This is a genomic window from Sphingomonas gellani, from assembly GCF_900110035.1.
Taxonomy (GTDB): domain Bacteria; phylum Pseudomonadota; class Alphaproteobacteria; order Sphingomonadales; family Sphingomonadaceae; genus Sphingomonas; species Sphingomonas gellani.
The window spans coordinates 1-54,813 of the sequence record NZ_FOCF01000008.1 but is presented as its reverse complement, the minus strand read 5'-3'; the positions used below and the strand labels follow the sequence as shown (position 1 = coordinate 54,813).

The following is a 54,813-nucleotide window of genomic DNA, read 5'->3' as shown; positions in this document are numbered from 1 at the left end:
AATCGTCGCGCGTCACCGACAGCGTGTCCAGCACCTCCGCCGGCACGGTGCGCTCCTCCAGGTTCAGGCGCGGCATGATGCGACGGACCGCCTCGATCGCCGCCTCGCGCGTCAATGCCGCCAGGTCCGCGCCGACAAAGCCGTAGGTCGTGCGCGCCAGTTCGGCCAGGTCGACGCCGTCGGCCAGCGGCATGCCGCGCGTATGGATCGCCAGGATCTCGCGCCGGCCACGCTCGTCGGGCACGCCGACCACGATCTCGCGGTCGAAACGGCCGGGGCGACGCAGCGCCTCGTCGATCGCCTCGGGCCGGTTGGTGGCGGCGATGACGACCAGATTCGCCCGCGCCTCAAGCCCGTCCATCAGCGTCAGCAGCTGCGCGACCACGCGCTTCTCCGCCTCGCCCTGCACGTTGCCGCGCTTGGGCGCGATCGAGTCGATCTCATCGATGAAGACGATCGATGGCGCGTTCTTCGCCGCCTCCTCGAACACCTCGCGCAGCCGCCCTTCCGATTCGCCATAGGCGGAGCCCATGATCTCCGGCCCGTTTATCAGGAAGAATTGCGCGTCCGACTCGTTCGCCACCGCGCGCGCCAGGCGCGTCTTGCCGGTACCCGGCGGGCCGTAGAGCAGCACGCCCTTGGGCGGATCGACGCCCAGCCGTTGGAACAACTCCGGATAGCGCAGCGGCAGCTCCACCATTTCGCGCAACTGGTCGATGGTCGCCGCCATACCGCCGATATCGTCATAGGTGACGTCCGCGCGGCGGGTCGTATCCGGCTCCTCATATTCGGCGCGCAGCTCGATCTCGGTATTCTCGTCGATATGGACGACGCCCTTCGGCGCGGCCGACACCACCGCCAGGCGGATTTCCTGCAACGCATAGGCCGGCGCGTTCATGTAACGCTGCACCGAGGGCGGCATCTCCCCGACGCGCTGATGTCCGGCCGTCGCGACCACGTCGCCGGCGACCAGCGGCCGGTTGTAGAAGGTGCGCTTCAACGCGGCGGTGGAACCTTGCAGCCGCAGGTTCTGCTGCGCGGGCGCGAAGACCACGCGCGTCGCCGGCTTCGATTCGACCGCGCGCACTTCGACGAAATCACCCGAGCCGACGCCCGCGTTCGCGCGCTGCAGGCCGTCGAGGCGCAGCACGTCCAGGCCCTCGTCCTCCGCATAGGGATAGACCGCGCGCGCCGGCGTCGAGCGCTTGCCGACGATTTCCACCACGTCGCCCTCGCCCAGACCCAGCGCGGCCATCAGGCTGCGCGGCAGGTGCGCCAGGCCGCGTCCGGAATCCTCCGGCCGGCTGTTCGCAACCTGGATTCGGCGTGCGGGCGCCTCGGTGTCGGCCATTTATGTCTTCCTTGTCGCGCGATCGAACGCTGAGGCGAATGCCGCCTAGCGCGTGAGGCACCGCGTCGGTTCCAGCGGCGACAACGCGGCACGGGAGGCCGAGGCACAAAAAAAGGGCCGGCCCAAATAGGCCAGCCCGTGAAAGTTTTTAGGAGAGGATGCCTGAAAGGCCTGCACTGGATGCGCTAACAGCCGGTATGTTGCAAGTGCGAAAAGAGTTGACGCGATTGCATTTCGTGCAATGATAAACTGAGTAGCGGAAAAGGGATCATCATGCGTCGGCTACCGCCGCTTGGCGCGATCGAGGCGTTTGTTCAGGTCGCGCGGCTCGGCTCGATCAAGGCGGCGGCCGAGGAACTGGCGCTGTCCGCGCCCGCGCTCAGCCGACGGGTGCAGTCGCTGGAGCGCTTCATCGACAAGCCGCTGTTCGCGCGCCGCCATCAGGCGATGGTGCTGAACGACGACGGCGAGCAGTTGCTGGCCCAGATCGCGCCCGCGCTGGACAGCCTGTCCGATGCGGTCGAATCGTTGACCAGCGGTACGGAGGTGTTGCGGCTGCGGCTCGGCGTGCTGCCGCTCTATGCGTCGCAGCGCCTGTTCCCGCATGTCGGTGAATTGCGTCAGACGCATCCACAGCTTCACTTGGATATCGACACCGCGGGGCACGGCGTGTCGCGCCTGGGCGACGGGCTGGACGCGGTGATCGCGCTGGCGCGGGAGGTGGATCCGACGCTGTACGCGCGCCGCCTGGACACCAACACCGTGTACGTCATCGGCGCGCGGTCGCTGCTGGACGGGCCCAATCCGATCACCAACCCGCGTCAACTGGCGGGGCTGACGGCGTTGCTCCACCGCGACATGCCTGACACCATCGCGGCGTGGAGCCAGGCGGCGGGCGTCGATGCGGTGAAGCCGATGGCAGTGGATTATTTCGATGCCGGCGGCCTGATGCTGGAGGCGGCGGCACAGGGTCTGGGCGTCGCCTTCATGCACGCCAGTCATCTGGAACATGCCAACGATCCGCGCCTGGTACGGCTGTTCCCGCAGATCGAGGTCGAGAGCCCGTACAGCCACTGGTTCGTGTGTCGCCCGCGCGCATTGCAGACGCGGCCGGTGCGGCTGTTCCACGACTGGGTGGTGCGGGTTCTGGGAGAGGGTTGAGCAGGTGCTCGCGCGCGGTGCGCCCGCGGGCGCCGGACTTGCTTCGGGGCCGACCGCGGCCGGCCCCTTGCACATCAGCTTGCGCGCATGGTCTTGATCTTGCCGGGCTCACGCGGCGGCTCACCCTTGGGCAGCGCGTCGATCAGCTCCATGCCGCTCTCCACCTGACCCCAGACGGTGTACTGCCGGTCGAGAAAGCGGGCATCGTCGAAGCAGATGAAGAACTGGCTGTTGGCCGAGTTCGGATCGTTGGTCCGCGCCATGGAGCAGGTGCCGCGCACATGCGGTTCCGCGTTGAATTCCTGCTTCAGATTGGGCTTGCTCGACCCGCCCGTGCCGTCGCCGCGACCGCCGTCGCCGCCCTGCGCCATGAAGCCGGGGATGACGCGGTGAAAGGGCACGCCGTCGTAGAACCCCTCGTTCGCCAGTTCGGCAATACGGGCGACGTGTTCGGGCGCCAGGTCCGGGCGCAAGCGGATGGTGACGTCACCATTGTCCAGCGTCATCGTCAGCGTCTGGAATGTTTCGGCCATGATTAACTCCTGCGGGTGATGCGCGGCAGATAGGGAGGCGCATCTGTGCTGGCAATTCGGCGCTGCTGGCAATTCGCGCCCGCTCGGGCTAGTCCGCGCCGCGACGCGGCACGACAGGGAGGCGGCAATGACCGAGACCGAACTTCCCGAGGCTCCCTCGACAGAAGCGGAAACCGAACTGGACGAGGATGACCGCCTGCGCCCGGAATTCGTGCGGGCCGTCCTGGATGCCGTCGATGCGGGCGACGCGGAAGAGGCGCGGCTGCTCGTGTCGCCGCTCCACCCCGCCGACCTGGCCGACCTGTTCGAGCTGACGCCGGAGGAGGATCGCCCCGCGCTGGCCCATGCGGTGGCCGACCTGCTCGACGCCGACGTGTTCGCCGAGATGAACGATTACGTCCGCGAGGACCTGATCGACGCGCTCGAGCCGCACGAGGTCGCGGACATCGCGTCCGAACTCGACACCGACGACGCGGTCGCGATCATCGAGGATCTGGAGCCGGAGGACCAGCGCGAGGTCCTGCGCGCGATGGAGCCGGACGACCGCGCCGCCATCGAGGAGGCGCTGTCCTATCCGGAGGAATCCGCCGGCCGCCTGATGCAGCGCGAGCTGATCGCGGTGCCGGAACATTGGACGGTGGGCGACGCGCTCGATTACCTGCGCGGGCATGACGAGCTGACCACCGATTTCTGGGAAATCTTCGTGGTCGACGGCCGGCATCATCCGGTCGGCACCTGCGCGCTGTCGTGGATCCTGCGTACCCCGCGGGAGATCGCGATCGCCGACGTGATGCAGCGCGAACAGACGCTGATCCCGGTCGACATGGACCAGGAGGAGGTCGCGCTCCGCTTCCAGAAATACGCGCTGATCTCCGCCGCCGTGGTGGCCGAGTCCGGGCGGCTGGTCGGCATGATCACGGTCGACGACATCGTGCATATCATCCAGCAGGAGGCGGGCGAGGACGTGCTGCGCCTGTCCGGCGCGGGCGAGGGCGACATCAACGAGCCGATCCGGCTGACCGTACGCACCCGCATCTTCTGGCTGATCGTCAATCTGGGCACGGCGATGGTCGCGTCGTCGGTCGTGGGGCTGTTCCAGGGGACGATCGCCAGCTTCGCGTTGCTCGCCGTGCTGATGCCGATCGTGTCGGGCATGGGCGGCAACGCGGGTACGCAGACGCTGGCGGTGGTGGTACGCGCGCTGGCGACCAACCAGCTGACGTCGTCGAACACGCGCTGGATGATCTTTCGCGAATTGCGCATCGCGCTGGCGAATGGCGTGATGCTGGGCGCGTTGATCGGCGTGGGCACGTTCCTGTTCTTCGGCCGCGCCGACCTGTCGCTGGTGATCGCGAGCGCGATGGTCATCAACAACGTCACGGCCGGCCTGGGCGGCGTGCTGGTGCCGGTGACGTTGGACCGGTTCAACATCGATCCCGCAGTGTCGTCGGCGGTGTTCGTCACCACGTTGACCGACACGATGGGATTCTTCTCGTTCCTGGGGCTTGCCGCCGCGCTCGGTCTGCACGGCTGAGGTTCGGTAGAGCGGTAGGCTTGAACGGGGACGCGGGGGCGCCACATCGGCGCGGTGCCGCTCCACCTGACCAAAGTCGCGTTCGCCTGTCCCAGCGTCGACCACCTCGCCCAGCGCCTGCGCGACCGGGCGGAGGCGGGGCCGCTGGTCGTCACCACGCGCTACCTGCCCAAACGGCATGCGGAGGTCGCCGGGCCGGAGGGGGAGGGCTCCCTGTTCTGGATCCTGAAGCATCAGCTTGTCGCACGCAGCCCGATCATCGGCTTTGGCGAGGCGGATGACGGGCGGGTCGCGATCCACCTCGACCCGGCGCTGGTGCTGGTGCAGGCCCGGCCGAAACGCGCGCATCAGGGCTGGCGCTATCTGGAGGCGGCGGACGCGCCGGTCGATCTGGGCGGCGGCGCGGGCGGGCTGGAGGTGATGCCGCCGGCGCTGGTCGGGCGACTGGCCGAACTGGCGCTGATCTAGGGCCGGTTCCGCTGCGTCAGCGCGGCTGGCCGCAGGAGACAGGCCCGCCCTGTGGCACGACGCGGCATTTGGGTGTTCCGACGACCGCGACCCGGCCGACGCCGGAATTGCCGATATCCGCGCCGTACCGCGCGCGTGCCCGCGTGTCGCCGGTGCCGTCGGTGCGGATGTAGATCTCGCCCGTGTCCAGCCCGGCGGCGTCGATCGTCGCCGCGCCGTTGCCGAGCAGCCGGGCCCGGGCCGCGCGGCCGGCAACCGTCAGGGTGCCCGTGCCGATTGCCGACAGGTTGGCCATGTCGGTCGCGATCCCATCGACCGTCACGCTGCCGCTGCCGGTGACCGCGACATCCACCCGGTCCGCCTTCATCGCGGCGACCTTCACCCGGGCCGCGCCGACTACGGCCAGCATGGCCAGGCGGGGCGTGGTCAGCGCGATCCGCACCGGCTGGTCCGAATCCCGCTGCGGCCGTGAAGTGCCCCAGCCGCTGTTGCCAGGCTGCACCACCAGCGTGTTGCCGTCGAGTCGAACCTCCACCCCCTCGATCGCATCGCGCTCGCCGGTCAGCGTCGCGCCGGGTGAGCCGCTGGCCACCGTCACCTCATAAGGGCCACGCAAGCGCAGCCGATCGAAGCTGCCTGGGTGGACGCTGCGCTCGGCGGCGTGGACCGTACCGGCGCATGCGAGAAGGAGCAGGACGGCGGATCGGAGGGCGCTACGCATGGCGGGCAGCGTCGCACCGCCGCCGCACCGGCGCAACCCGGCAACGTCCGGCCGATCGTGCGGCCGAAGACGATGCCTTAGCCGCAGCGCACCTTGCCCGAACCCATCTTGCTCACCTTGCACTTGGCGCCGCCCGTTACCGTGACGTCGCCGGACCCCACAAGGCTGACGGAGGCCGCCCTGGTTGCGTTCACCTGCACATCACCGGCCCCGGCGATGGTGATGTCGGCGTCCTCGGCGACGAGGCCGCTGTTGCGGACCTTGCCGGACCCGCCGATCGACACCTCCGTGCGGCGCGCATGACCGGCCGCGTCGATCGCGCCGGACCCGCCGACCGCGAAACTGGCGGTGGTCACGTTCACCTGTGCCAGCGACAGCCGACCCGATCCGCCGATGTTACCGTCGAACGAGTCGCCCGCGACCCGATCCACGCTGATCGACCCGGACCCGCCGATCGACGCCCCCTTGATGCGGGGCATGGTGATGGTGATGTGCAGCGTGTCGCCGCGCGACCAGGACACGCCGCGCTCCTGACCCAGGTCCACCGTGTTGCCGCTCTTGCGCACGCGCAACTTGTCCAGCGCGGCCGGCGCGCCCGTGGCCACCACTGAAAAGTCGGGTCCGACACGGATGTCCACATCGGCGGAGGTGGACAGGCCGACCTCATCGAAGCCGGACACCGCGAAGCGACGCTCTCCACCCGATCCGGTGGCGGGCACGTCGCTGCCGCCGGAGATACTCTTCGCGGAACAGGCGGTGATGGACAGGGTGGCGAGCGCGATCGTCAGGGCGGCATAGGTGGGGCGGATCATGGTCTTGTCTCCGACTGTGTTATCGGGATGGTACACCTGTCTCGTCCACGTGCAAGGGGGTGCCGCATCCTTTGCGGTGCTCTGACGTTCGTTGCGCTCGCGTATCGCCGAATACGTGTGACAGAGGGGGAGGCTGGCGTTTGAGGAGTCATCGGATCGATCCCGCGATCCTGCGCGAATATGACGTGCGCGGGATCGCCGGCGAACAGCTGCGCGCGGACGATGCGCACGCGCTGGGCCGTGCGTTCGCGACGCGGGTACGACGTGCGGGCGGGCACCGTGTCGCGGTCGGGCGCGACGGCCGGCTCACCTCCCCCGCGATGGAGACCGCGCTGGTCGAAGGGCTGACGGCGGGCGGGTGCGACGTGATCCGGATCGGCCTCGGCCCGACGCCGATGCTCTATTATGCCGCCGCGACCCTAGGGGTGGATGGCGGCGTGCAGGTAACCGCAAGCCACAATCCCGCCGAGTATAACGGCTTCAAGATGACCCTGCAGGGCCGATCCTTTTTCGGCGAGGATATTCAGGATCTGGCGCGGCTGGCGGCGGCTGGCGACTGGGAACAGGGCGCGGGCGATGTCAGCGACGCCGACATCGCCGACGCCTATGTCGCGCGATTGATGCAGGGGCATGAGGGCGGCGCCTTCCGCATCGGCTGGGATGCCGGCAGCGGCGCCGCCGGTCCGATCGTGGAGAAGCTGTGCCAGCTGCTGCCGGGTGAGCATCACCTGTTGTTCACCGAAGTGGACGGCCATTTCCCGCATCATCATCCCGATCCGACAGTGGAGGCGAACCTGGCGCCGCTGGCCCGCCTCGTCGTGGAGAAGCGGCTCGATTTCGGACTGGCTTTCGACGGCGATGGCGACCGGATCGGCGCGGTGGACGGGCGTGGACGGCCGATCTGGGGGGACGAGATCCTCGCCATTCTGGCGGAATCGGTTCTGGCCGAGCATCCGGGCGCGCCCGTCATCGGCGACGTGAAGTCCACGCAGTATCTCTTCGACCGAATCGCACAGCTCGGCGGCCGGCCGGTGATGGCGAAGACCGGCCATTCGATCATCAAGACGCGGATGCACGAACTCGGCGCGCCGATCGCGGGCGAGCTGTCGGGTCACATCTTCTTCGGGGCGGGCTGGTACGGGTTCGACGACGCGCAATATGCCGCCATCCGCCTGATCAGCGCGGTGCACAGCAAGGGCGGCTCGCTGACCGCGTTGAAGGATGCGATGCCGGTGCTGGTGACGACGCCGGAAATGCGGTTCGCGGTGCCGCGCGCGCGCATGGCCGGCGTGGTGGACGAGGTCGCCGCGCGACTGGAGGCGGCGGGGGCGGAGGTCAACCGGCTGGACGGCGTGCGCGTCTCGACGCCCGACGGCTGGTGGCTGCTGCGCGCGTCGAACACGCAGGACATGCTGACCGCGCGTGCGGAGGGGCGCGACGCCGCGGCGGCGGAGCGGTTGGTCGCGGCGATCGACCGGCACCTGTCGGCCAGCGGCATCGTGCGCGACGCTGACTGAGCCACCGGATTTGCGTTCGGCGGAGGAAGCCCCCAAATTCACGCCCATGCCTCCGCCCAAGCCGCAGATCATCCGCGTCATCGACCTGGAAACCACCGGCAATGCGCCGCCCGCGCACGGGGTGCTGGAAATCGGCTGGCAGGACGTGGCGCTGGGGGCGGACGGGCTCTGGCGGCTGGAGGGTGAGGGCGGACAGCTGTTCGTCAATCCGGGCCGGCCGATCCCGCCGATTACCCAGGCGGTGCACCATATCCTGGACGAATGGGTGCAGGATGCGCCGTGGTGGCAGGACGTGGCGCGCCGCGTTCTGGACCCGTATCCACGTCGGGTCGCACTGGCCGCGCATCGCGCCGACTTCGAACAGCAATTCTGTTCGCCCAATCTGTCGGGTGGCGCGGAGTGGATCTGCACGTGGAAATGCGCGCTGCGGCTGTGGCCGCAAAGCCCCGCCTTTTCCAATCAGGTGCTGCGGTACTGGCGGAAGCCAGAGGGGCTGGAGCATGAACGCGGCCTGCCGGCGCACCGCGCGTTTCCCGACGCCTATGTCACCGCGCACCATCTGCGCGATCAGTTGAACGAGGCGGGTGTCGCGCAACTGCTGGAATGGTCGCGTCAGCCGGGGTTGCTGCCGCGCGTGCGCACCGGGCTGGACCGGGGCAAGGACTGGCGCGAGATCAGCGACGACAGCCTGGCCAACTTCCTGACCGATCGCGATGCGGACGTGCGGTTCACCGCTGAGACGGAACGGGCGCGGCGGCGGGGCGGTGGTTTCGTCGGCCGTCCGGACGCGCAGGAACTGCTGCTCTGACCACCGGCAAACGGAGACGACTGGCCAAGTTCGTTTCGCCAGCGTAAGCGCGGGCGGAATGTTCGGCATTTCCAATCGCCTCGCCTCAGGTAAAAGCCGCATCGGCCGGGTGCTGGTCGGCTTCATGGTGCTGGGATTCCTGTGCCTGTTCGTCGCGGGCCTGGCCGCGGCATGGGCGATGCGGGAGAATCAGCGTCATACCGACTCGGTCGCCCACACCTATGAGGTGGAAGTGGCGCTGGACCGCGTCAGCGTCCTGGTGGAGCGTGGGGAAACGACGCGCCGCGGCTTTCTGCTGACCGGCAATCAGGTCTATCGCGACAATTACGACCGCTACACACGGGACTTGCCGCCGGCGATGGCCCGGGTCACCACCCTGACGTCCGACAATCCGCGTCAGCGCGCGAACGTGGCCGACCTGCGCACGCGCCTGTCCGACCTTCTCGCCCTGCGCACGCGGTCTTTCGCGATGATCGATGCCGGTCGGCGCAGTGCCGCCCTGATCGCCTTTGCCGAAGAAGCGAGCAGCCAGCGCCTGCTCGGCATCCGCGCCCGGATGTCGGCCATGCTGGGCGAGGAACGCCGCCTGCTGGCGATCCGCGACATCGACCAGCGCCGCAGCCTGCAACTGTTCTACACCGTTCTGTCGATCGCCGGCGCGATCCTGCTGGTGGTCGCGATCGTCAGCCTGCTGACCATCCTGCGCTACACCCGCGACCTGGCGTCGTCGCGCGACCAGCTCAACCGGCTGAACGGGACGCTGGAGGAACAGGTCGCGGAACGCACCGCCGACCTCAGCCGTGCGAACGAAGAGATCCAGCGCTTCGCCTATATCGTCAGCCACGACCTGCGCTCTCCGCTGGTCAACGTCATGGGCTTCACGGCCGAACTGGACAGCGCGACGGTGCCGCTGGGCGAGCTGATCGACCGGGTCGAGGAACGCGCGCCCGACCTGCTGACCAACGACATGCGACTGGCCGCGCGCGAGGACCTGCCCGAAGCGATCAAGTTCATCCGCACCTCCACGCAGAAGATGGACCGGCTGATCAACGCAATTCTGAAATTGTCGCGCGAGGGGCGCCGCGTGATCGCGCCCGAGCCACTGGACATCGCCGCCATCGCCGACACGGCCATTGCCGCGATGCGTCAGGTCATCGACGACCGGGGCGCGACGGTCACGGTGGAGCGGCCGATGCCGACGTTGAACAGCGACCGCTTCGCCGTGGAGCAGATCCTGTCCAACCTGGTCGAGAACGCGACCAAATATCTGCAACCCGGTCGCCCCGGCCGCATCACCGTGTCCGCGACCCGGATGCGCGAACGGGTGGTGATCGCGGTCGCAGACAACGGGCGCGGCATCGACCCGCGCGATCACCAGCGCATCTTCGACCTGTTCCGCCGCTCCGGCGCGCAGGATCAGCCAGGCGAGGGCATCGGACTGGCGCATGTGCGTGCGCTGGCCTATCGTCTCGGCGGCACCATCGATGTGGCGTCGCGACTGGGCGAGGGCGCAACCTTTCGCCTCAACCTTCCCGCGACCTTCCAGAACTCTCAGGATTCGAACGCATGAACCAGCACCAGGCCGTCGGCATCGTCATGATCGAGGACGATGAAGGGCATGCGCGTTTGATCGAAAAGAACATCCGCCGCGCCGGCATCATGAACGACATCCGCCATTTCACCGATGGCACCACCGCGCTGGATTATCTGTTCGAGGCGCCGGAGGGCCCGGCGAAGAACGGGCCGGCGTTGATCCTGCTCGACCTCAACCTGCCCGACATGAGCGGCACCGACATCCTGTCGCGGATCAAGGCGGACAACAGCCCGCTGCGCCGCGCGCCCGTGGTCGTGCTGACCACCACCGACGACAAGGTGGAGATCCAGCGCTGCTACGACCTGGGCTGCAACGTCTACATCACCAAGCCGGTCGATTATGAGAACTTCGCGCAGGCGATCCGGCAGCTGGGCCTGTTCCTGACGGTGATCCAGGTGCCCGACGTCGAGACCGTGGGATGAGCGAGACGGGCGCCCGCGTCCTGTATATCGACGACGATGCGGGCATCCGTCGGTTGGCGACGCGTGCGCTGGAACGGCGCGGCTACAGCGTCACCGGTGCGGAGCGTGGCGAGGACGGCGTTGCGCTGGCCGCCGCCGAGCAATTCGACGTCATCGCGGTGGACCATTACATGCCCGGCCTGGACGGGCTGGAAACGGTCGGTCGCCTCCAGGCGCTGCCGAACGTGCCCCCGATCGTCTACGTCACCGGCTCCGACGAGGGGCGCATTGCGGTCGCGGCGCTGAAGGCCGGCGCGGCCGATTACGTGGTGAAGACCGTCGGCGACGATTTCTACGACCTGTTGTCCGCGGCGTTCGAGGCCGTGCGCGCGCGCGCCGCGCTGGAACGCGCAAAGGTCGAGGCGGAGGAGGGGTTGCGCGCCAGCAACGCCCGCCTGGCCGCCCTGCTGGGGGAGGTGAACCACCGGGTCGCGAACTCGCTCCAGCTCGTGTCCGCGATGGTGCGCCTCCAGGCCGGTGCCCTGTCGGACGAGGGCGCACGCAGCGCGCTGGACGACACGCAGCGCCGCATCGGTGCGATCGCGCAGGTTCACCGGCGTCTGTACACCAGCAACCATGTCGAGAGCGTCGACATGCAGGAATATTTGGGCGCGCTGGTCGACGAACTGGCCGAGGCCTGGGGGTCGGAGAATGGCGAGCGGCGGCTGATCTTCTCCGCCGAGCCGATCCGCCTTCCCACCGACAAGGCGGTGTCGCTGGGAGTCATCGTCACCGAGCTGGTCACGAACGCGCTGAAATACGCCTATCCGCCCGGCGGGGCCGGCGAAGTGCGCGTGGCGCTGCTGCGGGACGGCGACGACGGGTTCCGCTTGGCGGTGGAAGATGACGGATGCGGCATCCGGGTCGATGCCGAGCCGAAGGGGACGGGACTGGGCGCGAAGCTGATCCGCGCCATGGCGCAGAGTCTGCAATCGGTGGTCGAATACGATTCGGCGTATAGCGGCTGCCGGGCGACGTTGCGCGCCGCAATCGGTTGATCGCTCCGGTCCGCTGACGACCGAATGTCGCTGCAAAAAGCGCCGGCAGAATGGGGACGGTGCTTCGTCAGTTAGCCGTGGATAATAGTTGTGGTCGCAGATCCGGCGCCTCAGGCTTGCCGCGCTGGCTGCGCGATAGCGACAGATTGCAGGCCGACGCAGCCGGACATGAGCGGCGAACAGGGATGGCATTGGAGACATCTCTCACAGACCGTCGGGGCGTCTTCTTCGAACGGGCCAAGCGGCCGAGACGAGCATTCTTATAATGCGCTGCAGGTAATTCCCGAGCGATAGCGCGTGGGTTTCAGCCGCTGGTGCGCCTCGCTAACAGCGGGCTGATCGGCGTCGCAGAGTAGCGTCTTTGTCGTCGCCGCCTCAACTCGCTGCGTTGGCGACGCCGGGAGCGCTGTTTCACCACCAAACGTTGTCGAGCATTCGGCGGCGGACTGAATCGACATCCTTGTCCGCTGCTTCGGCGACATGCCGCAGCGCTGAGTCCCTGCCAAACGCCGGCGGGTCTTCGAAAGCGCGAGGGAGTCGATACTTCCGCCCGCCGTCACGTCAACGCGACCAACCGCGCGCTGGAGATCGACGCCCCGGCCATCGCCCTGCCGCCGCCGTCCCGGCTCACCGCACTGGCAGTAATCCGGAGGGCTGGCTTATCCCCGGCGTCGGTCACCGCCCTGGCGCATGATCGCCTCCGCCGCGGAGCGTTCGATGGGGGTCAGTCCGGCCATGCAATCGGCAGGCGCGCGCGTCGCGGGGGTGGCGGCCTGGCGGCGAACTCCGAACAGGCCCAGGGTGGTGCGGGTCATGATGCTCCTCAAGGATCGGGGTCGCGCCGATATCCAGCCGTCCCGTGGACGATAAAACGAGGATGGTCGGTCGATGTTCCCGACCTGTTTCGGTGAGTGACGAGGCGCCCGCGCAGGTACGGACGCTTCGAGGGCGCTTCAGGGTTTCCGGAACTTGAAGACGAACTGGTCGGTATGACCGCGCACCGCCGGATCGAACACGGGCTTGCTGTGATCGTCCGCCGGATTGGCGAGCACGCTGGACTGCCCGACGAAGCGGAAGCCCGCCGCCTGCACCTGCGACCGCACCACGGCGGGATCGATCCGGTGCTTGTTGCCGGCCGCCGAGGGCAGCGCGCCGCGCGCATCGGCATGGTCCACGATCAGGTAGATGCCACCCGGCTTCAACGCCTTCAGCACCGCCGCATTGAACTGCGCGATCCCGGCGGCGGGGATGTCGTGGTAGTTCTGCACGGTCCAGAACAAGTCCACGGGCTTGGCGACGGTGGGGAAGGGGCTCGACTGAACCTCCGCGGTCACGTTGGTCAGGCCGCGCGCCTGCAGCGCTGGCAGCTGCTTTTCCGCATATTTGGCCGCGATCGAGGGCCACAGCGCGTCGACATGGCCGCCGGGGCCGACCAGCGGGGAAAAGATGCGCGTCCAGTAACCGGCACCTGGCAGGAAATCGATCACCGAGTCACCCGGCTTCACCCCGGCAAAGGCGATCACCGCCGCCGCCTGACGACGGGCATCGTCGGCGGCCTGGTCGGCGCGGGCGGGATCGGCCAGTGCCGCCTGGATCGCGGCCGACGGCGCGGGAGCCGATACCTTGCCCCCTTGCGACAGGGCGATGGACGCGGGCAGCGCCGTCAGCATCAGCGCCGACGCCAGCAAACGGAATGAGCGGAGCATTTTTCCCTCCCGGGCGAGTGGTTTGATCGCCACGCTATCCTAAATCGTGGGGATGGGCGACATTCGATCGACGATCCAGCAACAGGTCCACCGCATGGTCGGCTTCGGCGACGGTGCCGTCGACCTGACACGGCCGGCGGGCGACCCGGGGCTGTTCGGCCCCGACTCGCTCACTTGGCGCGTGCATGGCGACTTCACCGCGATGATGGCGGGCGGGATCGCATCGCTGTTGATCCAGATGCTGCACCCCGCCGCGCTGGCCGGGGTATGGGATCACAGCAATTTCCGCCGCGACATGACGGGGCGGCTGAAGCGGACGGCGCAGTTCATTTCCGGCACTACCTACGGCTCCACCGCCACCGCGGAGGCGCTCATCGCGCGTGTGCGGCGCATCCATGACCGGGTGCAGGGCCTGCTGGCGGACGGCACGCCCTATTCGGCCAACGATCCGGACCTGCTGACCTGGGTGCATGTGGCGGAGGTGTCGAGTTTCCTTGCCGCGCACCGCCGCTACCGCGAGCCGGGGATGAGCGATGCGGACGCCGACCGTTACCTGGCGGAGATGGCGCAGGTCGCACGGCGGTTGGGCGCGGTGGACGTGCCGGTGACGGTGAGCGGGGTGGAGAGCTATTTCACGGCCGTCCGCCCGACCTTGCGGGTCGATGCGCGCACCCGTTCGGTGGCGCGCGCGCTGATCGCCCAGCAACCGCACAGCCTGGCGCTGGCGCCGATGCAGGCGCTGATGATGGAGGGAGGCATCGCGCTGTTGCCGCCCTGGGCCGCGCGGCTGCACGGGCTGGAGCGGCCCGGCGGCGCGCGTCCGGCGATCCGCGCCGGCATGGCGGGCGTGGGTTCGCTGCTGCGCTGGGCGCTGACCGACGGGTCGGCCAAGCGGGCGGCGCGGGAAAGCCGGGCGGCTTAACCAACCCCTTACCATGGGAGGGGTAAGGGCGACCGAACCGAAACGGTCGGACGTTCGATGCGAAAGCCCATTCTGATCGGGATACCCGCGCTGGTCTGCGCGTCGTCCTGTGTCCCTGCCGTGTCGCCCGGCACCGCGAACCTGCCGCATGTCGCGGCGGTGTCGCCGCGCCCGGTCGCGGACAGTCGCACCCTGCTGCGCCAACTGGACCTGGAGGTGCCGGTCGACCTGGCGGCGAAGCCGGTGGCGGCGGCGCTGGCGGTGGAGGCGGCACCGCCCTTTTCCACCGCCGCGATCGCGCCCGACGACGCGGCGCGGGCCGCCGAATGCCTGACCGCCGCCATCTATTACGAGGCACGATCCGAGTCGCTCGATGGCCAGCGTGCAGTGGCACAGGTCGTGCTGAACCGCGTCCGGGACCGCGCCTTTCCGGCCAGCATCTGCGGCGTCGTCTATCAGGGGTCGACGCGGCGCACGGGGTGCCAGTTCAGCTTCACGTGCGACGGATCGATGCTCCGCCCGCGCGAGCCCGCCGCCTGGGCACGCGCGCAGGCGGTCGCCACGATGGCGCTGTCGGGGTCGGTGTACCTGCCGGTCGGCGCGGCGACCTATTACCACGCCAATTACGTGCTGCCGTGGTGGGCCTCCAGCCTCAACCGTATCGGCATGGTGGGCAGCCACATCTTCTACCGGTGGCAGGGCGCGATGGAACGCGCGCTCAGCTTTCGTCAGGATTATGCCGGGCGTGAGCCGATGATCGGCCCTGCCATGCCGGGCGAGCAGCCGATCGGCGAGGTCGCCGTCCATGTCGGCGGCGATGCGTCAGGGCTGGTGACCGTGCATCGCGACGGCGTGGTCGCGGAGATCGCCGGTGCCACGACGGATGCCGTCGCCGCTCCTGCGGTCGCACCCGCCGCGCCGCGCCTGCTCACCGTGTCGGGCGTGCGGGTCCATCGCGGTGCCGATCCGCATGCTGCGCTGGGCACGGAGCCTGCCGAAACGATCAGCTGACCTGCGCGCGATCTTCGCGTCCGGATCTACCAAGAACCGATTGCGCGAAGAGCCGGATGATAGCTGCGCTATGGCGCGCTGCTAGGGAACACACGTCGCCTCCAACAAATCGGCCGCGTCAGAACCAGCCGCGCAGCCCCAGCGCCATCGTCACCCCGCCCGTGTCCTCCCCGGCCAGGCGAGCCAACCGGCGGGAGGCGGAGAACCGGCGTTCCCACGACACGCCGACATAGGGCGCGAACTTTCGCGCGACCTCGTAGCGCAGGCGCAGGCCGAACTCCGCATCGACCAGGCCCGAACCGATCCGGCTCGCCGGAATGTCCTGTGCCGACAGGTTGACCTCCAGGCGCGGCTGGAGAACCAGCCTTTGCGTAATCCGCTGGTCGTAATAGGCTTCGGCGCGCGCCAGAAGGTCGCCATGGTCCGACAGGAACAGCGCGCCCTGTACGTCGAACCAATAGGGCGCCAGTCCCTCGATCGCGGCGACGGCATAGGTCCGCGATCCCGCCGCCAGATCTTGGCGGACGCCGCCTTGCAGGTTGAAATAGGGGCCGATCGCCCGGCTGTAGAGCGCCTGCACCTCCGCCGTGTCGGCACGCCGGCCAAAGCGTCCCTCGCCCTCGCCCTTCACGACCAGACGGTCGACGTCGCCACCGAACCACGCATCCCCGTCCCAGCGATAGCCGTCTGCCCCACCTCGGGGCTGAACCTCCGCGATGTTCAGCATCATCTGCGACAAGGTGACGCCGCCATGTTCCTTGCGCATCTGGTTGCGCGCGCGTGTCATGGCATCGTGGTCCCAGAACCGGTCCGCATATTTCGGCTGCGGCGCGGCCGGCGCTGGCGCATTGCCTGCCGGCAGGTCGGTTCCGGCGGGTGCTGGTGCGGCCGGTGCCTCCTGAGGGGGCGCCGCGCGAGGAACGCAGTGCCCCATGCGGGCATGTTCGGGCGAGCAGGACGGGTCCTCGGCAACGCGCGCCGGCTGCGGCGGCATGGGCATGGTCATGCCGGGCATCTGCTGCGGCTGGCCGGCATCGGCCGCGTCGCCCCAGCCCGAAGCCGGACCGAGCAGTGCCAGGATCATGGCTCCGATCACGCCGCCTCTCCTTCGCGGGGGCGGACGGTGACGATCTGCATCATCCCGGCATGCATGTGGTAGAAGAAGTGGCAGTGGAACGCCCAGTCGCCGACAACGTCCGTGGTGACGTCGAACGTGGCGGAGCCGCCCGGCTGCACCTGAATCGTATGCTTGCGCGGTGCATGGTCGCCGTGCCCGGTCACCAATTCGAAGAAGTGCCCGTGCAGGTGGATCGGATGACCCATCATCGTGTCGTTAACCAGGGTGACGCGCACCCGCTCCCCCTTCAGGAACGGGATGGGCGCCTTCACCTCGTTCAGCTTTTCGCCGTTCAGCGCCCACATGTATCGTTCCATGTTGCCCGTCAGGTGGATGCGCATCGATCGATCGGGCGCGCGAACGTCGGGGTTGCGGTTCACCGCCACCAGGTCTCGGTACACCAGCACCCGGTGGCCGATATCGGCCAGCCCCTGACCCGGATCGCCTGTGCGATCGACCGGCATGGGGGCGATGGTCTGCACCGTGGGTGTCCGCTTGACCTCTGGCGCCGAGGAGAAATCGCGCATGGAGTGCTGCATCGGCGCTGCGGCCGGCGCGGCTGAAGGCGGTGGCTCGGCGTCGGGCGGTGCGCAATGCCCCATGGCGGCATGTTCCGGGGGGCACGCGGCGGCGGGGGCATGGGAGGGGGTGGCGTGGTTCATCCCGGCCATCCCGGCCATGCCATCCATTGCGCCCATGCCCATGTCCTTCATGTCGGCAAGGGGGCGGGGCCGCAGCGGCGGCACCGCCGCGGCCATGCCGGCGCGCGGTGCCAGCGTGGCCCGTGCCATGCCCGACCGGTCCACACTCTCGCCGACGATCGTATAGGCACGCTCGTCGGTCGGGCGGACGATCAGGTCGTAGGTTTCCGCGACCGCGATCTGCAACTCGTCCACCTCCACGGGGCGGACCTGCTGGCCATCGGCCTGGACGACGGTGAGCGCCAGGCCAGGAATGCGGACGTTGAATGTGGTCATCGCCGCCGCGTTGATGATCCTCAACCGCACGCGCTCTCCCGGCGTGAACAGGCCGGTCCAGTTGTCGCCCGGCCCATGGCCGTTGACGAGATAGGTGTAGGTCGCCCCCGTCACGTCCGCGACGTCGGCCGGGTCCATCCGCATCCTGCCCCAGGCAAGCCGCTGTCTCAGCGGCTGGTCCCGGCCGGCAAGCAGCCCGGAGAGCGTCTGTTTCTGGTAATTGAAGTAACCGCCCTGCTGCTTCAACCGGGTGAACAGCGCGTGCGGATGAAGGGGCGTGCTGTCGGACAGAACCAGTACATGCTCGCGATCCGATGCGATCGAATCCTCGCCCGCTGGATCGACGATGAGCGGGCCGTAAAGCCCGACCTGCTCCTGAAGTCCCGAATGGCTGTGATACCAATAGGTGCCCGATTGCAGGACCGGGAATTCGTAGGTGAAGGTGGACCGTGGCGCGATGCCGGGAAAGCTGACGCCGGGCACGCCGTCCATCTGGAACGGTACCAACAGGCCGTGCCAATGCAGCGAGCTGTCCTCGTCCAGCGCATTTTCGACATGCAGCCGTACGGTCTGCCCCTCCCGCAGGCGGATGAGGGGCGCCGGGACGGTTCCGTTGATGCCGATGGCGTGACGGTCGCGGCCGTCGACCGTCATCATCTGGTGCGCGATGCGCAGGTGGATGTCCTCGCCGGAGACGACGGGCAGCGGCCGCGCCGCGCCGGCCGACACGGGCTGCGCCCAGGCGGGAAGCCAGGGTGACAGCGCGGCGGCCGTGCCCCCGGCGGCGGTGCCGCGCAGCAGCGCGCGGCGGTTCAACATCAGCGTCATTACAATTCCCGATCCGGAAGCTTGCCCGACCATACGCATCGGAACGGCGCACCCCTCATGCCGGGCCGCGATCCCGGTCCAGTTCGATCCGCAACCGCTGGCGCGCCCGATACAGCCGCGTCTCCACCGCCTTTTCGACGATGCCCAGCGCCTGCGCCGCCTCTGCCTGGGAAAAGCCCTCCACCGTGCGCAGCACCAGCACCTCGCGCAGGTTGGCGGGCAGCCGCGCCATGGCCGCGCCGACCCTGGCGAGTTCCAGCCGTCCGGCGACGACCGTGTCCACCGCAGGGCCGCGATCCGCGATCTCCGCCGCGTTGTCCGGAAACACCGCCGACACCAGCCGCCGCACCAATCGCCGCCGTCGCCAGTCGCGCGCCTTGTTGATCGCGATCCGCGCCAGCCAGGCACGCAGCGGCCGCGCGGGATCGTATCGGGCCAGCGCGCCATGTGCGGCGACGAACACGTCCTGCACCACGTCCACCGCCTCGTCCTCGTCACCGATGATGCGCGCGACCAGCCGGTGCAGCGCCTGTTTGTGACGGCTGACGAGCGCGGCAAAGGCTGGGTCGTCGCCGGCCATCGCCCGCGCGACCAGGTCGCCGTCGCCGCGGTCCGCGGCCGGCGGGGTCATCGGGGGCTTTCGGTCAGCGCCCCGGTAATGGCCGCGTCGAACTTCGCGGCCTGTTGCGGACGCAGCAGGCTGCGCATCGCGAAGATGTGCGCCAGCGTCTCCTTTTGCAGAGTGCCCATCGTGCGATGCGATGCGTCCACCGCCGCCGACACGCCTGGGCCGATCCGGTGCTCGGTCCGGATCGCGGCGGCCAGCTGCGCATTCTCCTGCCGCATCGTCGCCTCCAGCGCGGCGCGGCGTATCGCGAACCGCTGCTCCATGGCATGCAGGCGCTGCTTCTGCCCGTCGTCCAGGTCGAGCCGGTCATGGACGAAGTCGTGGATCGCGACCGACTGGTCCTTGGGCGCGGGCAGCAGCATCCGTCCCGCCCAGACCCCGCACAGCGCCGCCAGGAAGACGACCGCTGCCACCACGGCGAGCCGCCAGCCGGTCATTGCGCGTCCAGCAGCAGCGTCGACGGCGCGAGCGCGGTTGTCATGCCGAACGGGGCGGACGAGGCCTGCGCCCGTTCCGGCAGTGCGTTGCTGGCGACGCCCAGCACCAACGCAAGCAGCGCGACGCCGGCCAAGCTGGCGTGCGACACCGTGCCCGCCCGCCGGTCCGCGATGCGCGTGAGGACGCGTTGTTCCAGGCCGTCCAGACCGCTGCCAGGCTGGATCGCGCCGAGGCCGGCAAGCGCGTCGTCGATGGTCATGGCGTCGTCCTCTTCATCCCTGCACCGCTTCTACGCACGCGTGGCGTGTTACCCTCGGCATTCGGAGGGTCGATTCGGTTGCGCGCCCGCACCGGCATTGCGCAACAACTTGGGGACGTCAAAGTCACGTGGCCGCTGTCAAAGGGTGGTGAGGACCTAGTGCGCCGTTTCGATCAAGCGGCGGTGGATGGCGAGCGGCGTGGAGGCGACTCGAGGAACGCACCATGCCGGGACGCCATTTCCGGCGCGGCTCTATGGACAAGGAGAAGGAAGCCGGGAGCACCTTCAGAGCTGGATGAACTGCCGGCCCATTAGGTCCCGGTATTGCGGTATTCGTGCCCGCCCGTTTGCCCCGCAATCATTGTGCGGGCGGTGGCCTTGCTCTCGGGCTCCAGGCTTCCCCGCGAAGTGGAGCGCACTCCGCCGGAAAGCCATGGCCGCCGGCTCGCGTCGATCAGACGTCCAGATTGGCGACGTTCAGCGCATTGTCCTGGATGAACTCGCGGCGGGGTTCGACTACCTCGCCCATCAAACGGCTGAACACCTCGTCCGCCGCCGACACGTCGTCGCTGGTGACGCGCAGCATGGAGCGGTTGGACGGGTCCAGCGTGGTTTCCCACAGCTGTTCGGCGTTCATTTCGCCCAGTCCCTTGTAGCGCTGGATCGCGAGTCCCTTGCGCCCCGATGCCAGGATCGCGTCGAGCAGCTGGCTGGGCCGCGCCACCCGCGTCTCGCCGCGCGCCAGAGTCGCACCGACTGTGCCGATCGCGCCGTCGCCGCTTTCGACCTCCGCCTCGGCATCATCGCCTGCTTCGGCCCGGCGCATCGGCACCAGCTTGGCCGCATGGGCGTAAGCGTCCGCCTGTTCGGTCGCGAGACCGTGGAGCTTGCGCGCCTCGGCGGAGGCGAGGAACGTCGCCTCGACGATGTGATGGTCCGTGACGCCGCGCCACAGCCGTTCGAAATGCACGCCGCCATCCTCGGTCAGGCGCGCGGTCCACTTGCCCTCGCCGTCGCCGGCATCCAGGCGGCGCGTGACCTCCGCGATGCGCGCCTCGCGGCCCGCACGATCCAGCTCGGGATCGAGCGCACCGGCCAGCGCCAGCACCTCGATGATGACGGGGTCGTAGCGGCGCGGGACGTAGCGCATCAGCGTCCGCATGCGGCGCGCATGATCGATCAGGCTCTTCAGGTCCGCGCCCGACCGGGTGCCGCCAGGACCGTCCAGCACCATGGAGCCGACGCCCGCCTCCACCAGATAATCGTCCAGCGCGGCGTCGTCCTTCAGATACACTTCGGACCGGCCCTTGCTCGCCTTGTACAGCGGGGGCTGGGCGATGAAGAGGTGCCCGCGCTCGATCAGTTCGGGCATCTGGCGGTAGAAGAAGGTCAGCAGCAGCGTACGGATGTGCGCGCCGTCGACATCGGCGTCCGTCATGATGACGATCTTGTGATACCGCAGCTTGTCGGCGTTGAAGTCCTCGCGCCCGATGCCCGTGCCCATCGCCTGGATCAGCGTGCCGATCTCCTTGGACGAGATCATGCGATCGAACCGCGCGCGTTCGGTGTTCAGGATCTTGCCACGCAGCGGCAGGATCGCCTGGAAATGCCGGTCGCGGCCCTGCTTGGCCGATCCACCGGCCGAGTCGCCCTCCACCAGGAACAGTTCGGACTTGGCGGGATCGCGCTCTTGGCAATCGGCCAGCTTGCCGGGCAGGCTGGCGATGTCCATCACGCCCTTGCGCCGGGTCAGCTCGCGTGCCTTGCGCGCCGCCTCGCGCGCGGCGGCGGCGTCGATCACCTTGCCGATGATCGCCTTCGCATGGGCGGGATTCTCGTCGAGATATTCGGCCAGCTTGTCCGCCATCAGCGATTCGAGCGGCTGGCGCACTTCCGAGGAAACCAGCTTGTCCTTGGTCTGGCTGCTGAACTTCGGATCGGGCAGCTTCACCGACACGATCGCGGTCAGCCCCTCGCGCATGTCGTCGCCGGTCAGCGACACCTTTTCCTTTTTCAGCATGCCCGACTTGTCGGCATAGCTGTTGAGCGTGCGCGTCAGCGCGGCGCGGAACGCGGCGATATGCGTGCCGCCGTCACGCTGCGGGATGTTGTTGGTGAAGGCGAGGACGTTCTCGTAATAGCTGTCGTTCCATTCCAGCGCGACGTCCATGCCGATCGCATCGCGCTGGCCGGAAATGGCGATGGGTTCGGGCATCAGCGGAGTCTTGGACCGGTCGAGATACTTCACGAACGCGGCGATCCCGCCCTCGTAATACAGCTCCACCGTCTTCGGCTCGTCATGGCGCGCGTCGGTCAGGAACAGGCGCACGCCCGAATTCAGGAACGCCAGTTCGCGATAGCGATGCTCCAGCTTGTCGAAGTCGAACTCGGTGATCTTGAACGTCGCGGGAGAGGGCAGGAAGGTGACGCGCGTGCCCTTCTTTCCCTCCGCTTTCCCGACGACTTCCAGCGGGGCGACGGCATCACCGTGGGCGAAGCGCATGAAATGCTCCTCGCCGTCGCGCCAGATGGTCAGGTCCAGATGCTCCGACAGCGCGTTCACGACCGACACGCCGACGCCGTGCAGGCCGCCCGACACCTTGTAGGCATTGTCGTCGCTGGTGTTCTCGAACTTACCGCCCGCGTGCAGCTGGGTCATGATGACCTCTGCCGCCGACACGCCCTCTTCCGGGTGGATGCCGGTCGGGATGCCGCGACCGTTGTCGGTGACGGACACCGAACCGTCGGCGTTCAGCTGGATGTCGATCCGGTCGCAATGCCCCGCCAGCGCCTCGTCGATGGCGTTGTCCGACACCTCGAACACCATGTGGTGCAGGCCCGAACCGTCGTCGGTGTCGCCGATGTACATGCCCGGCCGCTTGCGCACCGCGTCGAGGCCCTTCAGCACCTTGATCGAGGAGGCGCCATATTCGTTGGAATTGTTCGGAGACGTGGGGGTGCTTGCCATCACGACGATATAGGGTTGCGACCCCCGGAACGAAAGCGAAATGGCGGCGTTTGGGGCGCCCGCAACGGTTTGAAGTGCCTCTAGGGCTCGCGATTCAGTGATCGTGCGCGCCGCGCAGAGCCTCCAGCACGTCGTCCACGCGCGCCGGATCGCCGATCGCCAGCACATGGCCCTCGCTCGACGCGGTCAGGGGGTCGCCGTTCCAGTCGCACATCCGGCCGCCCGAACCCTCCACCACCGGCACCAGCGCGGCGAAGTCGTACAGTTGCAGCCCGCTTTCGCACACCAGGTCGAGATGCCCGGACGCGAGCAGCCCGTAATTGTAGCAGTCGCCGCCATAGACCGGCCCCTGGCGCGGCGCCCCGCCCGACACCTTCGCCACCAGCCGCATGAAATGGTCCACATCCCCTTCCGCGAACAGGTGCGGGCTGGTCGTGGCGAGCGTGGCACCATCCAGCGCGGCACAGGTCCGGGTTCGTGCGGGCGCGCCGTTGAAGGTAGTCGCCCGGCCGGCCGCGCCGACCCAACGCTCCCGCTGCACCGGCTGGTCGATCACGCCGATCAGCGGCCAGCCATCCTGCACCAGCGCGATCAGCGTGCCGAAGATCGCGCGCCCGACCGTGAAGCTGCGCGTGCCGTCGATCGGGTCCAGCACCCAGGTGCGCCCCGTGACGCCCTCCTTGGTGCCATATTCCTCGCCCACCACGCCGTCGCCCGGCGCCTCCGCATCCAACAGCCGGCGCATCGCCGCCTCCGCCGCGCGGTCGGCCAGGGTGACGGGGGACCGATCCTCCTTGAGCTCCACCCCCATGTCGCCGCGGAAATAGGGTCGGATCGCCTCTCCCGCCGCATCGGCGAGGCGGGCGGCGAGGGCGAGGTCGGCTTGGGAAACGCGCATGCGCACCGCCTATCGCGTCGTCCGGCGACGCGCTAGACCAGCCGCTATCGCCCTTTGCGACAAAGGAATTCGTCATGCGCCGTTTCGCCTCGATCACCGCCTGTGCCGCCGCGCTGCTGCTGGCCGGTCCCGCCGCCGCCGCGCTGGCGCCGGGTGCGAAGGCGCCGGTCTTCACCGCGCAGGGCGCGATGGCGGGCAAGCCGTTCACGGTGAACCTGGCCACGGCTCTGCGCCGGGGTCCGGTGGTGCTGTATTTCTTCCCGGCGGCCTTTACCGGCGGCTGCAATGCGGAGGCGCATGCCTTTGCCGAATCGATCGCCGATTTCCAGCGTGCGGGGGCCACGGTGATCGGCATGACCGCCGGCAATGTCGACCAGCTGGAAGCGTTCTCCAGCGAGAAGTGCGCCGGCAAGTTCGCAGTCGCGGCGGCGACCCCGGCGATCGTGCGATCCTATGACGTGGTGCTGAAAAAGCCCGACGGCACGGCCACGGCGATGACCAGCCGCACCAGCTACGTCATCGCGCGCGATGGCCGCATCGCGATGGTGCACGACGACCTCAGCCCGGTGGACCACGTCCGCCGCACGCTGGCCGCGGTGCGCGCCCTGCGCCACTGATCGCCAACAGTTGGAAGCATTTGGCCGGATCGGAATTGCCGCCGATCCGGTCACACGATGCTAACCCTTTCGGCCTAAGCCGTTGCCGACGGAGGGTATCGGTGACGGCTTTGGTTGCAGCACGGTGGCGGAAAGCGAACGATTTGTTCGATCGCATCTGCGCGTTCCTCGCGGCGCACGGCCTTGGGCCGGAGCCGGAGAACTACAGCTTCGTCTACACGGTCCTCACCGACCCGACCGGACCGCTCGCCACCGCGGTGGCGCGCATCACCGACGGCGGCGTGCGCCTCAGTCGCCAGGACATGACGACGCTGGGCGTTGACCTGCGTTTCGGGCCGCAGGCGAAAGTCGCGGCCGCCGCCAACGACTCGGATGACGACAAGGCGCAGCGCGCGGAGAAGCTGGTCGCCCAGACCCAGGCGCAGGTCGACGATTTTGCCGACATGATGCGCCTGATGCGTGAGGAAACCAGCGACTTCGGCCGCAACCTCGTCGCCAGCGCGGAGGAAATCAACCGATCCGCCGGTCTGCCGGGGATCGAGGACATCGCGCGGATCACCGGCTCCATGATCTCCCGCGTCCGCCGGGCGGAGGCGAAGCTGGCCAGCGCCACGCAGGAAGCGAACGCGCTGCGCGAGAAGCTGGCGGAGGCGCAGGATACCGCCCGCCGCGATCCCCTGACAGGCCTGCCCAATCGGCGTGCCCTGACGGAGGCGATGGCGATCCGCGCGCCGGGCGGCCGCGATTCGATCGCGGTGTGCGACATCGACCGGTTCAAGCTGATCAACGACCAGCACGGCCATCCGGTCGGCGACCGGGTGCTTGTCGCGATCGGTCAGGCGCTGGCCGATGCGTGTGCCGGCCATCTGGTGGTGCGTCATGGCGGCGAGGAGTTCGCCGTCCTGATGCTGGACACCGACCTTAAGGACGCGAGCATGCTGCTGGAGCGGGCGCGTCAGGCGATCGCGCTGAAGCGGTTCCGCAGTCGCGATACCAACGCGCTGCTCGGCAACATCACCATTTCGGTCGGGGTCACCGCCCTTAATCCGGGCGAGCGCGGCGAGGATGCGATGGAGCGCGCCGACCAGCTGCTCTACACCGCCAAGGCGCAGGGGCGCGACCAGGTCTGCACCGGCTGAGCCGAACGCGCCAACAGCTGGCGTCCTTCGCCAATGGCGCGGCGTGCTTTACCAGGCGCGCGAGGCGCCCTTCAAGCATTCTGCCCTGATTTCAAGACGTTCTTCATTTGGCATGCTGGCTGCAATGGGACTGGCATGGCTCGAATGGATCGAGCCAGTGACCAGAAAGGATTTCCCATGTTCGCCAGCCTCTCCGCCGTTCAGCGCGCCACTGTCTCCGGCATCGCCGCGCTGATGTTCGCGGTTGTCGCGATCAGCGCCGCCGTTCCGGTTCTGCCGGTCGCCTGAACCCGTCCTCGCCGCACAGGTGTTTCCCATGTCTCGCAGCGTCCTGCTCGCCCTGTTCTCCTTCGGGGTCACGGCCCTTCTGATCGCGATCGGCGCTCCGCCCTTCGCGTGACGCCCGCGCCGGATCACGCCGGCGCGGCGGCGCCCACCGGCCCGACAGGCGCCTCCTCCTCGCGCGAATAGGTGCCGATCAACAATCCCGCCGCCAGCACATGGCCGGCCATGGCGTCGATCAAGGCGCCGCGTCCCGGTGTTCCCTCCAGCGCCGGCGCCCCGGCATCCAGCGCGAACAGCTGAAAGACGTAACGGTGCGACCCGTGCCCGGTGGGCGGGTCGGGCGGCAGCCAGCCGTCGCCACCGAACGAATTGCGACCCGCCTCCGCCGACCCGCCATCCTCGTCACCGATGGCGCCTTCCATCAGCCCGCCGGCTTCCGGGGGCAGGTCGTGCAGCAGCGCGTGGACGAGTGGTTGCGGCGCGGGGGCGTCGGCATCCTCGACCAGCAGCGCCAGACGCGCTGTGCCGGCGGGCGGTGCCTGCCATGACAGCGGCGGCGACACGCCCGTACCATCGGCAGTAAACCGCTCAGGCAGCCGGCCGCCATCGGCGAAGGCGGTGCTGCTCAGCGACAGTGTCGCGATCTGGTCGCCGGAGGGTGACAGGTCGGGACGCGCCACGGCCACCTTTTCCATACCCGCACGCGCGCCGGACAGCGCCTTGCCAAGCCAGGCGGGGACGTGTTCGAGCATGGTTCCTCCTTCGATCGCTTGCCCTGTGTGGGGGTCCAACGCGCCAGATCGCGCGTTGGCGGCATATGGAAACGCACACGCTCGATCGCTTCGTAGCCGCACAGGACGGCGTCTATGCCCAGGCGCTGGCGGAGTTGCGCCGCGGACGAAAGCAGAGCCACTGGATGTGGTACATATTCCCGCAGATCGCCGGGCTGGGGCGCAGCGCCACTGCGCATTATTTCGCGATTTCGTCGCGGGCGGAGGCGAGGACCTATCTGGCGCACCCCCTGCTCGGGCCGCGACTCGTCGAGGCGACGAAAGCGGTGACGGCCGCATCGGGCAGTGCCGAGTCGATCCTGGGCGGTATCGACGCGGTCAAGCTGCGATCGTCGATGACGCTGTTCGCGCGTGTCGCGGAAGGTGATGACCGGAAACCGTTCGAGACCGCACTCGCCCGCTTCTTCGGCGGAGAGCACGACCCCGAAACGGTTGCCCGGTTGTGACCGTCCGCCGCCGCCACGACCGAGGGGCGTGACAGCGGCGGGGCGGCGATTACGCGCCGGCCAGTTCGGCCTTTTGGTTGACGCCGCCCTCTGCCAGCCGGGTCAGCTTGGCATCGGTCGCTTTTTCCTCGTCCAGCGTCTGCTGCAGGATCGCGGCCACGTCGGCTTTGCCCAACTGCTTGGCCCAGGTGATCAGCGTGCCGTAGCGGCTGATCTCGTAATGCTCGACCGCCTGTGCGGCGGCGGTCAGCGCGGCGTCGAGCACCCGCTTGTCGCTGACTTCGCCGGCGACCTCGTTGGCTTCCTTGATGATGCCGTCGATGGCGGGGCAGGTCACGCCCTTGGGCGCCATGCCCTCCAGCTGGAACACCTGCTTCAGGCGCTCGATCTGGCCCTCCGTCTCGCGCAGGTGGGTCTCGAAACCCTGACGCAGCTGGGTGTCGCTGGCCTTTTCGATCATCTTGGGCAGCGCCTTCGTGATCTGCTGCTCGGCGTAATAGATGTCTTCCAGCTGGTGGATGTACAGATCGTGGAAGGTTTTGATGTCGGCGGAAAACAGACCCATGATGGCCTCCTCGAACAAGGGATGCGGCTGACCGCGCACCGGATGCGACACGGCAAGTCCCGCCTCAACGAGCGGTGCGCAAGGCGGTTGCGCGACATCGGCGCAAACCCTTCAAATCACGGCGTGACGGTCCCGCGACGCGCCGGATTGTAAGGACGCGAGCGGCCGGATAAGCATCGGGGTAACAGAGGAAAATATCATGCGCACGGGGCGGGCGGGGACGATGCTGGCGTTGGCGGCGATGCTGGCCGGATGCGGCGGCGGTGGCAGCAGCAGCGGCGGCGGAGGCACCACGGCCTCTCCCACGCCGACACCCACCGTGACGCCGACCCCGACGGCCGCCGGCTGCACCTTGCGAGAGCGGCAGAACTGGGCTTTTGCCCAGTTGAAGGAATGGTATCTGTTCCCCGACACCCTGCCCACCAGCCTGGACCCGAGCCCGTACACATCCGTCGACAGCTATGTCGACGCGTTGACGGCGACGGCACGCAGCCAGAGCAAGGACCGGTTCTTCACCTACCTGACCTCCATCAAGGAGGAGAACGCCTATTACGACTCGGGCTCCAGCGCGGGGTTCGGCGTGCGGCTGGGACTGGACCCATCGCATCGCCTGTTCGTCACCGAGGCGTTCGAGAACGGGCCGGCGCTGGCGGCGGGGATCGACCGGGGGACCGAGATCCTGGCGATCGGCACGTCGACCAACAGCCTGCGCAGCGTGTCCGACATCTACGCGGCCGGCGGAACCGACGCGCTGAACACGGCGCTGGGGCCGAACACGGCCGGTGCCGCAACCGCGTTCCAGGTGCGCAGCGCGGCCGGCGCGACGTCCACGGTCACGGTGACCAAGCAGGATTTCGCGCTGACGCCGGTGTCCAGCCGCTATGGCGCGCAGATCATCAACGATGGCGGGCACAAGGTCGGGTACGTCAACCTGCGCACCTTCATCTCCACCGCCGATCCCGCGCTGCGCACCGCGTTCGCCACCTTCCGCGACGCGGGAGTGACGGAGGTCGTGGTCGACCTGCGCTACAATGGCGGCGGACTGGTTTCGATCGCGGAGCTGATGAGCAACCTGCTCGGGGGCGGGCGCAGTTCGGCGGACGTGCAGAGCTATACCACCTTCCGCCCCGAAAAGGCCGCGGAGAACGAAACCACGAGATTCGCGCCGCAGCCGCAATCGATGGCGACGACGCGGGTCGCATTCATCGGCAGCGGGGGCACCGCGTCGGCCAGCGAATATGTCATCAACGCCTTCACCCCGTACCTGCACAACGCATCGGCGCTGGTCGGCAGCAACACCTATGGCAAGCCGGTCGGGCAGATCGCGCTGGACCGCTCGCAATGCGACGACCGGCTGCGCGTGATCGCGTTCGCGCTGGAGAATGCCGCGCATCAGGGTGCGTATTACACCGGCCTCGCCAATTATGTGGAGGCGAGCTGCCAGGCGAACGACGATATCCGTTATCCGCTCGGCGACCCGCGTGAGGCATCGACCAGGGCAGCGCTGGACTTCGTGGAGGGCAAGAGCTGCACCCGCATCACCGCGTCGAGTGGAACCCAGCCGCAGCGCGCGCGGGCGATGCTGGATGCACGACAGTTGCTGACGCCGGACCGGCCCACCACCGCGCAGCGCGAAGTGCCGGGCCTGTTCTGAAGGAGGGCGGAGGAGGGCTAGCTCCCGCCGCCGCGCACGGCCGGCGTGGCGGTCCGCCGACCGGGATTGAACGGTCGACGGACGGAGCGGCGTCTAACGCTGCGCTCCGGTCACCAGCGCGGTGCCGTCGTCGGTCAACGCCACGCGCCACTGGCTGCCGTCGATGCAGGTCACCCGCCACGCCGGCTGGCCCGACGCTGGCGTCGGCAGCGGTTCCACCTGCTTGATCTCCTGACAGCTCTGGCCGCCGCTGCTGCGGATCGCGCGGAACAGCACGCCTTCGCGCTGGCCGGGGGGCAGCGCCTGGACACGGGCGATATAGCCCGTCTCCTTCGGTGCCGCGCTGGCGGTGTTGGTCTGTTGCGGGGCGGGCTGGCCGCAGGCGGCGAGCAGCACGAGCGGGGATAGGAGCATGGGTGCGCGCATGATCCGCCGATAACGGCCGAGTCCGCGTGCCCGTTCCCGCATCCCTATGCGCCCGCCTTGCTCAGCGCGTCGGCGATCAGCGCGCGGCTGTTGGCGATGCCGTACAGGCGGATGAAGCTGCCCATGCGCGGACCCTGGCTGGACCCCAGCAGCGTTTCGTACAGCGCCTTGAACCAGTCGCGCAGGCTGTCGAACCCGGCCGTCTTGCCGATCTCGTAGACGATGTTCTGGATGTCCTCCGCGCTGGCATCGGCGGGCAGGGCGGCAAGGTCGGCGTCCAGCCGCTCCAGCGCGGCGCGTTCGGTCGCGTCGGGCGCGCGGCGGTGCAACGTCGGCGCGACGAAATCGCGGGCATAGGCCAAGGCATACCCGATCAGCCGGTCCAGTTCGGGATGCGTCTGCGCCGACGCATCGGGGACGTAGTTGCGCAGATAGCCCCAGACCTGTTCCTTGGTCGCCTCTCCCATCACGCCGACCAGGTTCAGCAACAGGCCGAACGTGACGGGGAGGTCCCCCGTCGGCAGCTTGCCGTCATGGATGTGGTGGACTGGGTTGCCCAGTCGCTCCCTGACCGGCTGGCCCGGGTAATTGGCGCGGAACTGCCAATATTCGTCCACCGCCTTGGGGATCACGCCCATGTGCAGCTGCTTGGCCTTCTTGGGCTCACGATACGCGAAGAAGGCCAGGCTCTCTTCGGGACCGTAGGTCAGCCATTGCTCCATCGACAGGCCGTTGCCCTTGGACTTGCTGATCTTCTCGCCATGTTCGTCCAGGAACATCTCGTAGGTGAAGCCCTCGGGCGGGCGGCCACCCAATACGCGCGCGATCTTGCCGGACTGGGTGACCGAATCGATCAGGTCCTTGCCCGCCATCTCGTAGTCCACGCCCAGCGCGACCCAGCGCATCGCCCAGTCGACCTTCCATTGCAGCTTGGAGAGGCCACCCAGCGCGGACTGCACGACCCGCTCGCCATTCTCGTCGATGAAGGCGATGGTGCCGGCCTGCGCATCGACCACCTCCACCGGCACCTGCAGCACCACGCCCGTGGTCGGGCTGATCGGCAGCACCGGCGAATAGGTCGCGCGCCGCTCCGCCCGCAGCGTCGGCAGCATCACGGCCTGGATCGCATCGTAATGGCCGAGCACCAGCTTTAGCGCGTCGTCGAACCGGCCGGCGGTGTAATATTCGGTGGAGGACGCGAACTCGTACTCGAACCCGTACTGGTCCAGGAATGCGCGCAGCCGGGCATTGTTGTGCGCGGCGAAGCTGTCGTGCGTGCCGAACGGATCGGGAATGCGCGTCAGCGGCTTGCCCAGATGTTCGGCCAGCATCGCGCCGTTCGGGACATTGTCCGGCACCTTGCGCAGACCGTCCATGTCGTCGCTGAACGCCACCAGGCGGGTCGGCTGGTCCGACAGGGCATGGAAGGCCTGGCGCACCATGGTGGTGCGCAGCACCTCGTTGAACGTGCCGATATGCGGCAGGCCCGACGGGCCGTAGCCGGTCTCGAACAGGATGGGCGCGACCTGTCCATCCTTGGCCAGTTTCCCCTGCGGGTAACGGGCGAGCAGCTTGCGCGCCTCCTCGAACGGCCAGGCCTTGGACGCGAGGGCGGCGGAGCGGATTTCGTCAGTCATCGTGGACCCGCCCTAGCCGATGGCGAAGCGCCCGCACAATCGGTCGAAATGGTCGAAACTTCGCGGACTTGTCGGCCGTTATGACGCCAGATCCAGCGAAGGACTTCTCATGACCGACTATTCCGCTCTCAACGCCGGCAACGGCGGCGAGACCCATCAGGTGGCCGACGCCGACCACGGCGTGCTGACCACCAACCACGGCACGCCGATCAGCGACAACCAGAACCAGCTGAAAGCGGGGGCCCGCGGCCCCGTGCTGCTGGAGGACGAGGTCTATCGCGAAAAGATCAACCATTTCGATCATGAGCGCATCCCGGAGCGGATCGTCCATGCCCGCGGCAGCGCGGCGCATGGCTATTTCGAATGCACCGACAGCCTGGCCGACATCACGGTCGCCGACCTGTTCCAGAAGAAGGGCCAGCGGACGGAGGTGTTCACCCGCTTTTCCACCGTGGCGGGCGGTGCCGGATCGATCGACACGCCGCGCGATGTGCGCGGGTTCGCGGTGAAGTTCTACACCCGCCAGGGCAATTGGGACCTGGTCGGCAACAACATCCCGGTGTTCTTCATCCAGGATGCGATCAAGTTCCCCGACCTGATCCATGCGGCAAAGATGGAGGCCGATCGCGGTTATCCCCAGGCCGCCACCGCGCATGACACGTTCTGGGACTTCATCAGCCTGATGCCGGAATCGACCCACATGATCATGTGGGCGATGAGCGACCGGACCCTGCCGCGCACCTTCGCCAACATGGAGGGTTTTGGCGTCCACACCTTCCGGTTCATCAACAAGGAGGGCAAGTCGACCTTCGTCAAGTTCCACTGGAAGCCCAAGGCGGGCCTGGCCTCCACCATCTGGGACGAGACGGTGAAGATCGCCGGCGCCGACCCCGATTTCCAGCGCCGCGACCTGTTCGAACGGATCGATCGCGGCGATTTCCCCGAATGGGAACTGGGCGTGCAGCTGTTCGACGAGGAGTTCGCCAACAGCCAGCCCTATGACGTGCTGGACGCGACCAAGATCATCCCGGAGGAGGTGCTGCCCGTCCGCATCGTCGGGCGCATGGTGCTGGACCGTTATCCCGATAATTTCTTCGCGGAAACCGAACAGGCCGCGTTCGTGCCCAGCCACGTCGTGCCGGGCATCGGCTTCTCGAACGACCCGCTGCTGCAGGGGCGGCTGTTCAGCTATACCGACACGCAGCTGTCGCGGCTGGGATCGGTCAATTTCCACCAGCTGCCGATCAACTCGGCCAAGGGGCGCGCGGCGGCGGCAGGCTGTCCGTTCCTGAACCAGCAGCGCGATGGCCATATGCAGATGCAGGTGCCCAAGGGCCGCGCCAATTACGAGCCAAACAGCCTGTCCAAGGCGGGCGAGGAAGGCGGCGCGCGCGAGGATCCGGAGGGCGGCTACAAGACGTTCCCGTCCGAGGAAGAGGGGCAAAAGCTGCGGATCCGGCCGGAAAGCTTCGCCGACCATTACAGCCAGGCGCGGCTGTTCTTCCGCTCGCTGGATAGTGCGGAACAGGCGCACCTTGCCTCCGCGCTTGTCTTCGAACTGTCCAAGGTTTCGCTGGAGCACATCCGGATCGCGATGATGGCGAACCTGCGCAACGTGGACGAGGATCTGGCGACCCGCGTGGCGGAAGGGCTGGCGATGGACCTGCCCGAAGCGTCGCCGACGAAGGTGCAGCCGATCGACATGGACCCGTCGCCGGCGCTGCGCATCATTCGCGGCCCGCTGGAAAAGCACACGCTGGAGGGTCGCACCGTTGGCATCCTGTTCGCGGACGGCACCGATGCGGGCGAGCTGGCGTCGGTCAAGGATGCGGTAAAGGCAGCCGGCGGAAACCCGATGCTGATCGCGCCGAAGGTCGGGGCGGTGCCTCTGTCGGACGGCTCTTCCGTCAGGGCCGACGCGCAACTGTTCGGGCAGCCGTCGGTGACGGTGGATGCCTGTGCGGTGATCCTGTCGGCGGACGCCTGTGCCAAGCTGTGCAAGGAAGGCGCGGCGGTTCAGTGGGTGATGGACGCGTTCGGCCACCTGAAGGCGATCGGCCACAATGCGGACGCCAAGCCGCTGCTCGACAAGGCGGGCGTGGAACCTGACGAGGGCGTGGTGGCGCTGGACGGCTTCGTCGACGCGGCGAAGAAGCGGTATTGGGATCGGGAAGCGAAGGTTCGTACCCTCGCCTGAACCGCAAAGGCCCCGGAGAGCGACGAGCGGTCCGGGGCCTGTTCTTTAGGCGGGCCTTGTGAGGCTGGTCCTACGACGCGGGATGAACCGCCGCTTCGCGCAGCCCACGCGGCAACTGGTCGATCGGGCAATAACGATAGGTGGTGCCCGCACCCTTCGACGCCTGGGTGAAGGTCAGCGCGTCGCGCACTGTTACCGTCTGACGCTCCGTGAAGCGTTTGCCCGGCCCCGCGCCGGCGTCCATGCACGATTGGCTCACGGTATAGCGGTCGCCACGCCGCGACAGGACGCTGGCACGACAGGCACGGCTATGCGCGGTGCTGATCCCGCGACCATCATACTGGCGGATCTCCGCATTGGCGGGCGAGGAGCAGGACGTGCCCTTCTGCGCGTAGATGCCGGGCTTCAGCCGGTACACGCCACCCGGTTTCGGACTGGTGTCGACGCTGGCGGTGGCCGCGACCGCGCCGAGTGCGGCGATCGCGGTCGCGGCGAGAACGGGCAGGCGGTGGCGGGTCATGGCGTCTCCTTCGAAAATCGCGATTGGCGCGGCGGTAACGCACGACGCGTGAACGCGGCGCAACGAAGCCGGGTTGCCAATCCGTTCCCGCGCCCGCATCTCAACCGCACCGATGTCGCTGCCCCATCCCGCCCTTCACGCGAGCCATAGCGGCATCTGGATCGCCGATGCGGCCGGCACGCGCGCGATCGGGCGCGGCGAGGCGATCCGGCTCGCGGCCGATACGCCGGTAATCCTGCTCAACGCGCCCCTGGTCGGGCAGAGGCTGGGCTATGCCGAACTGTCCGGGCTGGATCTGCTGGAGCTGTTCGCGTTCATCCACCCCGCGCGCTTCGCCGTGCCGACGCCCGCCGGGCTGGCGCGGGCGGTGGACCTGTCGCCGCCGGACGGAGACGAGGATGTCGCGGCGTTCCTGCTGGAGGCGGCGGCGGCGCTGCTGGCGGTACCGGCCGGGAACTGGCCGGAGCGGGAGGGGGCATGGGCAAGCGCGCAGGCGTTGTTCCGGATGCGCTGGCCCTGGGGACCGGCTGTGGTGGAGCGCGTCGCCAAGCCGGCACGCGACGAACGCTGGTTGTTTTCCCGCCTGCCCGAATGGGAGGAGGCGCCACCGCGACCCGCGCCGCGCACCGTGACGCTGCTGCCGGACGAGGCGGAGGAGCGGTTGACGCGCCTGACGGGTGCTGGTGCGGAAATCCGGCCGGGACAGCGCGCCTTTGCCGCCGCCGCGGCCGAGGCGTTCGGACCGCGCAGCGTCCGCGACGCGCCCAACATGGTGCTGGCGGAGGCGGGCACGGGCATCGGCAAGACGCTGGGCTATCTCGCGCCCGCATCCTTGTGGGCGGAGCGGGCGGGCGGGCCGGTATGGATCTCCACCTTCACCAAGGCGCTGCAACGCCAACTGAGCCAGGAAACGGAGCGCCTGTTCCCCGACGCCGCCGAACGCCGCGTGCGGGTGGTGACGCGCAAGGGACGGGAGAACTACCTCTGCCTGCTCAACCTGGAGGATGCCTTGCAGGGCGGATTCGCAGGCCGCGCGGCGGTGCTGGCGCAACTCGTCGCGCGCTGGGCGGCGTACACGGCGGACGGCGACATGGTCGGCGGCGACCTGCCCGGCTGGTTGCCGACGCTGTTCCGCCGCAACGGCCCGGCCGCGCTGACCGACCGGCGCGGCGAGTGCGTCTATGCCGGCTGTCCGCACTACCGGAAATGCTTTATCGAGCGTGCTGCGAGGGCCGGTGCGCAGGCCGACATCGTCATCGCCAACCACGCGCTGGTGATGGTCAATGCGGCGCGTGGCCGCGAATTGAACACCCGCCCGACCCGGTACGTATTCGACGAGGGGCACCACCTGCACGACGCGGCCGACGCGATGTTCGGCACCGCGCTGTCGGGGGCCGAGTCGATCGAACTCAGGCGCTGGCTGCTCGGGCCGGAGGCGGGCGGGCGCGGGCGGCGACGTGGCCTGGCCGCGCGGCTGTCCGACGTCGCCAGCTATGACGAGGCGGGCGCCCGCGCCATCGCCGATGCGGTGGATGCGGCGCGCGCGCTGCCGTCCGATGGCTGGCTGGGGCGATTGGCGGAGGGGCAGCCGTTCGGGCCGGTCGAGGCGCTGCTCGCTGCGGCGCGTGGCCTGACCTATGCCCGTGCCGAACAGCCCGGCGATGCCGGCTATGGCCTGGAAACCGAACTGGCGGAGCCGACACCCGCGCTGATCGACGCGGCCCAGCCCGCCGCCGCGGCGCTGGACGCGCTGGTCCGGCCGCTCAACGGTTTGGCACGCCGGCTGGAGGCTTTGTTGGCGGAGGCGCCCGATTGGCTGGACGCACAGGCGCGGGCGCGGGTGGAGGGAGCGATCGCCTCCATCGGCTGGCGTGCGGAAACGGTGGCGGCGTGGCTGGCGCTGCTGGCGCGGGTCGGCGGGCCCGTCGATCCCGACTTCGTCGACTGGCTGGCGGTGGACCGGGTGGAGGGGCGCGAATACGATGTCGGGCTGCACCGCCGCTGGCTCGACCCGACACGCCCGCTGGCGGAAGTGGTGCTGAAGCCGGCGCACGGCGTGCTGGTCACCTCCGCCACCCTGCGCGGCGGCGGCACGGGCGATGGCGACTGGACACAGGCGGAGGCGCGTTCGGGCGCCCACCACCTCGTCCGCGCGCCGCAGCGTTTCGCCGCCGCCAGCCCGTTCGACTATGCCGCCCATGCCGAGGTGCTGATCGTCACCGACGTGAAGAAAGGCGACATCGCGGAATTGTCGGGCGCCTATGCCCGGCTGATCGCGGCGGCGGGTGGCGGCACGCTGGGCCTGTTCACCGCGATCCGCCGGCTGCGTGCGGTGCATGCGCGGCTGGCCGATCGACTGGCGCGCGACGGCCTGCCGCTACACGCGCAGCATGTCGATCCGATCGACACCGGCACGCTGGTCGACATCTTTCGCGACGATCCGCATGCCAGCCTGCTCGGCACCGACGCGTTGAGGGACGGGGTGGACGTGCCCGGCCATTCGCTGCGCCTGGTGGTGATGGAGGGCGTGCCCTGGCCGAAGCCGGGCGTGCTGCACGCCGCGCGGCGGCTGGTCGGCGGCGGCTCCACCTATGACGACCGCATCGTGCGGGCGCGTCTGGCGCAGGCGTTCGGGCGGCTGATCCGTCGCGCCGACGACCGGGGCCTATTCGTGCTGCTGTCGGCCGCCACGCCGTCGCGGCTGTTGTCCGCTTTTCCCGATGGCACGCCCATCGCCCGCGTCACGCTGGACGAGGCGGTCGCGCGGGTGTCCGCCCGGCTGTCTCCGTCCGCCCCGCTGGCCATTCCCGGCTCGCTGGGGCATGGGGCGCATGCGGGCGAGACGCTGGGGGAACTGCCGTGAAGACGATGACGCTGTTGCGCCACGCCAAGGCGGGATCGGACGACCAGGTCTGCCGCGATTTCGACCGGGCGCTGAACGCCAAGGGCCGGCGGGCGGCGGAGGTGATGGGCCGCCACCTGCGCGAGGTGGGGCTGCATTTCGACCATGTGATCGCATCCCCCGCGGTGCGGGTCGCACAGACGCTGGAGGCGTTCGCGACCGGATACGGCGCCGTGCCCGCAGCGGTGGAGGATCGGCGCATCTATCTGGCCTCGGCAGAGACTCTGCTGGAGGTGGCGCAGGAACAGCAGGGGGACTGCCTGCTGATGGTCGGGCACAATCCGGGGCTGGAGGATCTGGTTCTGGACCTGGTGCGCGATGGCGGCGGATTGCGGGACGAGGTCGCGGCCAAATACCCCACTGCCAGTGTCGCGCAGATGACGTTCGAGGGGGAGTGGGCGGACCTGGCCGCGGGCTGCGCCACCCTGGTCCGGTTCGTCCGCCCCCGCGATCTCGATCCCGAACTGGGTCCCGATTTCGGCTGAACGCCGGGCCGATCAGCGCCCGGCCAGCTTGTCCTTCAGCGCTGCCAGGCCACCGAACGGTCCCGCTTCGCCCTCGCCCAGCACGCCCGCCGCCTTCAGCGCCGCATCGGCATCGGGCCCGCGCACGAACGGGTCGAGCGCCAGCGCCATGGTTTCCGCGGCCGCCTCGCCCAGATCGATCGCGCCGTTCTCGATCTCCATCGTGTCGAGCGCATCGGCGGACAGTTCCACCTCTTCCGTGTCGGTGCCCGGTTCCACGAACATCAGTGCGACCGGTTCGTCGACATGCGCGGGCAGGGGCGCGCCACTGGCGGAGCAGGGCTGCACCACATCGGCGACCACGCGCCCGCGCGCACTGACCCCGTTCGTATCGCGGCGGATGGTGAAGTGGCCCTCCAGCCGGTCGATCCCGATCAGGCCGAAGCGGGTGGCCAGCGCGCGCCGCTCCGCATCGTCGGCCTCGACCACCACCTCGCGTTCGCGATCGCCGATCGTGTCGAGCCGCTGCGGACGGGCGAATTCGGGGGTCACGGCAGGTTTCCTTTCAACAGAACGGGCAGCGGCGTGGTCGCGAGTGCGGAGCGCAGCGCATCCAGCGCGCCGGCGACATGGTCCAGCGCGGCAGGCGAAGGCGGCGCTCCGCGGTACAGGTTGCGGATCAGCGCCGGCTTCAGGTCGCCTGCCGCCACCCCCTCGCGGTACGCGCCCAGCCTGCCGCCCAGCGCGGCCATCATGCGCCCGATATGCTTGCCCACGGTGATGTCGCCGATGCCGATCTCGCGCAGCTGCGGGTCCATGTCGTCGACGAATCGCTCCGTCAGCAGCGCCGCCGGGCGTGCGCCGGCGGGATCGTCCTCCAGCCGCATCAGAACGGTCGACAGCACGGCGGCGATGGCGTCGAAGCGGCCGTCCAGCGTGTCCGGCACCTCGCCGGCCAGGTACCAGTGCGGCTGCCGCGCGCGCGCGACGCAGGCGGCATATAGCGCGTCCAGTCCCTTCGCGTGCGCGCCCACCCCGTCCGCCCGGCCGAAGATCCGCCCAAAGATGCCCACTCGTCCGCTGCCCCTCGCATGGCCGGGCGGCTTGTCTGCCCGGCGCGGAACGCATATCGAGGAGGTTGACGGCCGATGCAATCGCGCCCGCCCGCCGGTTGTGGCCGGTTGTTCCACGGAGTGCCAGTGTTCATGCGTCTGCCCGCCTTTACCCGCCACGCCGCCGCCGCGCTGGGCATCGCCCTGGCGGCAGGCGCCTGCACGCCGGTCCGTTCGCATCAGGGCTATATCGTCGATGCGGACCTGGTGAATTCGGTGCAGCCCGGCGTGGACAACCGCCAGTCGGTGCTGGGCACCCTGGGCAAGCCCAGCTTCACCAGCCAGTTCACGAAGGATGGCCAGGGCGGCGACTGGTATTATGTGGCGCGCGACAGCCGCAACCTGGCGTTCCGCAATCCCAGTGCGAAGTCGCAGCTGACGCTGCAGATCAGTTTCGATCAGGCTGGCAACGTGACCACCATTCGTCGCGGCGGGCTGGACCAGATCGCGTCCGTCGCGCCCTATGGCAAGACCACGCCGACCCTGGGCAAGAAGCGCGGGTTCTTCGACGACCTGTTCGGCAATATCGGGTCGGTCGGGGCGCCGGGCATGGGCGCGGGCGGCGGCGGTGGCGGCAGCCGCGATCGACCCTGATCGGGCGACCGCCCTTCTTTCGCGAAGCTGACGATCCGGTTTCCGCGCCGTTCAGCGCGGCGGCGGCAGAACACCCCCATGGCGGCAGCACGCCGCCGATGAGGGAGTTCATGCCATGAACAGGATTACCGGATCCAGGATCATCACGGGCCTGCTGATCGCCGCGGCGGCCGTGCCGGCAGTGGCGCTGCCGACGGTCGCCAGCGCGCAATCGCGCGAGGAGCTGGCGCGTGATCGTCGCGACATCCGCGAGGAGCGCCGCGACCTGGACCACGCCTATCGCTACGGCGACCGTGGCGACATTCGCCGGGAACGCGGCGACCTGCGCGAGGCGCACCGCGAATATCGCGAGGACCTGCGGGGTCGCTATGGTCGCGACGACTGGCGCGCCTATCGGGACCGGGATCGCGCCCTGTATGCCCGAGGCAACTGGCGCGCGCCGTTCCGGTACAACAGCTTCCGCCCCGGCGTGCGCATCGCTCCGAACTATTACGGGCGGGGATATTGGATCAGCGATCCCTATCGCTATCACCTGCCGCAGACCGCCGGGTACCAGCGCTGGGTACGACATTACGACGATGTGCTGCTGGTCGACACGCGGCGTGGTTACGTCGTCGACGTGATCCGCGGCTTCTACCGCTGACTCCCAACCGCCGCCCGATGCACGTCGGGCGGCGGATCGATATGGGATGGGTTCGCCCGATCGCCGCTTGCCAAGCGTTTGATGTTCAAGAATATGTGATCTGGAAGCGCTACCGGGGGGTCGGCGTGACGGGGGAGCATGTCGGGCATGGGCGTGGTCGATGCGGTGGCGCGCGAGCTGATGCTGTTCGCCGCGGTCATGCTGCTGATCGGCGGCATTGATGACCTGCTGGTCGACATGGTCTATTGGATCAGACGGGTGCGGCACGGGCCGGTTTCCGCCTTCCGCCTCCAGCCACCCGCCGATGCCGGGCGGATCGCGGTGTTCGTCGCGGCCTGGCAGGAGGCGGAGGTGATCGGCGCAATGCTGCGCACCGCACTCGATCGGTTCGGTGCCGGCGATTACCGCATCTATGTCGGCTGCTACCCCAATGATCCCGCCACCGTCGACGCGGTCGCGGCGGTGGCAGAGAGTGATGCACGCGTCCGGCTGGTGATCGGTGGCCGGGCCGGCCCCACCACAAAGGCGGACAACCTCAACCTGCTGTGGCGGGCGCTGTGCCGCGACGACATGGCCGATGGCGTGCGGAGCCGCGCGGTGGTGCTGCACGATGCCGAGGATGTGGTCCACCCGGAGGAGCTGGGCGTCTTCGCCGCGCTGATAGGTGTCGCCGATGTGGTGCAGATTCCGGTCCTGCCCCTGATCCACCCGAAGTCGCGCATGGTCAGCGGACATTATGCCGACGAGTTCGCGCAAGCTAATTAGGCGATGCCGTCGCATGGATCCTTTTTAGACAAATTCGTTGACCAGCTGTGGGGATGCGCTCATCTTGTTGGAGCATCGGGGGCATCTGATGCGTTGGAACGGGCGGAGAGAGGATGGCCATGCAGGTTCTGATCGACGCACTGAGTGCCGTAATGGCGACCGTAAGCCTGTCGCTGATTGCTGCGAACGTTTTCGTGATCGTAGCGACAATCTTCCACAGGCGACGCGTGGCGATGCACCTGCTGGCGCATTTCGCACGCGTTATTGCTCTGCTTCGGCTGAGCGATGGTACGGCTCCGTCAAGGCCATATCGTCGCTGGTAGCTTGGACCTCCCCTACTTCGGCACCATCAGTCTTTTCTGGGTCGGCGCGCTTGGTAGCGCAGTCGTAGAGGTGGGGGCTTGTTGCAGAGCAGCTGCGAACAATGAGGGTGAAATACCGTCTCGATATCGCAAGCTGCCGTATCTGTTTGTTAGAGGATTACTTGCGCTATCAGGCGGCACACTGGCTGTGGTTTTCGACTCGCCGACGGCATTAGCCGCCTTCTACCTCGGGGCTTCGGCGCCAATCGTTCTTGATAAGCTCGCGCAAGGTGCATTGCCGACTGTGCCCGTGAAGCAGGGTGGCCAACTCGAAGCCCCCTGAGCGCAGCATCAATGGCTAAGTCCGCCTGGAAAATACGGCGCACAGGATGGTCAACGCTAGTATGGCTACCCCCAATGCAGCCACTCTCTTCATGGGCGCTTGGGCCTACGCCAATGCCATGGAGCTGCTGATTGACGACATGGATCAACCAGGCAGACACCATCTGGGCGCGCCGTATGCGCTGCTTAACGGTTTCGCTCTCGAGCTAGGTTTTAAGGCGGCACTCCTCGCAGCGGGCGGGACCGAACGAGTTAACCGAGACATCGGCCACGATCTGTCACTCTGCCTTGCAGAAGCTGCAAAGGCTGGCGTGAGGGCAGCGTCCGACCCCTCCGTTCGGCGCGTTATCGAATTGATGCGTATACCGCATTTGCAACATCAGATGCGGTATGTGCCAGCTCGTGTCGAAAAGATCCTTTTGCCTGAACCCGCCTTTGCGCTGGCAACGCTGAAAGGATTGATTGATGCAATCTGGGTGCAGTTTCCCAGAATTGCGGACGAGATGCCTCATTAACTGATGATTTCGCCGTGGAGCCGTAAAAGCGAGCGATATCAACGAGGCTTGCCCGCCTGACCTGCAAATCCGCCGTAAGCAACATCAATGGCTTAGACGGGCAGGGGCAACGAGTTGACACTCGATGGCACTGAGCCGATGTCTACGACATGGCACCAGAAGACCGTCAGATGATCACGACCAGCATAGCCAATCTCTGGACCCACCAGACGTCGTTTATGGCTCAGGTACTGATTGCTCTCCAGGATGAGGGCGCACTTTCACCCCAAGCGATCCATCAGCTGCTTCGCCGCCTTGATGACAACGCCGACGCCTTGGATGGTGAGGATGATCGGCAGTATGCCACTGCGGCCCTAGCTTCCGTCCGCAATCTTCTGGATCGGTCAAGGGAAGGCTAATTTTGACGGACATCTACTCGGAGTTTGACTCCAAGCCGGCCTCGCACAGTCCTTGCGGATCAGAAGGTTACGTTGTCCAACCACCCCGGATACCACAACGGAAAACTGCCGCGCCCCACGATGATTGTCTAACCTGAGAAACCCGTCTGGCGGGCAGGGCAGTTCCTGACGATCGTCTTGTAAAAAACTGATCCTGCATAGTGCAACTAGTCCCGCTGCGGAGCTTTATGCGGGACATGCCGCCACCAAGTGACCCAGCAAGCGAGGTCGCCTTTGGACTTGTCGCCGCATATGGCGACGGGGCGCAGCGTGTGGTTTTGAACAAGATGCTGGCGTGCATACGCGAGCACGACCTTCAGGGTGCGAAGGCGTGGGAGGCTGTTGGTTGGATGGTCGACCAGGCCCTCTGGATCCACCTCGCCAGCCTATCGGAACATTCGGAGAACATGGTAGGGTTGCGCGATCCCGAGTCGCAATGGACCCACCATGAACATGGAACGCTATACGCCAGCCAAGCCCGCCTTCGGATCGTGGCTGATCGCACAAAAGGATAGGGGAGGGCTGCTCGGCCAGCTGGCGGCAGGCGCCGCGGCCGATCGCGGCTTCCCCAAGCACGGCGACCCTGATGCCGTCCGCAAGCGCCTGGTCGCGCTCCAGGCGGATGGCGACATGCACTCGGCGCTGGATGACGCCGAGGTCGATTGGCTGGCGTACTGAGCATGGGCCGGCCCAACGAACAGCGCGAGATCGAAGCGCGCATCATCGCACAAGAACTGATCGCCGACGTCGGCTACCTCGATGCCTTGGACTGGCTGGAGGATCTGCTCGCCGAGTGCGACGACCAGCACGAGGCCTTGAACCTCACCTACGTGATCAGCGCGGTAGAAGCCGCTTCCCATGGCCGACTGCACTGACAGCCGCTGCCGCATCTGCACCGCCAACGACGAAGACGGCTTGATCGAGCACATGGCGGAGCAGCTGTGGGAGGGGACGCGGGTGTTGGACCTCCCGGCCTGGGCGGAGGCTGGCGAGTTCTGGCAGGAGAAGTACCGCGACCATGCCGCGATCTTCATCCGCGCCTCGCGGGCGTAAGTCGTGGGCGCAAACACCCGGCTCGACAGCCTGTCGGACCTGATCAAGCACAAGGCCAACGTGAAGCTAATCTGCCCGTGTGGGCGGGTGCATATCTTCGACGCCGAGCGCCTCAACCGCTATGCCCTGCTGCGAAGCTGGAACACGCAGCTGGAGGCGCTGCGCTACCGGGTGCGGTGCACGGAATGTCAGGGCAGGGGAGTGCGCCTGAAGGCCACGCCGGAGCCGCCTACACTGGCCGATCCGTTCCCGCGTACCGAGGTGGAGTGGAAGCGGCTGCACCGTCGTTTGCGGGGGTGAACGGCGCCTTTCATTCGCGTTCACAGAGGGATAGCATTTGCAGGCGCCTTCAACGGACGTGTTCCGCCCATGTTTTCTGCGTGGGTATATATTTGGTATTGCAGTCGTATGCTCGCTAACGTATATATTGCGTATAGCAAGGAGCATCCGATGATTAGCAGCCGCGAAGTGATAAAGGTTCTGAAGGCCAACGGGTGGGAGCAGGTCGCGACGCGAGGCGATCACCACCAGTTCAAAAAGGACGGGGTCAAGGTCACCGTCCAGCACCCGGTCAAAGACCTCTCGCTCAGGAACATCATCAGCATCGAGAAAGCGACCGGGATAAGGCTCCGGCCCTAAGGGGCCGGGTCAGCCGGAAGGCCCCCAGAACTCATATCAACACCCGCGCCTCGCGCACGGCAAGGAACAGGCTATGCCCGCAGTCTACTATCCCGCTATGATTGATCGCAGCGCCGACGGGTTCGGCGTAACCTTCCCCGACTTTGACGGCCTGGTCGCTCACGGCGCCTCCATCGGCGCAGCGTGCATCCAGGCCGAACAGGCTCTCGCGCTTCACCTTGAAGGCATGATTAGAGACAAGGACGATATTCCGGCACCCTCTGACCTCGAAAGCATTGAGATGGTGGAGGGCGCAGATGATGTCGCTCGCGTGATGGTTCGCGCCGACATTCCCGTGAAGGTTGAGCGAGTTTTGGTGTCTATCGACGCCAACCTCCTGCGGTCGATTGATGCGGTAGCGCCTAATCGTTCGGCGTTCATCGCCGAGGCTGCACGAGCAAGGTTGCCTCATAGACCAGGATCTCCCCCGACCCAAGCAGCGCTCATCATGCGCCCGCCTCATCCCGACAGCCGGTACGCGAATTTGGGAAACCTCATGTTCCTCGTGCCTAATGATGGTCGCTTCAAAGTGGGCGACATCGTGCAGATCTCCGCTCAGCCCGAAAAACCAGAGTACGGCCCAGCTGCGGCCGACTTCGCTATCCGCATCGTCCAGTACCGTCACAGCGTTGGTTTGAAGTTCTCACCGCCGAGGGACGAGAGTCTGCCAAAGCTGGACGGTTATCATGAAGTCACAATCTATGCTGAGTATTGCGAACCAGAGCAGGATTGAGATCAGGGGGCAGTGCAGCCCGGCCCCAGGTGCAGCACGGCCTTGCCCTTCAGCAGCGGCGTCCCGACCGGCAGCTTCAGGTCGCACGCGTCAACCGTGATCGTCGGTATACCGCCCTCCGTCTGGAACAGCGGCGTGGCGTTGCCGCTGCGGGCGATCAGGCGGCCGATGTGGAGGCGGGTCGATCCCTGCACCTGAACATGGGCGCACTCGCCGCGCCCCGGCTGACACGGGTCTATGCTGGTGATCGTGCCCCAGTCGCTGTCGCCCCAGACCTTGAAGTTGCGCCGGTTCCCCTCTGCGGCCACGCGGTTCAGCGTCGTGCGGACGCTCTTGATGTCGTAGCCGGCATCCCGGTTCCAGCCGCTATAGCCGTCCGTGATCGTGACATCGTGATAGCCCTTCTCCGTCGCGATCCCGTCGCCGTTGAAGATATCGCCAGTCGACTGCATGCCGCGAATGTAGAACCGACTGATCGTCCACGGCCCGCCATTGTCGTTCGCGTTCTTGCCCGCCAGCCCGATCCCGGCCGGGACCTTCGACGATTGCGTGTTCGGCCTGGTCGCCTCGATCCGCACGTCGGTGATCGTGCCGGAAGACGAACCGCGGAAGTAGAAGCCGCCCGGTCCAGCGTTCAGGCTGGTGACGCGGGCGATCGTCACGCGCGGGGTGGCGTCGCTGCCCTCGAAGTTTCGCAGGATGAAGCTGGCACCGTCCGCCTGGATGTCGCGCAGGGTGAGGTCGGGCACCACGCCGCGCGGCCGGCTGATGGTGCCCAGCCCGGTGAAGCGCATGTTGGCGATGCTGCCTCCGCCAGCGCTGAAGTTGCGCGTGGTGGCAAAGGTGCCGGGACTGGTCAGCCGGGGAGCAGCCGGCGTGGCAGCCACGGACAGCGCCTCCGGCTGCGGCGGGCACACGCTCTTCGGCCCCACATAGACCAGCGTCTGCCCGCAACGGGTCAGGACGGTGCCCCTGGAGACGCCGAGCGCCTTGGCTTGGGTGGAGACGATCACCCGACCATCCCCGCTCTTGTCGGGCAGCGGAGCGGTGACGGTGACGACCTGCGCGAAAGACGCACACGGCAACAGGCTCGCCGCGAGGGCGAGGATCAGCTTTTTCATGGTGATGGGTCCTTCTGGACTGCGGACGGCGTGATGCCGCCCGTCAGACTTCGGCGATGGTCATCCGCCCGCCGGCGACGGTCACGACTTTAGGCGCGCAGAGCATGCGCGCCGTTGACCGACTCGAATATGGCCGGGCAGCTTCTGGACTCGTGATGGCCGGAGCCTGAGCCCGGCCGCGCTAGTAGCCTTGCCCGTCCGCTGACCGCCAGCGGACGGGTGCTTTATCGCTAGTCCCGCCAGCGCCACCCCGCCTCGGTGCGGGCAGCGGTGTAGCGGGTTGATCGGCGTTGCAGTTTACGAAGGAGCATATGCGCTTTGCTTGGTCCTCCGCTCTCTGGCTGCGTGAAGAAGATTCGGCATCCGATCATACCGAGGCTCAGCGGGAGCAATGGCATCATCACCACGATGAACCCGTAGAGCACGACAGGATGCGAACCACCAACGCGCCGGACGCTGATTCTGGTACTGATTTGGTCAGTCGCGGCAGGCGTTGGTTCGCCGACCGTCGACCCTAGTAGCTCCCTTGCGTACACGTATTCCCCCAGTCGCGGCGAGTAGTCGGCGCGGCTGGGGGTTAGGCGAGCCTACCACCCAAGGTCTAGATGACAACAAGGTCATTTCGGATGGATCGCTAACCCAAACGACTTCAGTTGATGACGGTGGTCATGCTGGTCACGCGGCCCGAGTAGACGGCACCAGCCTTGGTCTGTACCACATCGTAGGTCCAGGTTCCGGCGACCGCAGAGGTCATCCGAACCTGATCGCCATCCGGGAACAGCGTGCCGCTGTTGTCCACCGCGTTGTTCAGCTTGATGTTCTGGATGGTCACGGTCGAACCGGTCAGCGTCGTGACACGCGCGGCGAAGGGGTTGCCAGCCGTGCCAGTGGGCGAGGTAGTGTTGCCGGTCGCTTCGAAGACCGCCGCTGGCACGCCTTCCTTGTTGGGAAGCGGAGTGGCCGTTCGCGCCACAACATTCTTGCAGACCTGCGAGACGACCTGCGACGAGACATGGGTCGCAACACCACCCAACGTCCAACTTTTATACCCACCCTGAGCGGAGAAATTGGCCTGGGCGGTCAGATCGTAGCTTCCCAGCGTCACGCCGCCCTGGTCTACGTAGAGCACGTCGCCGAGCCGCCGCACGGTCATGCCGGAGACGGCATTGTACGGCGCGAACATGTTGAGCGTGGCCAGCGTGGCACCCGTTCCCGCCTCCATCTTGTAGAGGCTCAGCGTGCCGGCAGGGCCGATCCGCAGGCCCATCCAGTTGTCAGCGTCCTTGCCGTTCACCACGAAGGTCGGCGAATAGTTGGTAGAGCTGATCTGCTGGCTGAAGCTGATCTGCTGCTCTGCCGCATGCGTCGGACCAGCCGGCTGCTGCGGGGCGGCATAGAAGACCCGCCCTGTTCCCGAGCTTACCCTCATGACGCCGCGCTTCGTCGCCGCGCCCGTAGCCGTGCCGGCCTGCGCCTGGACCACCTGCGTGCCGGTTCCATACTTGGTCCAGTTGGCGTTGGCCGACAGCTCCTCCGCCACGTCCGAGGCCCGGTACATGCTGTCGCCGAAGCCGGTGTAGGCGTACGTGTTGGTGATGTTCATCGCCAGGCTGACCGGCGCGTCGCGAAGGTCAAACGGGGTGATGGTCGCGGTGATGTTGTCCACCCGATCGGCGTCGGCGTCGTCTGGCACTCCGTAGTTGAACGGCGTGGCGCGGGACATCTTGCCCGAGCCATCTACGGTCCAAGCGGAAACATCGGCTCCGCCCGTCAACTTCCAGTAGCCGAGCTTGCTGGCTACCAGCTGCACCACAGGCGTGGTTACGCCGTCGCCTGCGAACGACTGCTCCGCTTGCGTGCTGATCGTGGTGCCGGCTGGCAGGCCTTCATCGTAGAGCAACCGGGTCTGATCGGTCAGCTCGATCAGGCGCATTGCTGCAATATCGACGGTGAAGGGTGTGGCCGAGGCACCGTAGCTGAGGAACACCACTGCCTGACCCGTACCGGTATTCAGCGCTTTGAACGGCGGTGTCCGATAGCGTCGAACGAAGGCGGCGTTGGGCAGCACCAGCGGCGTGTTGTTGGTGCCACCGCCATCATCCGTCGCCCATCCGACGTGAGACGAAGCCTGCGTCGCAGTCGTCGTGCTACCGTCGCGCGTCGAGGCGCGGATGAAGTTGACCTTGTCGGCCGCCGACTTCTCGATCAGGACCTCCAGCGCATACCATTTGCCCGCCGTGACCGATGGCGGGGCCGTGACGGCAATCGTGACGGTATCCGGGTCGGTCCCGGTCATGGCCGTGGGATCGACGGCGACACGGACATAGTCCAACGCCGCAGACCCCTGCCGGCTGTTGCCGGGCACCTTGTTGAGCTTGGAGATCGTCACGGTCGACAGTCCGGTGCCTCCGCGCGAGGCGGTCAGGCCGGTCGCCAGTGCCGAGCCAGCCGCGAAGCCGGACCCAATGGTGCCGCCGGTGCCGGCCATGGTGCCAACGGTTCCCAGCAGATTGTCGGACGCCGCGGCGTCAGGCGGTGTGACAGCCTTCATGTAGGGCGAAAGGGCGTTGAGGAAGACCGTCTTCATCACCTCCGCGCCGGCGGGACTTTCGTGCGTCTTGTCCGTCCGGACCAGGCCGGGGATCGGCTGCACGTCGCCATTCGCATCGGCCTGCGTCATGACCGAACGGAAATCGAGGACCGGAATGCCGTTCGTATCGGCCCACGTCTTCATGGCCGCATTGACCGCCGGTATGATCTGCTTGGTGCCACCAACGGCCCAGATGCTGTCCCCGTTCGGACCACGCTCCCACAGGTTGTCGATCACCACCGCCTTGCCGGGCACGCGGCCATTACGACCTGAGATAATCAGCGAGATGAGTGCCTGAAACTCGGCCCCATAGGTAGCAGGCGTGGTCTCTTGGCGGAGTGATCCGATAGACGAATTGATGAGCACGACATCGGCGTCGCTGGCGAGGACGCGATCGACCCGCTCCAGCATCGAACTGAATTTATCGCCATCGTTCGAGAAGCACATGCCGTTGAGCTTGAAGTTGCTGTCCGGCGAGCCGGCGTCGAACCAGATCGGATAACGGAAGCCGATGGTCTCCGATCGCGCGTGTTCGAGGAAAGCCATGCTCTGCCGATAGACCGCCCCGCCGGTGTAGCCCGACGAGGACAAGCCAACGCCGGACCCCTGACGGAAGCGGGAGGCACCCAGCGTCGCCAGCATCCAGTTAGCGGGCAGCGCATTCAGGCGCTGGAGGTTGAGCGGCTGGCCGGACGCCGCCACCGTTTCCGACACGGCAAGCGTGGCCGTCGCGCCGGTCGCATCGGGGGCCTTCAGCACGTAGCTGTAGTCCGCTGCCGTGGTGTAGTTGCCCTGCACCGCATTGCCGACGATCGCCCGGCCGGCAGGCAGTGTGCCGCTCGCCAGCGTCAGCGAATAGGGCGAGGTGCCACCGGTGATGGATGGCGAGAAAGCCAGGCCGGTGCCGACTGTGGCGCTGGACGGCGCGCCGTTGATCGCGAGGCTTGGCGTAGGTGTTGGGGTGGGGGCGGCAGCCGACACCGTAGCCGAAGCCGAAGTTGCTACGACGTTGCCAGTTCCGGTGTTCTCCAGGACCAACGCGCCGGCCGCGCCGGGAACGATCGTTGTCCCCGTGCCGATCGCTGTTCCGTTCAGCAGCCAGCGGCGGCCCAAGATAGAGCCACCATTATTCATCGCACCATCGATCCCGGTGAAGGTGGCATCGGCGCTTCCACTGCCGGGGCTAATCGAAGGGTTGGAGGTGAAGGCTGGCACCGCGCCCGCGACGATCGTGACAGCGTTGCTGCGCGGACTGTACGTCGCGCCTGCCAGCGTTTCGGTCAACGCGGCCGCCGTAGTGCCGGGTGATCCCGACCCGTTGTAGGTGTAGGTGCGGGCGGCGCTGTTCACCGCCAGCCCGGACAGGTTGCTGGCGATGGCGGACCCGGGCGTGGCGTTCAGGATCGTGCCCGATGACGCAACGCCCGCGACCAATGCCCCCGACAGGACGAGGTCGCTGAGCGCAGGGACATAGGGCACAGATGCGCCGGCTCCACGACCGCTACGGGTCGGGATGTTGTAAGCCATAGGTGGGTTCTCCGGGTGGCGGGGTGGTCAGCGGGGCCAGGCGTCGACGGCGAGTTGCCGGCGAGCGTCACAGCGGGCGAGGTCGGCGCGGGCGGCGCGGATCGTCGCCTCCGCATCGGCAGAGGTGGCGGAGCCGTCTGGCTGCCGCTCAGTTGGGGTCGGCAGGCACCTCTTCCTCGCTTCCGTCGGTACGGGCGGGATCGTGGGCAAAGAGGCTGGCGTCGAGCGCATCGATGCCGCGCACCCGGTCAGCGCCAAGGCACACAGCCCGGCCAGCAGCAGTCTGGGCATATTCCCTCACGGTGTTGGTGGAATGGAGGATGATCGGCTCGCGGGTGGCGAGGCGATCGGCATAGGTGGCGGTCGCCTGCGCGTGGCGCGTGGCGTAGCTTCCTTCCGCCTTGGCCAGCGCGGCGCGGCCGTTCGCGGCGTCCAGCTGGCGCGCGGATCGCTCGGCCAGCAGGTCAGCACGGTAGCCGGCCCGCAGCTGGTCGAGGCGGGCCGCCCAAAGGGCGAGCAGCAGAACCGGGATCGCGGGCCAGAAGCGGCGTAGCAGTGCAAGAGCCGCCGTCACTTGGGCCACTCCGGCAGATCGACCGTCTGCCCCGCCAGCGCGTGAGTGCAGTCCGACAGGAACTGGATGCGGCCGTCAGTGACGAAGGAATGGCAGACATCACAGGTGAAGTGGTGCGGCTCTTTCCCCTGCTCCACACGCTCGCGATTGGCGTCGCACCAACAGCGCTTGCCCGCTTGACTGGGGATGTGGTGTCCGGTCCGGATCAGGACGGAGGGAGTGAAGGTCGGCTTGTCGGGATTACCGTTATAGCCCCACGACGCACCATGCCCTTCAGGGCCGACGCGGATCGGGTGGTTGCTCTGGCATCCGGGACACCAGAACGCGACCATGCCGGGCCCGTAATCGGCAAGGACCGCTGAAAGCAGCCGGGTCACGCCTCATTCCTCGACAGCGGCGCACCCGACGCTGCTAGCTGCACCGGTGCGCCGATCACCGGCCGTCCGGTCGGCCATCGCCGCGCAACGCACCGGTTCTTCGCGATCCACGTCAGGCTGACGCAATCGCCCTGGTTGCCGCCCAGGACCCGGTACGCGGTCGCGTTCTCGCCCGCATAGAAGCCGACATGCCCGCCGCCCGGCCGTTCGAACACCAGCACCGCGCCGGGCGCGAGCGTGTCGGCTGCGAGGTTCTGGCCCCACGTCGCCCAGCTCTTTGCCCGCACCGCGATCGGAGCGGGCGCAATGCCCACCTCGTCCATGCAGGTGGCGACGAACAGACCGCACCACGGCACGCTGTCGGCATTGTAGACCATGCCCAGGACCTTGGTGCCGAGCCGCTTGGCCCACCCCATGATCGTCGGGCTGTTGGCGGGCCCGGCCGCTTCACGCGTGCCGAGCTTCGCCCGCGCGGCGATCAGCCACGCTGGTTCTTTGGCCATGGTCGTTCTCCTGTCAGGATTTGGGCGGGAAGATGTCGTTGAGCAGCTTGGCCGTGCTCTCGGCGTCGCCAGCTGAAACGGACGGCCGTGCGGTCGGGCCGGCTTCCGGTGCGATAAGGCCGCCCGTCAGACGCTCGATCTGACGTTCGGCCAGGGCGAAGATGCCTTCGCCCAGCACACCCAGGCCGGCACCGATCATCAGCGCGTAGAGCGGATCCGGACTCTTCTCGATGACGACGCCTGCCGATAACGCCAGAGCGATTCCGCTGACCGGCACGTCCAGCCGCCAGCGGTAGGTCTTGCGCAGCGATGCGCCCGCGCCGATCCACCAGCGCGCGGCACCACAGCCGAACACGGCCGCGACCATGCTACCCGCTTGGAACGGGCTGCCGAAGAAGGTCCAGATCACCGGCTCGGCCGTTGCGAGGGTCGCGCCCGAGTTGCGTGCCGCTGCTGCCGCGACGGGGATGATCGCGGTCATGCTTGCCCCCAGGCGCCAGATCATCGCAGCGACACCACGGCAATCGCGGCCAGCATGCTCGCTCCCGCCAGCCACATCATCCGCTGCACGATCGGCCACGTCTGCCACAGGTCGAGCGGGAAGGGCTGGCGGCGCAGCTGGCGAAGCATGCCAGGGAGCGCCAGAACTGACACGAACAACCCCGACAGGCCGCAGGTGACCGCCACTGGATCAACGAAGCGCTTCGCCGTCAGGAATGCAGCGGTCGCCTCCGGCTCGCGCGGGTCCCAGCCCCACAGCGTCACCGCCTCCGCGCCGCAGCGGAGCGCGATGCCCGTGGCGAACAGCATGATCGACGCCCGCCACACCCAAGCAGGCGAAAGCCGTCGATCGGTCTTGCGATAGCGAAACCAGTCGGTGCCGAGCGTCACCACTACCATGAGAGCGATAAGGCACCCGGCCGTCATCGCACCCAAGTTGAGAGCAACCAGCCATCCCTGACCGTCGAACGAGGGCGGGGCGAGCGTCTTTGGCCCGCGGGCGACCGCCTGCGCGGCATAGCTAGCGTTGTTCATGGACGCGCTCTTTCCCGCCCGGCCTCACGGCCGCGCGTGTTGATGATGGTCATGGAGGTTCCCTCGTTTAGAGCGAGACGGCCGAAGCCACGCCGAACTGCCGCTCGATCCGGAAGCGGATCGCGTCAGGGCAGTCGCGGTCCAGGACCGCAAAGCCGTACATCGGCCCCTTGAAGTAGCTGGTGAAGTCGTTCGACACGCCGTCCCAGCGTGCGCCGACCAGCGCCTGTTCGGTGGCGAGCGGGTAGGTGTTGTTGATAGGCGCGCCGGTCGACCCGTCCGCCGGCAGGATCTGTACCGCGTTGGAGCGCACCACGCGGTCGAGGGTGCGGAACGACAGCACCACCGGCTTGCCGGGTGCGGCGCCGACGCCGTCCGAGGTGCCGTTCGGGCCCGTGCAGCGGTAGGTGACCGAGACACCACCTCGCACGCCGAACCAGAAGGTGCCGTTGCTGCTGTTGGTGCCGCCATCGGTCGACGCCGCCCGGCGGCCGAAGAACAGCGCATAGGCCGGAGCCGTGCCGGCATCCTTCGCCTTCTTCAGCGCGAGGAAGGCGGTGAAGTTGGGGAAGCGGAAGTCACCCGGCTGGCCCAGATTGTAGCAGTGGCTCGTGCCGTTGAAGTCGAGGCAGGTGTAGAGCCCGTCGAGGCGGAGCGGCGCCCGCCGATCGGGATCTGGCTGCCACAGGTGATGACCGCGCCCGCTCTGGTCGGTGACCGCCGCAACCGGGTCGCCCAGCTGCGCCGGGATCGTCATTGCCGTATCGGACCAGAACTGCGCCTGGGAGAAGTCGAACCAGCAACCGTTCGCGTTCGGATAGTCGAATGCTTCGGCCGGCCCGATCGCGGCATCGTCGACGTCGAGAATGGTGACGGCGAGCGGATAGGCGCGCGACGGATTGCCGTTGGCGTCGATCGCCTGGACCGTGATGCGCAGCGTCTTCGACCCGTCGGCCGCAGGACCGTTGGCGACGTCGTAATCCTGCGCCTTCATCAGCACCGTGCGACCGGACACCGCGAACTTGGCGCTGTCAGGTCCCTCGACCACCAGCGTCGCGTTCTCCGATGCGGTGAAGGCGAACGCCTGTGGCTGGTTCTCCGCGATCGACAGGGCCGCGCCCGAGGCGTCGATCGGCACCACCGTGACGGGCTGGCCGGGGACGCGGTAGCGCAGCTGGCTGATCGTCGGCGAGACCGCGTCGTCATGGTCCCAGGTGCCGAACAGCGCGTCGTCGTTGCCCTCGCTGTCGAACATCGCAACCGAGGCGCCTTTGGTGACGCCGGCCTGCGCCGCGGCGTCCACCGCCATGAAGCCGGTTTCGAAGATGTGGAATGGCGACCAGGTGAAATCGGCTGCCTGCGTGAACGTGCCGCCCTGCACCAGCACGCGGCTATTCCCATAGGCATAGACCTGCCCGATCGAGCCCGAGCCGACCTTCCACGGGTTTATGCCGATGCAGTTCAGCAGCAGGGCGACGCCCCACATGCGGAAGTTGCGCTTGTTGCCCTCGCCCTTGCAGCGGACCAGCGTGATCTGGCTCTTGAAGTCGTAGCCGCCATCGGTGTTGTTCCGAGCGACGCAGTCTTCCAGGACGATGCGGTAATTGCCTCGCTCGCCCGAAAAGCCGTCGGCGTTCCAATAGTCGGTGCCATTGTCCTGATAGTTGTTCTCGGACACGCAGCGGCGGAAGGTGATGTCGTGCGCGGTGTCGTCGATCTGGAAGCCGGTCGACCAGTTGTCGCCGTCCTGCCGCTGCGCGTCGGCATGGCAGTCCTCGATCAGGACGTCGTGGCTGTCATAGCGCACGATGATGAACTGCTTGGAATAGCCATGGCCCGTGCAGCGCCGGATCGTCAGGAAGCCGATCGTCGCGGTGGAGCCAGTGCTGGCCGAGTTCTGGATCAGCCGGCGGATGTTGTAGCCGTCGATGTCCTCGAACGTCAGGAAGCTGTTGTTCTGGCGCAGGCGGATGCAGGTGCCGGCATCCTGGAACGTCAGGTTGCGGAAGGTCAGGCAGCTGGCGCCGGCGTTCAGCCAGATATGCTCGCCGCCGACCGCCTTGCCCTTGCTCCAGTTCGGCGCCCGGTCGCCGACCATGACCGCCTTCATGTCCTGGCCGTTCACGTCGACGCCGCGCACCACCACCGGCTTGGCGACCGTGCCGCCCCGGCTGACGATCATCTGCGTCGGCAGCGTGTACGGGCCGGCATCGGCGCGCAGCCACACCTCGCCCCCGATCGCGGCCGCCTGCGCGACCATGCTGTTCAGCGCGGTCAGCGGCGCGGCGTTCGCCCAGTCGGAGCCGTCACCACGCCCCGACGCGGCAGGTGCGATCCGCAGCGCCTGCACGGATGATGGCGGGCAGTGCCCGGCCAGCATCGCCAGCGCAAAACCGCCATGGACCGCGAGCATCAGCCGACCACTGCCGTGTCGCCGGCGAGCAGCCATTCGCCCGGGCGGATGCACTTGGCATGCAGGCTCGCCCACTGGCCGGCGGTGCCGTTGTGGCCGAGCCGGTGGTGCAGCACCTCACCGTTCGCCGGCACCAGCCGGACGGG

57 protein-coding genes (1 of these 57 only partly in view) are annotated in these 54,813 nt (G+C 67.6%); 29 read left to right on the top strand and 28 right to left on the bottom strand.

What is annotated here, in order from left to right; genetic code table 11:
• A protein-coding gene (locus BMX37_RS14550; RefSeq protein WP_093666501.1) for a CDC48 family AAA ATPase crosses the window boundary here: on the bottom strand, positions 1-1,351 show its 5' portion. Its footprint begins 944 nt before the window's first position; the window shows 1,351 of its 2,295 coding nt (coding positions 1-1,351); the start codon lies at positions 1,349-1,351; the stop codon falls past the left edge of the window.
• A gap of 273 nt (positions 1,352-1,624) precedes the next feature.
• On the opposite strand from BMX37_RS14550, the gene BMX37_RS14545 reads away from it, so the two are divergent.
• Positions 1,625-2,512, top strand: coding sequence for a LysR substrate-binding domain-containing protein (locus BMX37_RS14545; protein WP_093666500.1), 888 nt, complete (start codon positions 1,625-1,627; stop codon positions 2,510-2,512).
• 74 nt (positions 2,513-2,586) lie between these two features.
• Here the strand turns inward: BMX37_RS14545 and BMX37_RS14540 are convergent, their stop codons facing one another.
• Positions 2,587-3,045: a peptidylprolyl isomerase gene (locus tag BMX37_RS14540; RefSeq protein ID WP_093666499.1), complete on the bottom strand. Its 459-nt coding sequence runs from the start codon at positions 3,043-3,045 to the stop codon at positions 2,587-2,589.
• A 127-nt stretch (positions 3,046-3,172) separates the two neighbouring features.
• On the opposite strand from BMX37_RS14540, the gene mgtE reads away from it, so the two are divergent.
• Both mgtE and BMX37_RS14530 read left to right on the top strand, forming a co-directional pair.
• A complete protein-coding gene (gene mgtE / locus BMX37_RS14535) occupies positions 3,173-4,579 on the top strand; it encodes a magnesium transporter (RefSeq protein WP_093666498.1) in 1,407 nt (468 codons plus the stop codon).
• Positions 4,580-4,633: 54 nt separating this feature from the next.
• Positions 4,634-5,047 carry a DUF1489 family protein gene (locus BMX37_RS14530; protein WP_093666497.1) on the top strand — a complete coding sequence of 138 codons (414 nt, stop codon included), beginning with the start codon at positions 4,634-4,636 and terminating at the stop codon, positions 5,045-5,047.
• 16 nt (positions 5,048-5,063) lie between these two features.
• On the opposite strand, the gene BMX37_RS14525 is transcribed toward BMX37_RS14530, so the two are convergent.
• Positions 5,064-5,768, bottom strand: a complete 705-nt coding sequence (locus BMX37_RS14525) for a GIN domain-containing protein (protein ID WP_139198097.1) — start codon at positions 5,766-5,768, stop codon at positions 5,064-5,066.
• A gap of 77 nt (positions 5,769-5,845) precedes the next feature.
• Positions 5,846-6,580 (bottom strand): head GIN domain-containing protein, encoded by a 735-nt coding sequence (locus BMX37_RS14520; RefSeq protein WP_093666495.1) that lies wholly within the window; start codon positions 6,578-6,580, stop codon positions 5,846-5,848.
• Positions 6,581-6,720: 140 nt separating this feature from the next.
• Between BMX37_RS14520 and pgmG the strand changes: the two genes are divergently transcribed.
• Genes pgmG through BMX37_RS14495 form a run of 5 tightly spaced genes read left to right on the top strand, consistent with a single transcriptional unit; the run spans position 6,721 to position 11,958 of the window.
• The gene (gene pgmG, locus BMX37_RS14515; RefSeq protein ID WP_093666494.1) at positions 6,721-8,097 is read left to right on the top strand and encodes a phosphoglucomutase/phosphomannomutase PgmG; all 1,377 of its coding nucleotides are present in this window, start codon (positions 6,721-6,723) and stop codon (positions 8,095-8,097) included.
• A gap of 46 nt (positions 8,098-8,143) precedes the next feature.
• On the top strand, positions 8,144-8,905 hold the full coding sequence (locus tag BMX37_RS14510) for an exonuclease domain-containing protein (protein ID WP_093666493.1): 762 nt from the start codon (positions 8,144-8,146) through the stop codon (positions 8,903-8,905).
• Between the two features lie 58 nt (positions 8,906-8,963).
• On the top strand, positions 8,964-10,475 hold the full coding sequence (locus BMX37_RS14505) for a sensor histidine kinase (RefSeq protein WP_093666492.1): 1,512 nt from the start codon (positions 8,964-8,966) through the stop codon (positions 10,473-10,475).
• Positions 10,472-10,921: a response regulator gene (locus BMX37_RS14500; protein ID WP_093666491.1), complete on the top strand. Its 450-nt coding sequence runs from the start codon at positions 10,472-10,474 to the stop codon at positions 10,919-10,921. Before BMX37_RS14505 ends, BMX37_RS14500 begins: the two co-directional genes overlap by 4 nt.
• On the top strand, positions 10,918-11,958 hold the full coding sequence (locus tag BMX37_RS14495) for a sensor histidine kinase (RefSeq protein ID WP_093666490.1): 1,041 nt from the start codon (positions 10,918-10,920) through the stop codon (positions 11,956-11,958). The genes BMX37_RS14500 and BMX37_RS14495 overlap by 4 nt, the downstream gene beginning before the upstream one ends.
• 659 nt (positions 11,959-12,617) lie before the next feature.
• Here BMX37_RS14495 and BMX37_RS18880 read toward each other — a convergent pair.
• Together BMX37_RS18880 and BMX37_RS14490 are read right to left on the bottom strand one after the other, a co-directional pair.
• Positions 12,618-12,773, bottom strand: a complete 156-nt coding sequence (locus tag BMX37_RS18880; RefSeq protein ID WP_170841988.1) for a hypothetical protein — start codon at positions 12,771-12,773, stop codon at positions 12,618-12,620.
• Between the two features lie 138 nt (positions 12,774-12,911).
• Positions 12,912-13,664: a class I SAM-dependent methyltransferase gene (locus tag BMX37_RS14490; RefSeq protein ID WP_093666489.1), complete on the bottom strand. Its 753-nt coding sequence runs from the start codon at positions 13,662-13,664 to the stop codon at positions 12,912-12,914.
• 52 nt (positions 13,665-13,716) lie between these two features.
• On the opposite strand from BMX37_RS14490, the gene BMX37_RS14485 reads away from it, so the two are divergent.
• Both BMX37_RS14485 and BMX37_RS14480 read left to right on the top strand, forming a co-directional pair.
• Positions 13,717-14,586: an oxygenase MpaB family protein gene (locus BMX37_RS14485; RefSeq protein ID WP_093666488.1), complete on the top strand. Its 870-nt coding sequence runs from the start codon at positions 13,717-13,719 to the stop codon at positions 14,584-14,586.
• A 57-nt stretch (positions 14,587-14,643) separates the two neighbouring features.
• The gene (locus BMX37_RS14480; protein ID WP_093666487.1) at positions 14,644-15,597 is read left to right on the top strand and encodes a cell wall hydrolase; all 954 of its coding nucleotides are present in this window, start codon (positions 14,644-14,646) and stop codon (positions 15,595-15,597) included.
• A gap of 118 nt (positions 15,598-15,715) precedes the next feature.
• Here BMX37_RS14480 and BMX37_RS14475 read toward each other — a convergent pair whose 3' ends face one another.
• The 7 genes from BMX37_RS14475 to BMX37_RS14445 all read right to left on the bottom strand — a co-directional run bounded on the left by BMX37_RS14475 (position 15,716) and on the right by BMX37_RS14445 (position 23,710).
• Positions 15,716-16,693 (bottom strand): copper resistance protein B, encoded by a 978-nt coding sequence (locus BMX37_RS14475; protein ID WP_244501615.1) that lies wholly within the window; start codon positions 16,691-16,693, stop codon positions 15,716-15,718.
• Complete coding sequence (locus BMX37_RS14470; RefSeq protein ID WP_093666486.1) at positions 16,690-18,519, bottom strand: copper resistance system multicopper oxidase; 1,830 nt, start codon at positions 18,517-18,519, stop codon at positions 16,690-16,692. The genes BMX37_RS14475 and BMX37_RS14470 overlap by 4 nt, the downstream gene beginning before the upstream one ends.
• A 55-nt stretch (positions 18,520-18,574) precedes the next feature.
• On the bottom strand, positions 18,575-19,150 hold the full coding sequence (locus BMX37_RS14465; protein ID WP_093666485.1) for an RNA polymerase sigma factor: 576 nt from the start codon (positions 19,148-19,150) through the stop codon (positions 18,575-18,577).
• Positions 19,147-19,584, bottom strand: coding sequence for a periplasmic heavy metal sensor (locus BMX37_RS14460; RefSeq protein ID WP_093666484.1), 438 nt, complete (start codon positions 19,582-19,584; stop codon positions 19,147-19,149). The genes BMX37_RS14465 and BMX37_RS14460 overlap by 4 nt, the downstream gene beginning before the upstream one ends.
• The gene (locus tag BMX37_RS14455; RefSeq protein ID WP_093666483.1) at positions 19,581-19,844 is read right to left on the bottom strand and encodes a hypothetical protein; all 264 of its coding nucleotides are present in this window, start codon (positions 19,842-19,844) and stop codon (positions 19,581-19,583) included. The genes BMX37_RS14460 and BMX37_RS14455 overlap by 4 nt, the downstream gene beginning before the upstream one ends.
• Before the next feature lie 454 nt (positions 19,845-20,298).
• Positions 20,299-22,812 carry a DNA topoisomerase (ATP-hydrolyzing) subunit B gene (gene gyrB / locus BMX37_RS14450; RefSeq protein WP_093666482.1) on the bottom strand — a complete coding sequence of 838 codons (2,514 nt, stop codon included), beginning with the start codon at positions 22,810-22,812 and terminating at the stop codon, positions 20,299-20,301.
• 94 nt (positions 22,813-22,906) lie between these two features.
• Entirely contained in the window at positions 22,907-23,710 is an 804-nt protein-coding gene (locus tag BMX37_RS14445) for an inositol monophosphatase family protein (RefSeq protein ID WP_093666481.1), read from the bottom strand.
• Between the two features lie 74 nt (positions 23,711-23,784).
• Here BMX37_RS14445 and BMX37_RS14440 point away from each other — a divergent pair, with 74 nt between their 5' ends.
• On the top strand, positions 23,785-24,327 hold the full coding sequence (locus BMX37_RS14440; protein ID WP_093666480.1) for a peroxiredoxin: 543 nt from the start codon (positions 23,785-23,787) through the stop codon (positions 24,325-24,327).
• A gap of 143 nt (positions 24,328-24,470) precedes the next feature.
• Positions 24,471-25,466 carry a GGDEF domain-containing protein gene (locus tag BMX37_RS14435; protein ID WP_244501614.1) on the top strand — a complete coding sequence of 332 codons (996 nt, stop codon included), beginning with the start codon at positions 24,471-24,473 and terminating at the stop codon, positions 25,464-25,466.
• Positions 25,467-25,879: 413 nt separating this feature from the next.
• Here BMX37_RS14435 and BMX37_RS14430 read toward each other — a convergent pair whose 3' ends face one another.
• On the bottom strand, positions 25,880-26,503 hold the full coding sequence (locus BMX37_RS14430) for a YbhB/YbcL family Raf kinase inhibitor-like protein (RefSeq protein ID WP_093666478.1): 624 nt from the start codon (positions 26,501-26,503) through the stop codon (positions 25,880-25,882).
• A gap of 65 nt (positions 26,504-26,568) precedes the next feature.
• Here BMX37_RS14430 and BMX37_RS14425 point away from each other — a divergent pair, with 65 nt between their 5' ends.
• Entirely contained in the window at positions 26,569-26,988 is a 420-nt protein-coding gene (locus BMX37_RS14425) for a DUF1810 domain-containing protein (protein ID WP_093666477.1), read from the top strand.
• A gap of 49 nt (positions 26,989-27,037) precedes the next feature.
• Here BMX37_RS14425 and BMX37_RS14420 read toward each other — a convergent pair whose 3' ends face one another.
• Positions 27,038-27,553 carry a YciE/YciF ferroxidase family protein gene (locus BMX37_RS14420; protein WP_093666598.1) on the bottom strand — a complete coding sequence of 172 codons (516 nt, stop codon included), beginning with the start codon at positions 27,551-27,553 and terminating at the stop codon, positions 27,038-27,040.
• Positions 27,554-27,752: 199 nt separating this feature from the next.
• Between BMX37_RS14420 and BMX37_RS14415 the strand changes: the two genes are divergently transcribed.
• Entirely contained in the window at positions 27,753-29,207 is a 1,455-nt protein-coding gene (locus BMX37_RS14415; protein WP_244501613.1) for a S41 family peptidase, read from the top strand.
• Between the two features lie 93 nt (positions 29,208-29,300).
• Here the strand turns inward: BMX37_RS14415 and BMX37_RS14410 are convergent, their stop codons facing one another.
• Together BMX37_RS14410 and BMX37_RS14405 are read right to left on the bottom strand one after the other, a co-directional pair.
• Entirely contained in the window at positions 29,301-29,621 is a 321-nt protein-coding gene (locus BMX37_RS14410) for a hypothetical protein (RefSeq protein ID WP_139198096.1), read from the bottom strand.
• A gap of 56 nt (positions 29,622-29,677) precedes the next feature.
• Positions 29,678-31,270: a lysine--tRNA ligase gene (locus BMX37_RS14405; protein WP_093666475.1), complete on the bottom strand. Its 1,593-nt coding sequence runs from the start codon at positions 31,268-31,270 to the stop codon at positions 29,678-29,680.
• A 109-nt stretch (positions 31,271-31,379) separates the two neighbouring features.
• On the opposite strand from BMX37_RS14405, the gene BMX37_RS14400 reads away from it, so the two are divergent.
• Positions 31,380-33,467 carry a catalase gene (locus BMX37_RS14400; protein WP_093666474.1) on the top strand — a complete coding sequence of 696 codons (2,088 nt, stop codon included), beginning with the start codon at positions 31,380-31,382 and terminating at the stop codon, positions 33,465-33,467.
• A gap of 70 nt (positions 33,468-33,537) precedes the next feature.
• On the opposite strand, the gene BMX37_RS14395 is transcribed toward BMX37_RS14400, so the two are convergent.
• Positions 33,538-33,987 carry a hypothetical protein gene (locus BMX37_RS14395; RefSeq protein WP_093666473.1) on the bottom strand — a complete coding sequence of 150 codons (450 nt, stop codon included), beginning with the start codon at positions 33,985-33,987 and terminating at the stop codon, positions 33,538-33,540.
• 112 nt (positions 33,988-34,099) lie between these two features.
• On the opposite strand from BMX37_RS14395, the gene BMX37_RS14390 reads away from it, so the two are divergent.
• The gene (locus tag BMX37_RS14390; RefSeq protein WP_093666472.1) at positions 34,100-36,850 is read left to right on the top strand and encodes an ATP-dependent DNA helicase; all 2,751 of its coding nucleotides are present in this window, start codon (positions 34,100-34,102) and stop codon (positions 36,848-36,850) included.
• On the top strand, positions 36,847-37,374 hold the full coding sequence (locus BMX37_RS14385) for a SixA phosphatase family protein (RefSeq protein ID WP_093666471.1): 528 nt from the start codon (positions 36,847-36,849) through the stop codon (positions 37,372-37,374). The genes BMX37_RS14390 and BMX37_RS14385 overlap by 4 nt, the downstream gene beginning before the upstream one ends.
• A 12-nt stretch (positions 37,375-37,386) precedes the next feature.
• Here the strand turns inward: BMX37_RS14385 and BMX37_RS14380 are convergent, their stop codons facing one another.
• Positions 37,387-37,905 carry a YceD family protein gene (locus tag BMX37_RS14380; protein ID WP_093666470.1) on the bottom strand — a complete coding sequence of 173 codons (519 nt, stop codon included), beginning with the start codon at positions 37,903-37,905 and terminating at the stop codon, positions 37,387-37,389.
• Positions 37,902-38,426, bottom strand: a complete 525-nt coding sequence (locus BMX37_RS14375) for a ubiquinol-cytochrome C chaperone family protein (protein WP_425288465.1) — start codon at positions 38,424-38,426, stop codon at positions 37,902-37,904. Before BMX37_RS14375 ends, BMX37_RS14380 begins: the two co-directional genes overlap by 4 nt.
• A gap of 132 nt (positions 38,427-38,558) precedes the next feature.
• On the opposite strand from BMX37_RS14375, the gene BMX37_RS14370 reads away from it, so the two are divergent.
• From BMX37_RS14370 to BMX37_RS14315, 12 genes are all read left to right on the top strand, one after another.
• Positions 38,559-39,059, top strand: coding sequence for an outer membrane protein assembly factor BamE (locus BMX37_RS14370; protein WP_093666468.1), 501 nt, complete (start codon positions 38,559-38,561; stop codon positions 39,057-39,059).
• A gap of 115 nt (positions 39,060-39,174) precedes the next feature.
• A complete protein-coding gene (locus BMX37_RS14365; RefSeq protein ID WP_093666467.1) occupies positions 39,175-39,702 on the top strand; it encodes an RcnB family protein in 528 nt (175 codons plus the stop codon).
• A 138-nt stretch (positions 39,703-39,840) separates the two neighbouring features.
• Positions 39,841-40,467: a glycosyltransferase gene (locus BMX37_RS14360; RefSeq protein WP_093666466.1), complete on the top strand. Its 627-nt coding sequence runs from the start codon at positions 39,841-39,843 to the stop codon at positions 40,465-40,467.
• A 119-nt stretch (positions 40,468-40,586) separates the two neighbouring features.
• Positions 40,587-40,790: a hypothetical protein gene (locus BMX37_RS19025; RefSeq protein WP_139198095.1), complete on the top strand. Its 204-nt coding sequence runs from the start codon at positions 40,587-40,589 to the stop codon at positions 40,788-40,790.
• 383 nt (positions 40,791-41,173) lie between these two features.
• Complete coding sequence (locus tag BMX37_RS14350; protein WP_093666464.1) at positions 41,174-41,626, top strand: hypothetical protein; 453 nt, start codon at positions 41,174-41,176, stop codon at positions 41,624-41,626.
• 170 nt (positions 41,627-41,796) lie between these two features.
• A complete protein-coding gene (locus BMX37_RS14345) occupies positions 41,797-42,024 on the top strand; it encodes a hypothetical protein (RefSeq protein ID WP_093666463.1) in 228 nt (75 codons plus the stop codon).
• A gap of 486 nt (positions 42,025-42,510) precedes the next feature.
• A complete protein-coding gene (locus BMX37_RS14340; RefSeq protein ID WP_170841987.1) occupies positions 42,511-42,741 on the top strand; it encodes a hypothetical protein in 231 nt (76 codons plus the stop codon).
• Positions 42,742-42,743: 2 nt separating this feature from the next.
• Positions 42,744-42,938 carry a hypothetical protein gene (locus BMX37_RS14335; RefSeq protein ID WP_093666462.1) on the top strand — a complete coding sequence of 65 codons (195 nt, stop codon included), beginning with the start codon at positions 42,744-42,746 and terminating at the stop codon, positions 42,936-42,938.
• Positions 42,922-43,116, top strand: coding sequence for a hypothetical protein (locus BMX37_RS14330; protein ID WP_093666461.1), 195 nt, complete (start codon positions 42,922-42,924; stop codon positions 43,114-43,116). The genes BMX37_RS14335 and BMX37_RS14330 overlap by 17 nt, the downstream gene beginning before the upstream one ends.
• Positions 43,117-43,119: 3 nt before the next feature.
• Positions 43,120-43,416 (top strand): hypothetical protein, encoded by a 297-nt coding sequence (locus BMX37_RS14325; protein ID WP_093666460.1) that lies wholly within the window; start codon positions 43,120-43,122, stop codon positions 43,414-43,416.
• Positions 43,417-43,566: 150 nt separating this feature from the next.
• Entirely contained in the window at positions 43,567-43,755 is a 189-nt protein-coding gene (locus tag BMX37_RS14320) for a type II toxin-antitoxin system HicA family toxin (protein ID WP_212611457.1), read from the top strand.
• A gap of 73 nt (positions 43,756-43,828) precedes the next feature.
• Positions 43,829-44,527, top strand: a complete 699-nt coding sequence (locus tag BMX37_RS14315) for a type II toxin-antitoxin system HicB family antitoxin (protein ID WP_093666459.1) — start codon at positions 43,829-43,831, stop codon at positions 44,525-44,527.
• A 2-nt stretch (positions 44,528-44,529) separates the two neighbouring features.
• On the opposite strand, the gene BMX37_RS14310 is transcribed toward BMX37_RS14315, so the two are convergent.
• From BMX37_RS14310 to BMX37_RS14275, 8 genes are all read right to left on the bottom strand, one after another.
• Positions 44,530-45,648 carry a hypothetical protein gene (locus BMX37_RS14310; protein WP_093666458.1) on the bottom strand — a complete coding sequence of 373 codons (1,119 nt, stop codon included), beginning with the start codon at positions 45,646-45,648 and terminating at the stop codon, positions 44,530-44,532.
• Positions 45,649-46,297: 649 nt separating this feature from the next.
• Positions 46,298-49,765, bottom strand: a complete 3,468-nt coding sequence (locus tag BMX37_RS14305) for an SGNH/GDSL hydrolase family protein (protein WP_139198094.1) — start codon at positions 49,763-49,765, stop codon at positions 46,298-46,300.
• Between the two features lie 148 nt (positions 49,766-49,913).
• Positions 49,914-50,339 carry a hypothetical protein gene (locus BMX37_RS14300; protein WP_093666456.1) on the bottom strand — a complete coding sequence of 142 codons (426 nt, stop codon included), beginning with the start codon at positions 50,337-50,339 and terminating at the stop codon, positions 49,914-49,916.
• Positions 50,336-50,716, bottom strand: coding sequence for a ubiquitination-like system serine protease family protein (locus tag BMX37_RS14295; protein WP_244501612.1), 381 nt, complete (start codon positions 50,714-50,716; stop codon positions 50,336-50,338). Before BMX37_RS14295 ends, BMX37_RS14300 begins: the two co-directional genes overlap by 4 nt.
• A complete protein-coding gene (locus BMX37_RS14290; protein ID WP_093666454.1) occupies positions 50,713-51,219 on the bottom strand; it encodes a TIGR02594 family protein in 507 nt (168 codons plus the stop codon). The genes BMX37_RS14295 and BMX37_RS14290 overlap by 4 nt, the downstream gene beginning before the upstream one ends.
• A gap of 13 nt (positions 51,220-51,232) precedes the next feature.
• On the bottom strand, positions 51,233-51,700 hold the full coding sequence (locus BMX37_RS14285) for a hypothetical protein (protein WP_212611456.1): 468 nt from the start codon (positions 51,698-51,700) through the stop codon (positions 51,233-51,235).
• A 20-nt stretch (positions 51,701-51,720) separates the two neighbouring features.
• Positions 51,721-52,254 (bottom strand): hypothetical protein, encoded by a 534-nt coding sequence (locus BMX37_RS14280; protein WP_093666453.1) that lies wholly within the window; start codon positions 52,252-52,254, stop codon positions 51,721-51,723.
• A 67-nt stretch (positions 52,255-52,321) separates the two neighbouring features.
• Positions 52,322-54,667, bottom strand: coding sequence for a right-handed parallel beta-helix repeat-containing protein (locus BMX37_RS14275; RefSeq protein ID WP_170841986.1), 2,346 nt, complete (start codon positions 54,665-54,667; stop codon positions 52,322-52,324).
• Between the last annotated feature and the right edge of the window lie 146 nt (positions 54,668-54,813).

Bases quoted from the DNA above. Each gene is read 5' to 3' on its own strand.
- BMX37_RS14545 (WP_093666500.1), top strand. From the start codon at position 1,625: ATGCGTCGGCTACCGCCGCTTGGCGCGATCGAGGCGTTTGTTCAGGTC.
- BMX37_RS14540 (WP_093666499.1), bottom strand. From the start codon at position 3,045: ATGGCCGAAACATTCCAGACGCTGACGATGACGCTGGACAATGGTGAC.
- mgtE (WP_093666498.1), top strand. From the start codon at position 3,173: ATGACCGAGACCGAACTTCCCGAGGCTCCCTCGACAGAAGCGGAAACC.
- BMX37_RS14525 (WP_139198097.1), bottom strand. From the start codon at position 5,768: ATGCGTAGCGCCCTCCGATCCGCCGTCCTGCTCCTTCTCGCATGCGCC.
- BMX37_RS14520 (WP_093666495.1), bottom strand. From the start codon at position 6,580: ATGATCCGCCCCACCTATGCCGCCCTGACGATCGCGCTCGCCACCCTG.
- BMX37_RS14510 (WP_093666493.1), top strand. From the start codon at position 8,144: ATGCCTCCGCCCAAGCCGCAGATCATCCGCGTCATCGACCTGGAAACC.
- BMX37_RS14505 (WP_093666492.1), top strand. From the start codon at position 8,964: ATGTTCGGCATTTCCAATCGCCTCGCCTCAGGTAAAAGCCGCATCGGC.
- BMX37_RS14500 (WP_093666491.1), top strand. From the start codon at position 10,472: ATGAACCAGCACCAGGCCGTCGGCATCGTCATGATCGAGGACGATGAA.
- BMX37_RS14495 (WP_093666490.1), top strand. From the start codon at position 10,918: ATGAGCGAGACGGGCGCCCGCGTCCTGTATATCGACGACGATGCGGGC.
- BMX37_RS18880 (WP_170841988.1), bottom strand. From the start codon at position 12,773: ATGACCCGCACCACCCTGGGCCTGTTCGGAGTTCGCCGCCAGGCCGCC.
- BMX37_RS14490 (WP_093666489.1), bottom strand. From the start codon at position 13,664: ATGCTCCGCTCATTCCGTTTGCTGGCGTCGGCGCTGATGCTGACGGCG.
- BMX37_RS14485 (WP_093666488.1), top strand. From the start codon at position 13,717: ATGGGCGACATTCGATCGACGATCCAGCAACAGGTCCACCGCATGGTC.
- BMX37_RS14480 (WP_093666487.1), top strand. From the start codon at position 14,644: ATGCGAAAGCCCATTCTGATCGGGATACCCGCGCTGGTCTGCGCGTCG.
- BMX37_RS14470 (WP_093666486.1), bottom strand. From the start codon at position 18,519: ATGACGCTGATGTTGAACCGCCGCGCGCTGCTGCGCGGCACCGCCGCC.
- BMX37_RS14465 (WP_093666485.1), bottom strand. From the start codon at position 19,150: ATGACCCCGCCGGCCGCGGACCGCGGCGACGGCGACCTGGTCGCGCGG.
- BMX37_RS14460 (WP_093666484.1), bottom strand. From the start codon at position 19,584: ATGACCGGCTGGCGGCTCGCCGTGGTGGCAGCGGTCGTCTTCCTGGCG.
- BMX37_RS14455 (WP_093666483.1), bottom strand. From the start codon at position 19,844: ATGACCATCGACGACGCGCTTGCCGGCCTCGGCGCGATCCAGCCTGGC.
- gyrB (WP_093666482.1), bottom strand. From the start codon at position 22,812: ATGGCAAGCACCCCCACGTCTCCGAACAATTCCAACGAATATGGCGCC.
- BMX37_RS14445 (WP_093666481.1), bottom strand. From the start codon at position 23,710: ATGCGCGTTTCCCAAGCCGACCTCGCCCTCGCCGCCCGCCTCGCCGAT.
- BMX37_RS14440 (WP_093666480.1), top strand. From the start codon at position 23,785: ATGCGCCGTTTCGCCTCGATCACCGCCTGTGCCGCCGCGCTGCTGCTG.
- BMX37_RS14430 (WP_093666478.1), bottom strand. From the start codon at position 26,503: ATGCTCGAACACGTCCCCGCCTGGCTTGGCAAGGCGCTGTCCGGCGCG.
- BMX37_RS14425 (WP_093666477.1), top strand. From the start codon at position 26,569: ATGGAAACGCACACGCTCGATCGCTTCGTAGCCGCACAGGACGGCGTC.
- BMX37_RS14420 (WP_093666598.1), bottom strand. From the start codon at position 27,553: ATGGGTCTGTTTTCCGCCGACATCAAAACCTTCCACGATCTGTACATC.
- BMX37_RS14415 (WP_244501613.1), top strand. From the start codon at position 27,753: ATGCGCACGGGGCGGGCGGGGACGATGCTGGCGTTGGCGGCGATGCTG.
- BMX37_RS14410 (WP_139198096.1), bottom strand. From the start codon at position 29,621: ATGCTCCTATCCCCGCTCGTGCTGCTCGCCGCCTGCGGCCAGCCCGCC.
- BMX37_RS14405 (WP_093666475.1), bottom strand. From the start codon at position 31,270: ATGACTGACGAAATCCGCTCCGCCGCCCTCGCGTCCAAGGCCTGGCCG.
- BMX37_RS14400 (WP_093666474.1), top strand. From the start codon at position 31,380: ATGACCGACTATTCCGCTCTCAACGCCGGCAACGGCGGCGAGACCCAT.
- BMX37_RS14395 (WP_093666473.1), bottom strand. From the start codon at position 33,987: ATGACCCGCCACCGCCTGCCCGTTCTCGCCGCGACCGCGATCGCCGCA.
- BMX37_RS14390 (WP_093666472.1), top strand. From the start codon at position 34,100: ATGTCGCTGCCCCATCCCGCCCTTCACGCGAGCCATAGCGGCATCTGG.
- BMX37_RS14370 (WP_093666468.1), top strand. From the start codon at position 38,559: ATGCGTCTGCCCGCCTTTACCCGCCACGCCGCCGCCGCGCTGGGCATC.
- BMX37_RS14365 (WP_093666467.1), top strand. From the start codon at position 39,175: ATGAACAGGATTACCGGATCCAGGATCATCACGGGCCTGCTGATCGCC.
- BMX37_RS14360 (WP_093666466.1), top strand. From the start codon at position 39,841: ATGTCGGGCATGGGCGTGGTCGATGCGGTGGCGCGCGAGCTGATGCTG.
- BMX37_RS19025 (WP_139198095.1), top strand. From the start codon at position 40,587: ATGCAGGTTCTGATCGACGCACTGAGTGCCGTAATGGCGACCGTAAGC.
- BMX37_RS14350 (WP_093666464.1), top strand. From the start codon at position 41,174: ATGGCTACCCCCAATGCAGCCACTCTCTTCATGGGCGCTTGGGCCTAC.
- BMX37_RS14345 (WP_093666463.1), top strand. From the start codon at position 41,797: ATGATCACGACCAGCATAGCCAATCTCTGGACCCACCAGACGTCGTTT.
- BMX37_RS14340 (WP_170841987.1), top strand. From the start codon at position 42,511: ATGAACATGGAACGCTATACGCCAGCCAAGCCCGCCTTCGGATCGTGG.
- BMX37_RS14335 (WP_093666462.1), top strand. From the start codon at position 42,744: ATGGGCCGGCCCAACGAACAGCGCGAGATCGAAGCGCGCATCATCGCA.
- BMX37_RS14330 (WP_093666461.1), top strand. From the start codon at position 42,922: ATGGCCGACTGCACTGACAGCCGCTGCCGCATCTGCACCGCCAACGAC.
- BMX37_RS14320 (WP_212611457.1), top strand. From the start codon at position 43,567: ATGATTAGCAGCCGCGAAGTGATAAAGGTTCTGAAGGCCAACGGGTGG.
- BMX37_RS14315 (WP_093666459.1), top strand. From the start codon at position 43,829: ATGCCCGCAGTCTACTATCCCGCTATGATTGATCGCAGCGCCGACGGG.
- BMX37_RS14310 (WP_093666458.1), bottom strand. From the start codon at position 45,648: ATGAAAAAGCTGATCCTCGCCCTCGCGGCGAGCCTGTTGCCGTGTGCG.
- BMX37_RS14305 (WP_139198094.1), bottom strand. From the start codon at position 49,765: ATGGCTTACAACATCCCGACCCGTAGCGGTCGTGGAGCCGGCGCATCT.
- BMX37_RS14290 (WP_093666454.1), bottom strand. From the start codon at position 51,219: ATGGCCAAAGAACCAGCGTGGCTGATCGCCGCGCGGGCGAAGCTCGGC.
- BMX37_RS14285 (WP_212611456.1), bottom strand. From the start codon at position 51,700: ATGACCGCGATCATCCCCGTCGCGGCAGCAGCGGCACGCAACTCGGGC.
- BMX37_RS14280 (WP_093666453.1), bottom strand. From the start codon at position 52,254: ATGAACAACGCTAGCTATGCCGCGCAGGCGGTCGCCCGCGGGCCAAAG.
- BMX37_RS14275 (WP_170841986.1), bottom strand. From the start codon at position 54,667: ATGCTCGCGGTCCATGGCGGTTTTGCGCTGGCGATGCTGGCCGGGCAC.